This is a genomic window from Pseudomonas sp. 5Ae-yellow, from assembly GCF_014077575.1.
In the GTDB taxonomy this organism is placed as follows: Bacteria; Pseudomonadota; Gammaproteobacteria; order Pseudomonadales; family Pseudomonadaceae; genus Halopseudomonas; species Halopseudomonas neustonica.
The window spans coordinates 1-56,171 of sequence record NZ_JACGWE010000009.1 but is presented as its reverse complement, the minus strand read 5'-3'; the positions used below and the strand labels follow the sequence as shown (position 1 = coordinate 56,171).

General features: G+C 56.2%; 54 protein-coding genes (1 of these 54 running past the window's edge). 26 read left to right on the top strand and 28 right to left on the bottom strand.

Going from position 1 to position 56,171, the window contains the following annotated elements; all coding sequences use genetic code 11:
* Nucleotides 1–754, bottom strand: partial view of a 6-phosphofructokinase gene (locus tag H4J77_RS07935; protein ID WP_123887681.1) — the 5' portion only. It extends 506 nt beyond the left edge of the window; the window shows 754 of its 1,260 coding nt (coding positions 1–754); its start codon is at nt 752–754; its stop codon lies beyond the left edge, outside the window.
* Nucleotides 755–1,041: 287 nt separating this feature from the next.
* Here H4J77_RS07935 and mpl point away from each other — a divergent pair, with 287 nt between their 5' ends.
* The 3 genes from mpl to H4J77_RS07920 are packed head-to-tail and all read left to right on the top strand — an operon-like array spanning nt 1,042 to nt 3,503.
* On the top strand, nt 1,042–2,403 hold the full coding sequence (gene mpl / locus H4J77_RS07930; RefSeq protein WP_123887682.1) for a UDP-N-acetylmuramate:L-alanyl-gamma-D-glutamyl-meso-diaminopimelate ligase: 1,362 nt from the start codon (nt 1,042–1,044) through the stop codon (nt 2,401–2,403).
* Entirely contained in the window at nt 2,396–2,998 is a 603-nt protein-coding gene (locus tag H4J77_RS07925; RefSeq protein WP_123887683.1) for a flavin prenyltransferase UbiX, read from the top strand. The genes mpl and H4J77_RS07925 overlap by 8 nt, the downstream gene beginning before the upstream one ends.
* 13 nt (nt 2,999–3,011) lie before the next feature.
* Nucleotides 3,012–3,503 carry a sn-glycerol-3-phosphate transporter gene (locus H4J77_RS07920; RefSeq protein WP_123887684.1) on the top strand — a complete coding sequence of 164 codons (492 nt, stop codon included), beginning with the start codon at nt 3,012–3,014 and terminating at the stop codon, nt 3,501–3,503.
* A gap of 54 nt (nt 3,504–3,557) precedes the next feature.
* Here H4J77_RS07920 and H4J77_RS07915 read toward each other — a convergent pair whose 3' ends face one another.
* Entirely contained in the window at nt 3,558–4,013 is a 456-nt protein-coding gene (locus tag H4J77_RS07915; protein ID WP_123887685.1) for a MaoC family dehydratase, read from the bottom strand.
* Nucleotides 4,014–4,222: 209 nt separating this feature from the next.
* Here H4J77_RS07915 and H4J77_RS07910 point away from each other — a divergent pair, with 209 nt between their 5' ends.
* Complete coding sequence (locus H4J77_RS07910) at nt 4,223–4,807, top strand: LON peptidase substrate-binding domain-containing protein (protein WP_123887686.1); 585 nt, start codon at nt 4,223–4,225, stop codon at nt 4,805–4,807.
* Between the two features lie 19 nt (nt 4,808–4,826).
* Here the strand turns inward: H4J77_RS07910 and H4J77_RS07905 are convergent, their stop codons facing one another.
* Both H4J77_RS07905 and H4J77_RS07900 read right to left on the bottom strand, forming a co-directional pair.
* On the bottom strand, nt 4,827–6,029 hold the full coding sequence (locus H4J77_RS07905; RefSeq protein ID WP_158611214.1) for a DedA family protein: 1,203 nt from the start codon (nt 6,027–6,029) through the stop codon (nt 4,827–4,829).
* On the bottom strand, nt 6,019–6,765 hold the full coding sequence (locus H4J77_RS07900) for a DNA-3-methyladenine glycosylase (RefSeq protein ID WP_372237831.1): 747 nt from the start codon (nt 6,763–6,765) through the stop codon (nt 6,019–6,021). Before H4J77_RS07900 ends, H4J77_RS07905 begins: the two co-directional genes overlap by 11 nt.
* Before the next feature lie 126 nt (nt 6,766–6,891).
* Between H4J77_RS07900 and H4J77_RS07895 the strand changes: the two genes are divergently transcribed.
* The 11 genes from H4J77_RS07895 to lipB are packed head-to-tail and all read left to right on the top strand — an operon-like array spanning nt 6,892 to nt 16,849.
* The gene (locus H4J77_RS07895; protein WP_235869585.1) at nt 6,892–8,157 is read left to right on the top strand and encodes a glutamate-5-semialdehyde dehydrogenase; all 1,266 of its coding nucleotides are present in this window, start codon (nt 6,892–6,894) and stop codon (nt 8,155–8,157) included.
* Between the two features lie 7 nt (nt 8,158–8,164).
* On the top strand, nt 8,165–8,806 hold the full coding sequence (gene nadD, locus H4J77_RS07890; RefSeq protein ID WP_123887689.1) for a nicotinate-nucleotide adenylyltransferase: 642 nt from the start codon (nt 8,165–8,167) through the stop codon (nt 8,804–8,806).
* Nucleotides 8,807–8,827: 21 nt separating this feature from the next.
* Nucleotides 8,828–9,187, top strand: a complete 360-nt coding sequence (rsfS, locus tag H4J77_RS07885) for a ribosome silencing factor (RefSeq protein ID WP_123887690.1) — start codon at nt 8,828–8,830, stop codon at nt 9,185–9,187.
* Between the two features lie 6 nt (nt 9,188–9,193).
* Complete coding sequence (gene rlmH, locus H4J77_RS07880) at nt 9,194–9,661, top strand: 23S rRNA (pseudouridine(1915)-N(3))-methyltransferase RlmH (protein ID WP_123887691.1); 468 nt, start codon at nt 9,194–9,196, stop codon at nt 9,659–9,661.
* Between the two features lie 3 nt (nt 9,662–9,664).
* The gene (gene mrdA / locus H4J77_RS07875) at nt 9,665–11,548 is read left to right on the top strand and encodes a penicillin-binding protein 2 (protein WP_123887692.1); all 1,884 of its coding nucleotides are present in this window, start codon (nt 9,665–9,667) and stop codon (nt 11,546–11,548) included.
* Nucleotides 11,545–12,687: a rod shape-determining protein RodA gene (rodA, locus tag H4J77_RS07870; protein WP_123887693.1), complete on the top strand. Its 1,143-nt coding sequence runs from the start codon at nt 11,545–11,547 to the stop codon at nt 12,685–12,687. Before mrdA ends, rodA begins: the two co-directional genes overlap by 4 nt.
* 24 nt (nt 12,688–12,711) lie before the next feature.
* Complete coding sequence (mltB, locus tag H4J77_RS07865; protein WP_372237825.1) at nt 12,712–13,734, top strand: lytic murein transglycosylase B; 1,023 nt, start codon at nt 12,712–12,714, stop codon at nt 13,732–13,734.
* The gene (locus H4J77_RS07860; RefSeq protein WP_123887694.1) at nt 13,731–14,669 is read left to right on the top strand and encodes a septal ring lytic transglycosylase RlpA family protein; all 939 of its coding nucleotides are present in this window, start codon (nt 13,731–13,733) and stop codon (nt 14,667–14,669) included. The genes mltB and H4J77_RS07860 overlap by 4 nt, the downstream gene beginning before the upstream one ends.
* A gap of 46 nt (nt 14,670–14,715) precedes the next feature.
* Nucleotides 14,716–15,921, top strand: a complete 1,206-nt coding sequence (locus H4J77_RS07855) for a D-alanyl-D-alanine carboxypeptidase family protein (RefSeq protein ID WP_123887695.1) — start codon at nt 14,716–14,718, stop codon at nt 15,919–15,921.
* A 17-nt stretch (nt 15,922–15,938) separates the two neighbouring features.
* Nucleotides 15,939–16,217, top strand: coding sequence for a YbeD family protein (locus tag H4J77_RS07850; protein WP_123887696.1), 279 nt, complete (start codon nt 15,939–15,941; stop codon nt 16,215–16,217).
* Nucleotides 16,217–16,849, top strand: a complete 633-nt coding sequence (gene lipB / locus H4J77_RS07845; RefSeq protein ID WP_177412282.1) for a lipoyl(octanoyl) transferase LipB — start codon at nt 16,217–16,219, stop codon at nt 16,847–16,849. Before H4J77_RS07850 ends, lipB begins: the two co-directional genes overlap by 1 nt.
* Here lipB and lipA read toward each other — a convergent pair whose 3' ends face one another.
* On the bottom strand, nt 16,850–17,899 hold the full coding sequence (gene lipA, locus H4J77_RS07840; protein ID WP_123887697.1) for a lipoyl synthase: 1,050 nt from the start codon (nt 17,897–17,899) through the stop codon (nt 16,850–16,852).
* 137 nt (nt 17,900–18,036) lie between these two features.
* Nucleotides 18,037–19,332: a lytic murein transglycosylase gene (locus H4J77_RS07835; RefSeq protein ID WP_123887698.1), complete on the bottom strand. Its 1,296-nt coding sequence runs from the start codon at nt 19,330–19,332 to the stop codon at nt 18,037–18,039.
* Nucleotides 19,333–19,707: 375 nt separating this feature from the next.
* Between H4J77_RS07835 and H4J77_RS07830 the strand changes: the two genes are divergently transcribed.
* Both H4J77_RS07830 and H4J77_RS07825 read left to right on the top strand, forming a co-directional pair.
* The gene (locus H4J77_RS07830; protein ID WP_372237824.1) at nt 19,708–21,336 is read left to right on the top strand and encodes a SulP family inorganic anion transporter; all 1,629 of its coding nucleotides are present in this window, start codon (nt 19,708–19,710) and stop codon (nt 21,334–21,336) included.
* A gap of 36 nt (nt 21,337–21,372) precedes the next feature.
* Nucleotides 21,373–22,236: a universal stress protein gene (locus H4J77_RS07825; RefSeq protein WP_123887699.1), complete on the top strand. Its 864-nt coding sequence runs from the start codon at nt 21,373–21,375 to the stop codon at nt 22,234–22,236.
* Between the two features lie 29 nt (nt 22,237–22,265).
* Here the strand turns inward: H4J77_RS07825 and holA are convergent, their stop codons facing one another.
* From holA to leuS, 3 genes are read right to left on the bottom strand one after another with little or no spacing between them, the layout of a single operon-like run.
* Complete coding sequence (holA, locus tag H4J77_RS07820) at nt 22,266–23,294, bottom strand: DNA polymerase III subunit delta (protein WP_123887700.1); 1,029 nt, start codon at nt 23,292–23,294, stop codon at nt 22,266–22,268.
* Between the two features lie 7 nt (nt 23,295–23,301).
* Nucleotides 23,302–23,850: an LPS assembly lipoprotein LptE gene (lptE, locus tag H4J77_RS07815; protein ID WP_158611215.1), complete on the bottom strand. Its 549-nt coding sequence runs from the start codon at nt 23,848–23,850 to the stop codon at nt 23,302–23,304.
* Between the two features lie 21 nt (nt 23,851–23,871).
* Nucleotides 23,872–26,481 (bottom strand): leucine--tRNA ligase, encoded by a 2,610-nt coding sequence (leuS, locus tag H4J77_RS07810; RefSeq protein ID WP_123887702.1) that lies wholly within the window; start codon nt 26,479–26,481, stop codon nt 23,872–23,874.
* 205 nt (nt 26,482–26,686) lie between these two features.
* On the opposite strand from leuS, the gene H4J77_RS07805 reads away from it, so the two are divergent.
* A complete protein-coding gene (locus H4J77_RS07805) occupies nt 26,687–26,959 on the top strand; it encodes a hypothetical protein (protein ID WP_123887703.1) in 273 nt (90 codons plus the stop codon).
* Here the strand turns inward: H4J77_RS07805 and lnt are convergent.
* From lnt to miaB, 5 genes are all read right to left on the bottom strand, one after another.
* Complete coding sequence (gene lnt, locus H4J77_RS07800) at nt 26,909–28,423, bottom strand: apolipoprotein N-acyltransferase (RefSeq protein WP_372237830.1); 1,515 nt, start codon at nt 28,421–28,423, stop codon at nt 26,909–26,911. The two genes, H4J77_RS07805 and lnt, sit on opposite strands and share 51 nt — an antisense overlap.
* Nucleotides 28,424–28,462: 39 nt before the next feature.
* On the bottom strand, nt 28,463–29,302 hold the full coding sequence (locus H4J77_RS07795; protein ID WP_123887705.1) for an HlyC/CorC family transporter: 840 nt from the start codon (nt 29,300–29,302) through the stop codon (nt 28,463–28,465).
* A 6-nt stretch (nt 29,303–29,308) separates the two neighbouring features.
* Nucleotides 29,309–29,767, bottom strand: a complete 459-nt coding sequence (gene ybeY, locus H4J77_RS07790; protein ID WP_123887981.1) for an rRNA maturation RNase YbeY — start codon at nt 29,765–29,767, stop codon at nt 29,309–29,311.
* Nucleotides 29,757–30,785, bottom strand: coding sequence for a PhoH family protein (locus H4J77_RS07785; RefSeq protein ID WP_123887706.1), 1,029 nt, complete (start codon nt 30,783–30,785; stop codon nt 29,757–29,759). Before H4J77_RS07785 ends, ybeY begins: the two co-directional genes overlap by 11 nt.
* A 144-nt stretch (nt 30,786–30,929) precedes the next feature.
* Nucleotides 30,930–32,270, bottom strand: a complete 1,341-nt coding sequence (gene miaB / locus H4J77_RS07780) for a tRNA (N6-isopentenyl adenosine(37)-C2)-methylthiotransferase MiaB (protein ID WP_123887707.1) — start codon at nt 32,268–32,270, stop codon at nt 30,930–30,932.
* 151 nt (nt 32,271–32,421) lie between these two features.
* On the opposite strand from miaB, the gene H4J77_RS07775 reads away from it, so the two are divergent.
* The gene (locus H4J77_RS07775) at nt 32,422–32,757 is read left to right on the top strand and encodes a DUF1820 family protein (protein WP_123887708.1); all 336 of its coding nucleotides are present in this window, start codon (nt 32,422–32,424) and stop codon (nt 32,755–32,757) included.
* A gap of 626 nt (nt 32,758–33,383) precedes the next feature.
* On the opposite strand, the gene H4J77_RS07770 is transcribed toward H4J77_RS07775, so the two are convergent.
* The 6 genes from H4J77_RS07770 to H4J77_RS07745 all read right to left on the bottom strand — a co-directional run bounded on the left by H4J77_RS07770 (nt 33,384) and on the right by H4J77_RS07745 (nt 38,771).
* Nucleotides 33,384–33,989 (bottom strand): tetratricopeptide repeat protein, encoded by a 606-nt coding sequence (locus H4J77_RS07770; RefSeq protein ID WP_123887709.1) that lies wholly within the window; start codon nt 33,987–33,989, stop codon nt 33,384–33,386.
* Nucleotides 33,990–33,996: 7 nt separating this feature from the next.
* Nucleotides 33,997–34,656, bottom strand: a complete 660-nt coding sequence (locus tag H4J77_RS07765; RefSeq protein ID WP_123887710.1) for a hypothetical protein — start codon at nt 34,654–34,656, stop codon at nt 33,997–33,999.
* Nucleotides 34,653–35,939 carry a glutamate-1-semialdehyde 2,1-aminomutase gene (hemL, locus tag H4J77_RS07760; protein ID WP_123887711.1) on the bottom strand — a complete coding sequence of 429 codons (1,287 nt, stop codon included), beginning with the start codon at nt 35,937–35,939 and terminating at the stop codon, nt 34,653–34,655. The genes H4J77_RS07765 and hemL overlap by 4 nt, the downstream gene beginning before the upstream one ends.
* Before the next feature lie 11 nt (nt 35,940–35,950).
* Nucleotides 35,951–36,580 carry a thiamine phosphate synthase gene (gene thiE / locus H4J77_RS07755; RefSeq protein ID WP_123887712.1) on the bottom strand — a complete coding sequence of 210 codons (630 nt, stop codon included), beginning with the start codon at nt 36,578–36,580 and terminating at the stop codon, nt 35,951–35,953.
* On the bottom strand, nt 36,577–37,377 hold the full coding sequence (locus H4J77_RS07750) for a hydroxymethylpyrimidine/phosphomethylpyrimidine kinase (protein WP_123887713.1): 801 nt from the start codon (nt 37,375–37,377) through the stop codon (nt 36,577–36,579). The genes thiE and H4J77_RS07750 overlap by 4 nt, the downstream gene beginning before the upstream one ends.
* 125 nt (nt 37,378–37,502) lie before the next feature.
* Entirely contained in the window at nt 37,503–38,771 is a 1,269-nt protein-coding gene (locus tag H4J77_RS07745) for a DUF1835 domain-containing protein (protein ID WP_182247819.1), read from the bottom strand.
* Nucleotides 38,772–39,009: 238 nt separating this feature from the next.
* On the opposite strand from H4J77_RS07745, the gene H4J77_RS07740 reads away from it, so the two are divergent.
* The gene (locus tag H4J77_RS07740; RefSeq protein ID WP_123887715.1) at nt 39,010–39,432 is read left to right on the top strand and encodes a DUF962 domain-containing protein; all 423 of its coding nucleotides are present in this window, start codon (nt 39,010–39,012) and stop codon (nt 39,430–39,432) included.
* Between the two features lie 7 nt (nt 39,433–39,439).
* On the opposite strand, the gene H4J77_RS07735 is transcribed toward H4J77_RS07740, so the two are convergent.
* The 8 genes from H4J77_RS07735 to H4J77_RS07700 form a co-directional block, all read right to left on the bottom strand.
* Nucleotides 39,440–40,069 (bottom strand): pseudouridine synthase, encoded by a 630-nt coding sequence (locus tag H4J77_RS07735; protein WP_123887716.1) that lies wholly within the window; start codon nt 40,067–40,069, stop codon nt 39,440–39,442.
* Between the two features lie 19 nt (nt 40,070–40,088).
* Nucleotides 40,089–40,535, bottom strand: coding sequence for a PaaI family thioesterase (locus H4J77_RS07730; RefSeq protein ID WP_123887717.1), 447 nt, complete (start codon nt 40,533–40,535; stop codon nt 40,089–40,091).
* 3 nt (nt 40,536–40,538) lie between these two features.
* The gene (locus H4J77_RS07725) at nt 40,539–42,194 is read right to left on the bottom strand and encodes an acyl-CoA dehydrogenase family protein (protein ID WP_123887718.1); all 1,656 of its coding nucleotides are present in this window, start codon (nt 42,192–42,194) and stop codon (nt 40,539–40,541) included.
* A complete protein-coding gene (locus H4J77_RS07720) occupies nt 42,191–42,832 on the bottom strand; it encodes a TetR/AcrR family transcriptional regulator (protein WP_123887719.1) in 642 nt (213 codons plus the stop codon). The genes H4J77_RS07725 and H4J77_RS07720 overlap by 4 nt, the downstream gene beginning before the upstream one ends.
* 135 nt (nt 42,833–42,967) lie before the next feature.
* Nucleotides 42,968–43,165, bottom strand: a complete 198-nt coding sequence (locus tag H4J77_RS07715; protein WP_123887720.1) for a DUF2788 domain-containing protein — start codon at nt 43,163–43,165, stop codon at nt 42,968–42,970.
* 72 nt (nt 43,166–43,237) lie between these two features.
* Nucleotides 43,238–43,726: an Lrp/AsnC family transcriptional regulator gene (locus H4J77_RS07710; protein WP_123887721.1), complete on the bottom strand. Its 489-nt coding sequence runs from the start codon at nt 43,724–43,726 to the stop codon at nt 43,238–43,240.
* Between the two features lie 315 nt (nt 43,727–44,041).
* Nucleotides 44,042–44,923: a cation diffusion facilitator family transporter gene (locus H4J77_RS07705; protein ID WP_123887722.1), complete on the bottom strand. Its 882-nt coding sequence runs from the start codon at nt 44,921–44,923 to the stop codon at nt 44,042–44,044.
* Nucleotides 44,923–45,333 carry a polyribonucleotide nucleotidyltransferase gene (locus H4J77_RS07700; protein WP_123887723.1) on the bottom strand — a complete coding sequence of 137 codons (411 nt, stop codon included), beginning with the start codon at nt 45,331–45,333 and terminating at the stop codon, nt 44,923–44,925. The genes H4J77_RS07705 and H4J77_RS07700 overlap by 1 nt, the downstream gene beginning before the upstream one ends.
* Nucleotides 45,334–45,505: 172 nt before the next feature.
* Between H4J77_RS07700 and hrpB the strand changes: the two genes are divergently transcribed.
* The 6 genes from hrpB to H4J77_RS07670 all read left to right on the top strand — a co-directional run bounded on the left by hrpB (nt 45,506) and on the right by H4J77_RS07670 (nt 56,110).
* Complete coding sequence (gene hrpB / locus H4J77_RS07695; protein WP_182247817.1) at nt 45,506–48,046, top strand: ATP-dependent helicase HrpB; 2,541 nt, start codon at nt 45,506–45,508, stop codon at nt 48,044–48,046.
* 80 nt (nt 48,047–48,126) lie between these two features.
* Complete coding sequence (locus H4J77_RS07690; RefSeq protein WP_182247815.1) at nt 48,127–49,599, top strand: site-specific integrase; 1,473 nt, start codon at nt 48,127–48,129, stop codon at nt 49,597–49,599.
* The gene (locus H4J77_RS07685) at nt 49,592–51,526 is read left to right on the top strand and encodes a hypothetical protein (protein WP_182247813.1); all 1,935 of its coding nucleotides are present in this window, start codon (nt 49,592–49,594) and stop codon (nt 51,524–51,526) included. Before H4J77_RS07690 ends, H4J77_RS07685 begins: the two co-directional genes overlap by 8 nt.
* Nucleotides 51,523–53,568, top strand: coding sequence for an integrase (locus H4J77_RS07680; protein WP_182247811.1), 2,046 nt, complete (start codon nt 51,523–51,525; stop codon nt 53,566–53,568). Before H4J77_RS07685 ends, H4J77_RS07680 begins: the two co-directional genes overlap by 4 nt.
* Before the next feature lie 2 nt (nt 53,569–53,570).
* Nucleotides 53,571–54,008, top strand: a complete 438-nt coding sequence (locus H4J77_RS07675) for a hypothetical protein (protein WP_182247809.1) — start codon at nt 53,571–53,573, stop codon at nt 54,006–54,008.
* Nucleotides 54,009–54,127: 119 nt separating this feature from the next.
* Nucleotides 54,128–56,110: an AAA family ATPase gene (locus H4J77_RS07670; RefSeq protein ID WP_182247807.1), complete on the top strand. Its 1,983-nt coding sequence runs from the start codon at nt 54,128–54,130 to the stop codon at nt 56,108–56,110.
* The last annotated feature ends 61 nt before the right edge of the window (nt 56,111–56,171 follow it).

Sequence of the window (56,171 nt, the reverse complement as noted above, 5' to 3'; positions counted from 1 at the left end):
TATTCTTGATACCTTCAGATACGCCGATAACGCAGTAGCCGTGATTTTTTACGCACTCGTCGACGCGAGCAAGAAACGCGGCCTGGTCGAATTCGATTTCCGGGAACAGCAAAATGTGCGGTGGCTGACCTTCGCCTTCATTAGCCAGGCCGCAGGCGGCGGTAATCCAGCCGGCATGGCGGCCCATGACTTCAAGGATGAACACCTTGGTCGAGGTGGCGGCCATTGACGCAACGTCAAAGCCTGCTTCGCGAATAGAGGTGGCTACGTACTTGGCAACGGAGCCAAAACCGGGGCAGCAGTCGGTAATTGGCAGATCGTTGTCGACGGTCTTGGGTACGTGGATGGCCTGGATTGGGTAGCCCAGGGTTTCCGCTAACTGGGAAACTTTGAGGCAGGTGTCGGCTGAGTCGCCACCGCCGTTATAAAAGAAGTAGCCGATATTGTGGGCTTTGAATACCTCGATCAGACGTTCGTACTCGGCACGATTGGCTTCCAGGCTTTTCAGTTTGTAACGGCAAGAGCCAAAGGCGCCAGACGGGGTGTGACGCAGGGCGGCGATATCGTCTACCGACTCCAGGCTGGTATCAATGAGCTCTTCGGTCAAGGCGCCGATGATGCCATTGCGACCGGCGTAGACCGTGCCAATCTGGTCGGGGTGTTGGCGGGCTGTTTCGATCACGCCAGCGGCAGATGCATTGATAACAGCGGTAACACCGCCCGACTGGGCATAAAAAGCGTTCTTGACGGTCATGCGTACTCCATGTGTAGAGACTAAAAAGATGTTTGCCGCAGGTCCGTTGCTTCGACGCGCCTCTGGGCGCGGCGTAGTAACTGCGTAAAGCGGTGCGGACAGATGGGCGAATGATAGCCCAAAGCCGTCCCGGTTGCATGACAATCAGGCTGTAACCCCTGCCACTTGGCCGGTCGTGATAGTATCGGCCAATAAACAGTGTGGCGCTCAAAGGCGCAACTTTCTCGGCCCTGCGACTGTCTGTGTTGCGGGTTGTCGATCGATCAAAAGGGTACAAGGCCTAATCAATGCATCTGCACATTCTGGGTATTTGCGGTACGTTTATGGGCTCGCTGGCGCTGCTGGCGCGCGAGCTGGGGCATCAGGTGAGTGGCTCGGATGCCAATGTGTATCCGCCGATGAGTACCCAGTTGGAGGCGCAGGGTATTGCCTTGCAGGAAGGTTATGATCCTGCCCACCTGCAGCCGGCGCCAGACCTGGTGATTGTCGGCAATGCCATGAGTCGGGGTAATCCGGCAGTCGAGTACATGCTGGATAAAGGTATGCCCTACGTCTCGGGGCCTGAGTGGCTGGCGCGTTATGTGCTGCAGGAGCGCTGGGTATTGGCGGTCGCCGGCACTCATGGCAAGACGTCTACTTCGAGCTTGCTGGCCTGGTTGCTGGAAGATGCGGGCATGGCGCCGGGCTTTCTGATTGGGGGAGTGCCGCAAAATTTTGGTCTCTCGGCACGGCTGGGCGATACGCCGTTTTTCGTGGTGGAGGCTGATGAATATGACAGCGCCTTCTTTGATAAGCGCTCCAAGTTCGTCCATTACCGCCCGCGTACCGCGATCCTGAATAATCTTGAGTTCGATCATGCGGATATCTTTCCTGATTTGGCAGCGATTGAGCGCCAGTTCCATCATCTGGTCAGAACGGTACCGGCTTGCGGGCTGATTATTCGCCCGCAAGGGGTGGCGGCGCTGGATCGAGTGATTGCAATGGGTTGTTGGACACCGTGCCAAACAACCGGCGATGACGGCAATTGGCAGGCGAAGTTATTAAAAGCGGATGGCTCGCAGTTTGAGGTTTGGCTGGACGGTGAGCTGCAGGGCGTCGCTGAATGGCAGCAAACCGGCCAACACAGCGTAGCCAACGCGCTTTCTGCGCTGGCGGCCGCGCGGCACGTGGGCGTTACGCCGGCGCAGGGTATTGCATCACTGGCCGGTTTTCGTAACGCCAAGCGACGCATGGAAAAACTGGCGGAAATCAACGAAATCACCGTTTACGATGACTTCGCGCACCATCCTACGGCCATCGCGACGACACTCGCTGGCTTGCGTGCGCAGATCGGTGATCAGCGCCTGATCGCGATTATCGAGCCGCGCTCCAACACCATGCGCCTGGGCAGCCACATGCAGGCGCTGCCGGCCAGTGTAAGTGATGCCAGCGAGGTGATCTGGTATCAGCCTGCTGGCCTGGATTGGTCGCTCGAGCCGGTGGTGCAGGCTAGTCCGGTGCCGGCGCAGGTGATGACCGATCTGGATGCCATCGTGCAGCAGGTAGTCGATAGCGCTACGCCGCAGACACGCATCGTCATCATGAGTAATGGCGGCTTTGGTGGTATTCATCAGAAACTGGTACAAGCCCTGGAGGTTCGTCATGGTTGAGCGGGTAACGCTGGCGGTGACGGGCGCTTCTGGTGCTCAGTACGCAATGCGATTACTGGAGTGCCTGGTACAAGCAGGTGTGGAGGTTTCGTTTCTTATATCGCAGGCCGCGCAACTGGTTGTGGCTACCGAGACAGAGTGGCAGTTGCCCGCCAAGCCACAGGCCCTGCAAGCTTTCTTAGTTGAGCGCTTTGCCGCCAAGCCGGGACAGATCAGGGTATATGGCAAGCAGGACTGGATGGCTCCGGTTGCCTCTGGGTCGGGCGCGCCGAGCGCCATGGTGGTATGCCCTTGTTCCACCGGGTCGTTGTCGGCGATCGCGACCGGCGCGAGCAATAATCTGATCGAACGCGCGGCAGACGTGGCTTTGAAAGAGCGGCGTAAGTTGATTCTGGTGCCGCGTGAAGCGCCGTTCTCAACTATTCACCTTGAGCACATGCTCAAGCTTAGCCAGATGGGTGCGGTCATTCTTCCGGCCAGTCCGGGCTTCTACCATAACCCGGCTTCGGTGGCTGATTTGGTCGATTTCGTGGTTGCGCGCATTCTCAATCAACTGGATATCCCCCAGCAGTTGCTTGCTCGGTGGGGTGAATGATGCGGGATATAATGTGAGCGAGCTAAAGATTGCGCTAAATGGTGTCGTTGTTCTTTTGGCGGCAGGGTTGCCACTGACGACATGGGCGGCGGATAGCCGGGATGTGCAGGACGCTTTCTGGAGCGTGCAAACCAGTGTTTACACGGTGCATTATTCGCCCGATCCGGACCATAATAACCATCAGCAGTTGATCTGCTTGGAGCGACATCTGCCTGACGCCACTTTGTGGGGAGCGGCAACCTTTAAACATTCTTTTGGTGAGCGCGCCAACTATGTTTATTACGGTAAGCGTTTCGCACTGGGGCAGTCAGCATTTCACCTGAAACTGACGGGGGGACTGCTGGAAGGTTACAAGGGCGAGTACAGAGACAAGATTCCACTCAACCGTTTTGGTGTTGCGCCGGTGATTATCCCTTCCCTGGAGGCTACTTATGGCCGAGTTTCGAGTGACGTGGTGTTGCTAGGTGCGGCTGCCGCCATGGTGACGGTTAGCTTCAAGCTTTGAATGTGGGCCGGAGCCGCTTCGCTAGATAGGCGGGTCCGGCCACAATGGCGGGGGTTAGACGAAATACAGCGACAACCCTTCAGAAATGAAGGCTGGCTTGTCCACGCCTTCAATCTCCAGTGTGTTGCGTGCTTTCATCAGCCACTGCCCTGGATTCTTCTCGGTGACATCGATAATGGTCGTGTGCAGGCGAACGCGCGAGCCAACACGTACCGGCTGGATAAAACGCAGGCTATCCATGCCGTAGTTGACGGCCATTTTTAGACCCTCGGGACGAGGCATCAGGCCTGCTGACAGGGCTGGCAACAATGATAGAGACAGAAAGCCGTGGGCGATGGTGCCGCCAAACGGGGTTTGTTTGGCCTTTTCTTCATCGATGTGGATGAACTGATGGTCGCCGGTGCATTCGGCAAACTGGTTTACCCGCTCCTGATCGATTTGCAGCCATTCCGAATGACCCATGTCCTTGCCGATCAATGAAGTAAGTTCGCTAACTGGTATTGCTGTCATGGCGTTCTCCGTGACTCTTATTGTGGCCCACGTGGGGTGTGCGTACCTGCCCGCTGCAATGCTAATCTGCGGTTGCGAGCGTTTCCGGGTGAATGGTTGCAAGCCCCGGGGTAGGGGTCAATCTACTGCGGCCTTATATTGGTTTGCTGAATGATTCGACCTTCCTTCGGCAGGCTATGCCCGTATAGGCAAGATGACAAGAGGATTGCATGAGCGATAAAACTGCATTATTCCCGTTAAAAACCGTGTTATTGCCTGGTTGTACTCTCGACCTGCAATTGTTCGAGGCGCGCTATCTGGATATGGTCAGTCGCTGCTTTAAGGCTGGCGAAGGGTTTGTTGTGGTTGCCCTGGAGAAAGGCCCTGAGTCGGGGACGGGTGACCTGCGCTTCAGTGCTTTGGGGTGTGAGGCGCAGATAGTGGATTTTCAGCAGCGTGATAACGGTCTGTTGGGTATACGTGTAGTGGGCGGTCGGCGGGCGCAGGTTAGCCAGGTCGAAGTAGCTGCTGATGGTCTGGTTCAGGCCCAGGTGGACTGGCGTGAAGAGGCAGCAGATCAGCCGCTGAGTCACGCGCACGAAGAGCTGGAGAGTCTGCATGCCACGCTACTGGAGCATCCTGTGGCGACGGATCTTGGGTTGCCACCGATTGGTAGTAGCCTGCAAGCGCTGGCCTATCAATTGGCCTACTTGCTGCCTTTCAGTCTGGACCAGAAAACGCACCTGCTGGCGGTGGATTATCCGCAAGAGCGCCTCGAACAGATCAGTGAATGGCTCGAGGTGCTGCAGGCTTAGCCGGATTGAGTGCGCGCGGTTACCAGAGAACCCAGGCGGCGGCGATAAAAGGCCAACTGGCGATCAGCCAGCGCTGAATTGGAACCAGTCGTGTCATCGGGCTGACGCGCTCCACCAGCCAGCAGGCTAGCAAGCTGGCGCTGATTCCTACTAGCAGGCTGCGCAGCATGTCGAGTGGCAGAAACTGTTGGTGCTCCAGCACATTGCTGGCAATCAGTAGCACCAGCGGCAGCAGGTAGAGCAACCAGGCACTGCGCACCCAAAAACGCTGATTACGGCTACAGTTCACCACCAGAGCGCAGAGTATGGCGGTCAGTAGGGCATTGATGCTGGCCCCGCCGGTGAGGTTGATCAGCCAGGACATTGATAGTGCCAATGCCAATGAGCAGACCTGCATGGCGGCGTGATTCCATCGCCGGGACAGCATTAGCAAGGCGGTAATCGGCACGACGACCAGCAGAACCTGTGGGGTCAATATCAGCGTGTGATTGTCGCCCGGCAGTCGCAGGTGATCAGCACTGCTGACCAGCGTGCTGTCAAAGATCGTCAGTGCGCGCTGATTCATACCCAAGGTTAGCAGTGAGAGCAGGCAGCAGGCCGCTGCAACCAGGCAGCTCCAGCGTTTTTGCAGCTTGAGTACGTAGAGGCAGCAACTGATCAGGATGGCTGCACCGATCAGCAGGCTGAGTGCCTGGCTCCAGAAAAACGGTGGCACAGCCCACTGGGCTGCGCGGCCGGTGGTGTAGCCTGGAATCAGATAAGCCGGTGCCCAGATAAGAGCGGATGTCAGATTAATTGCGATAAAGCGCCAGACCGGCATGTCGAACATCCCGGCGATCATGGGAATGATCGGGCGTATGGGGCCGATGAAGCGACCCAGTACCACGCTAAGCCAGCCATAGCGCCGGAAGAAGCGCTCGCCACCGTCGATCCACTGGGGATTGCGCACGAAGGGGCCAAAGTCGCGAATATTCTGATGGAAGTAACGGCCAAGAAAGAAGCTGATCAAGTCACCCAGTACGGCACCGCTGAAGGCCCACATGACAGCAATCGTTAGTGACATGCCGCCGCCGGCGGCTAGCGCTGAGACGGCGAAGAGTAAAAACACGCCTGGCACTACCAGGCCCGCGACCGCCAGTGACTCGGTAAATGAAATCAGAAAAATAGCCAGCCCCAGCCATTGCTGATGCTCGGCCAGCCAGCTTGTTAGTTCAACCAGCAAGGGTATCTCCAGAGACCGCGTTTAGCTTTGCCTGTTGCAGGCTCAGCAAACGGTAGTCGCGATCAGGTTGGCGTGTTCTTCCCCGCGGGTTGCGTGTGCAGTAAGCGGCAAAGTCAGCATCGACAAAGCGGTAGGGTAGGGCTTCGTCGCGGCCGCTGGGTATGCCCAGTCTTGCTGCTTGTACGACTGTTGAGGGCCGATACGCATCGTCCGCGATGAACAGCTGGTTTGGGCAAAATGGCTTGGCGTTCCAGTCGGGTACTTTAATTCCTAAAGCTCGACACAGTAAAGTCTGCCCGGCGCAAAGGCGTTGCTGCGTTCGTTGAGTGCCGTCGCGGTTAGGGTTGAGCTGCTGCATCAGCTCCAGGCTTTTAGCGTCGCTGATAGAATCAACAACCGGGTAGGCTGATTTGATCAATACGCCATTGCCGGCGCCTTCGGCGCTGCAGTTCATGGAGTCGCCACCCCGCGCGTAATACATGTAAATCGTGCCACCCTCCATAAAAAGAGCGCGTCTGGCGTCGGTATAGCCGAGCGAGGCATGGCTGCCTTTTTCTGCTATCAGATACGCCTCGGTTTCAATGATGCGCGCGGACAGCCACCGCCCGTCCATTTGCCTGCGGATTACCTTGCCTAGCAAGTCAACGGCCAGGCTGCGGGCATCTTGCTGAAAGAAGGACGCGGGCAGCGGGTATTCAGGAGCGGGTGGCAAGGGGGTGTTTGGCATGGCGGTTATTCTAGCAGCTCGGGTATTGCAGGTTGAATTAGCCTGACGCTGCAGGATTCGGTAGGGCGGCCCTGTCAAGTGCCCGGTGACCCAGCTATAATGCCGCATTTGCGCAGACAGGTAATGGGTAACAGCATGAGTGCGGAACAGGTGGTCGTTTACATGACCGAGCTGGGGCAGAACGCCAGACGCGCATCGCGGGTCATTGCTCGCGCGACGACAGCGGTCAAAAACGCGGCTTTGCTGGCAACAGTCGATGCGATCGAGGCAGCCAGCGACAGGTTGGTCGCAGCCAACGAACTGGATTTGCAGGCCGGGCGCGATAGCGGTCTTGATGACGCCATGCTGGACCGGCTGGCGCTGACGCCAGCTCGCCTGCAGACGATGATCGAAGGCTTGCGCCAGGTTGCGGCACTGCCAGACCCGGTAGGTGTTATCCGTGATATGAAGTTCCTCCCTTCCGGTATCCAAGTGGGCAAGATGCGTGTGCCGCTGGGGGTGATCGGGATTATTTACGAGTCCCGTCCCAATGTGACCGTAGAAGCGGCCAGTTTGTGCCTGAAATCGGGTAATGCCTGTATTTTACGCGGCGGTTCAGAGTCGATTCACTCCAATCGTGCCATTGCCGAGTGCCTGCGCACTGGACTGGCAGCGGTCGGCTTGCCTGATGAAGTTGTGCAGGTGGTGGAGACCACCGACCGCGCGGCGGTGGGCGCACTGATTACCATGCCGGACTATGTTGACGTGATTGTGCCGCGTGGCGGCAAGGGGCTGATCGAGCGGATCAGTAAAGATGCCCGCGTGCCAGTGATCAAACACCTGGATGGCATTTGTCACGTTTATGTCGACGATCGCGCTGATCTGGATAAGGCTGAAGCCATTGCTATCAATGCCAAGACCCATCGTTACGGCGTATGCAATGCAATGGAAACACTATTGGTACATCAGGCCGTGGCGGCAGAGTTCCTGCCTCGGGTTGCTGCTATCTATGCGGCCAAGGGAGTAGAGCTGCGCGGCTGCCCGCTGAGCTGTGAGCTGTTGCCGCAGGCTGTTGCTGCTACCGAAGAGGACTGGTCCACCGAATATCTGGCGCCGATTCTATCGGTCAAAGTAGTTGCTGATATGGATGCGGCTATTGAGCATATTAATACCTATAGCTCACAGCACACCGATGCCATGGTCTCTGAAGACTTTTCCCGTGCTCGTCGCTTCCTGGCCGAAGTTGATTCCAGTTCGGTGATGATTAACGCATCGACGCGCTTTGCTGATGGTTTTGAGTATGGCCTGGGCGCTGAAATCGGTATCTCTACGGACAAGATTCACGCCCGTGGTCCGGTAGGCCTGGATGGTTTGACCAGCGAGAAGTACGTGGTATTCGGCGACGGCCATATTCGTCAGTGATACGCGGATGAGGAAGCGAATCGGCCTGTTGGGTGGCACTTTTGATCCGGTGCACTTTGGTCATTTGCGCAGTGCTATAGAGGTGCGCGAGCGGCTGCAACTTGATGAGCTGAGGCTAATTCCCAGCGCGCGGCCGCCGCATCGTGAGGTACCCGGCGCAAGCGCGGATCAACGTTTGGCCATGGTGCAGCTGGCGGTAGGCAAGGGCGGCGGTTTGCAGGTTGATGACCGCGAGCTATGCCGTGAAAAGCCGTCCTACACGCTGGACACACTGGAGTCCTTGCGCGCTGAGCTGGGTAGTGAGGTGGCCTTGTTTATGGTGTTGGGTTGGGACGCCTTTTGCGGGCTACCGAGCTGGCATCGCTGGCAGGAATTGCTGGGCTTGGCACACATAGTGGTGCTGCAGCGTCCGGATTACGATGTGGACGTGCCCGAAGTACTAAAGGATCTGCTGGCTGCCCGCAGTGTGGATGACCCGCAGCGACTGGCTAACGTCAGTGCTGGACATGTTTTTTGCTTGTCGCAGACGCCTTTGGCGATTTCTGCAACGCATATTCGCGGCCTGGTGGCCAGCGGCGCTTCGCCGCGATTTTTGTTGCCGGACGCCGTACTTGACTATATTGAAACTAAAGGGCTGTATCGGCCCTGATATTGAGGATTTAAACGTCTTATGCAGATCGAAGAGCTTGCGCAACTGGTTGAGAACGCGCTGGATGAACTCAAGGCTAAGGATGTCGTGCGCATTGATGTGCGTGAGCACACGAGCGTGACGGATTTCATGATCATTGCCAGCGGCACTTCCAACCGTCACGTCAACGCGCTCAGTGATAATGTGGTTGAGAAAGCCAAAGAGGCCGGTCGTAAGCCTCTGGGTATTGAAGGCAAGGGTTCCGGAGAGTGGGTCTTGGTCGATCTGGCCGACGTGGTAGTACACGTCATGCAGCCGGCTACGCGCGAGTTCTATGATCTTGAGCGCCTGTGGCAGAGTGCCGAGTCGCGTCGCGAACAGCAGCAACGTCCCGTGGAGTAAGGCCTTTTGCGTATTCGCCTGATCAGCGTGGCATCGCGGATGCCACGCTGGGTAGAACAGGGCTATCAGGAGTACGCCAAGCGCATGCCGCCTGATTTGCCCGTGGAGCTGGTGGAAATTCCGCTGGCAACACGTGGTAAAAATGCTGATGTCAGTCGTCTGATGCGCCGTGAAGGTGAGCAGATGCTGGCAGCGGTGCAGCCAGGGGAACGCATCGTAACGCTGGAGGTCACAGGTCGAGCCTGGTCAACCGAGACGCTGGCAGAGCAGCTGGAGATGTGGCGGCTGGATGCGCGTAACGTTAACCTGATGGTCGGTGGCCCCGAGGGTTTGGCCGACGAAGTCAGTGCGCGCAGTGACCAGCGCTGGTCGCTGTCTGCCTTGACGTTGCCGCATCCGCTGGTACGCATACTGCTTGCTGAACAGTTATATCGGGCCTGGACCATTATTAATCGCCACCCCTACCACAAGTAATTCATGTCCAAGCCAATTCACCTGAAAGACCATAGTAAAGATGCCGGGATAGTCCATCGCCGCTTGCTGGTGGCGGCTGTCTTGGTGTTGGCGCTGGTTGGTGCTCTGGTCGCTCGTATGTATTACTTGCAGGTGACGCAATACGAGCATCACTCCACGCTGTCGGAAAATAATCGGGTGCATGTGCAGCCAATTCCGCCAACGCGCGGCCGCATTTACGACCGTAACGGCGAAGTGTTGGCGGAAAATCGGCCCAGCTACAGTCTTACCATTACCCGTGACCGGGTGAAGGACCTGCCGGCTACTTTTGATTTGCTTAAATCGTTATTGGCGCTCAGTGATGAAGACGTGGAGCAAGCTGAGCGGCGTCTGATGCAGGCGCGGCGCCCTTTTGAATCAGTGCCGGTGATGCTGGAGCTGACGCAGGAGCAGATTGCCCGGATCGCGATCAACCAGTTTCGCTTACCAGGGGTCGAGGTCCAGGCGAGCTTTGTTCGTTATTATCCTTTTGCAGACCATTTTGCTCATGCCCTGGGTTACGTAGGGCGCATTAACGAGCGTGAACTCAAATCGATTGATACCGTGGCTTACGCGGGCACCCATTACATAGGAAAAACGGGTGTCGAGCGTTACTACGAAGAGTTGCTGCACGGCACCGTCGGGTACGAAGAAGTCGAAACCAACGCCCGCGGCAGGGTCTTGCGGGTGCTTTCGCGAACCGAACCAGTAGCCGGCAAGGATTTGACCTTGCAGTTGGATGCCAACCTGCAGCGCGTTGCCGAAGAAGCCCTGGGTGATCGGCGCGGCGCGGTGGTTGCCATCGACCCGGCGACTGGCGGCGTACTGGCTTTTGTCAGCAAGCCTGGCTTTGATCCCAACCTGTTTGTCACCGGCATTAGCTACGCAGACTACGGCGCGTTGCGTGACTCGCTGGATCAGCCCCTGTTCAATCGCGTTTTGCGCGGCCAGTATCCGCCTGGTTCAACTATCAAGCCAGTAGTCGCGCTGTCTGGGCTGGACAGCGGCGCCACCACGCGTAGTGCCCGAGTGTATGATCCGGGCTTTTTTCAGTTGCCCAACTTCAGTCACAAGTACCGTAACTGGAACCGCAGTGGTGATGGCTGGGTAGACATGTCTTACGCGATCGCCCGCTCGAACGATACCTACTTTTATGATCTGGCGAACAAAATGGGTATCGATAAAATGCACGACTACCTGACGCGTTTCGGGATTGGTCAGCGCGTTTCGATTGATATGTATGAAGAAGCGCCGGGCCTGATGCCGTCCAGCGAGTGGAAACGGAACAAGTACAAGCAGCCCTGGTACCCCGGAGAAACCCTGATTGCCGGTATCGGGCAGGGCTATATGCTGGCTACACCTCTGCAATTGGCGCAGACCATGGCGCTGATCGCCAATCATGGTAAGTGGCATCGCCCGCGGCTACTGATGGATGCAGAAGGCATTCCGCCTGATGAGTCTGACACCCCAGACGACATCAAATTGCGCGACGAGTCGGACTGGGGCTTCATTACTCAGGCTATGCAGGATGTGATGCAGTCGCCGCATGGCACGGCGCGTGCCGCTGCAAAGGGGGCGGAATATAATATGGCCGGTAAAAGCGGTACTGCTCAGGTAGTTGCCATAGCGCAGGGCGAGCGTTACGACTCCAAGAGTCTGCGCGAGCGCCATAGAGATCACGCCCTTTTTGTCGGCTTTGCGCCCACTGAAAAGCCGTTGATCGCGGTTGCCGCGCTGGTTGAGAATGGCGAGTCGGGGGGGCGGGTTGCTGGCCCGGTAGTACGCGCGGTTTTCGACGCCTGGGTGTTGCCGCGCCTGCCCAAACCTGAGGTTGAGATAACCGATGCGCCTCAGGAGGCAGCGCCATGAAGCGTCCAACCCCCATGCCTGCTTCTGCCGGGCTGAGTCGCCGGGAGTCCTTCTGGACGCGTATTCATGTCGATCCCTGGTTGCTGGTGTTGATCCTTGGTCTCGCGGTGGTTGATGCCTTCGTGCTTTATTCTGCCAGTGGCAAGAGTGTAGGCATGGTCTACCGGCAAATGGCTTACTTTGCTGTCGGTATTGCCGTGATGGTTGTTATTGCGCAGTTTCAGCCAAGGTTCATGCAGCGCTGGGTGCCTGTTGCCTATGTCGGCGGTACCTTGTTGCTGGTCGCGGTCCTGCTGTTTGGCACCGAAGCCAAGGGCGCGCAGCGCTGGCTCACAGTGCCGGGTGTGATGCGTTTTCAGCCCTCGGAAATTCTCAAGCTGGTCATGCCCATGAGTGTGGCCTGGTATCTGGGCGCACGCACGCTTCCGCCGCGTTTCAAGCATGTGGTCATCGCGCTGGCGATCATCTTTATACCGGTGGTATTGATTCTTAAACAGCCTGACCTGGGCACCTCATTACTGATTGCTGCATCCGGGATTTTTGCGCTTTTGTTGGCTGGGCTGCTGTTGCGTTACATTATTGGTGCGCTACTTTTGCTGGCGCCCGCGGCAGCCGGTATGTGGTATTTCGTGATGCATGGGTACCAGAAACAACGGGTACTAACCTTCCTTAATCCGGAGAGTGACCCCTTGGGCTCCGGCTGGAATATCATCCAATCCAAAGCCGCGATAGGTTCCGGCGGCGTGTTTGGCAAGGGGTGGCTCCAGGGTACGCAGTCGCATCTGGATTTCCTGCCAGAAGGGCATACCGACTTTATCATCGCGGTACTGGCCGAAGAGTTCGGCATGGTTGGGGTATGCCTGCTGCTTGGGGTCTATATGTTGCTGATCAGTCGCGGTCTGGTTATCACGTTGCAAGCACAGGACGCATTCTGCAAACTGCTTGCAGGTAGTATCACCTTGACGTTTTTCGTCTATGTATTTGTCAATATTGGCATGGTCAGTGGGCTCTTGCCGGTGGTGGGCGTGCCGTTGCCCTTTATCAGTTACGGCGGTACTTCGCTGATTACCCTGTTGTCAGGGTTCGGCATTCTCATGTCCATCCATACGCACCGTAAATGGATGGCACAAAGTTCATGACGTGGGCCGGGATTGAAACAAAACATGTATAAAAACAACGCGGGTCGTGGTTGCCGTTGGTTTAGTCGGGTCAGCGCAGTGATGGTTTCGGCATTGTTGGCCAGCGGTTCGCTGGCGCAGGATTACAGTGCCGAGCATGCAGGTGTGCCTGACTTTGTGCAGAAAATGCAGTTGGAATACGGTTTTAATGCTCAGCATGTGCAGGATCTGCTAGATCAGGCGGTTCGTCAGGAGGCTATTTTAAAGGCGATCGCCCGCCCCGCGGAGCGGGTCAAGCCATGGCATGAATACCGTGCGATCTTTATTACCGACAAGCGTATCGAGCAGGGTGTTGCGTTCTGGAATGAGCATGCCGATACCCTGGCCCGCGCCGAGAAGGAGTATGGCGTCGAGCCTGAAATTATTCTTGCGATCATGGGGGTAGAGACCTCCTATGGCGGCAATATGGGCTCCTATCGCGTTATCGATGCATTGACGACGCTCGGTTTCGACTATCCCCCGCGCGCTGATTTTTTCCGTCGTCAGTTGGAAAGTTATCTGGTTCTGACTCGCGAGCAGCAAATGGACCCGCTGGCGCTCAAGGGCTCCTACGCAGGTGCCATGGGCTATGGCCAATTTATTCCCAGTAGTTACCAGGCTTTTGCTGTCGATTTTGATGGTGATGGGGTCGTGGATATTTGGAACAACCCGGTCGATGCGATTGGTAGTGTTGCCAACTACTTCCGTCAGCACAACTGGGAGCACGGTGCTGATATAGCGATTGCTGCCGATGTCAGCGGCGATCAGTTTGCCGAGGGCGTTACCCTCGAGCAGGGGCTGGAAGCTCGCAAGACAGTTGGCGAGTTGCGACAACTTGGTTGGACGCCGCGGGTCACCCTGGATGCGGACGCAGAGGTAATGGCGTTCGAGTTTGATGCCGGGGAACAAATGCAGTATTGGCTGGGTCTTAACAACCTGTATGTTATCACCCGCTATAACCGCAGCGTGATGTATGCCATGGTGGTACACCAACTAGCCGATTTGTTACGTGAGGCCCGGCAGCAATGAAGCCAGCTTTTATCTCCCTTTTTCGCAGTACCTGTAGCTGCGCGGCGTTGCTGGCTCTAGCCGCCTGTTCTTCTGGTCCCAATACCACTAGTGGTAGCGGTGCAGCGCCGGCCGCCGGTATGCCTGGTCCAGTGCGCACCGTGCATGATGGGCCGCCCAGTTATATGCAGGACGTATCCCAGATTCCGGATGCTGTACCCGTGCCGCATACCGGGCGCTACAAGGCCGCGCCTTATCGTGTTTTGGGGCGCGACTACAATCCTATGCAGGATGGCCGTGACTATCGCGAAGAGGGCACCGCTTCCTGGTACGGGACCAAGTTTCATGGTCAAAACACCGCCAATGGCGAGCTCTATGATCTCTATGGCATGACCGCTGCGCACAAGACCCTGCCACTGCCCAGCTATGTGCAAGTGACCAATCTAGCGAATAATCGCAAGATTATTGTGCGGGTAAATGATCGTGGGCCTTTCTACTCCGATCGCATCATTGACCTGTCCTATGCAGCTGCCAAAAAACTGGGCTACGCAGATCAGGGTACTGCTCATGTGCTGGTTGAGGGTATTGATCCGGTCGCTTGGCAACAACAGAACAACCCCAGCTATCTGGTGCAGAATCCGTCGGCAGTCAGTCAGCCCGCAGTGGTAGTATCGCAGCCAGCCGAGGTTATACCGCCAGAGCCAGTTGAACTTGGGCACACGGGCTACTATCTCCAGGTTGCTGCTTTTTCCAACCCTCAGTCTGCCGAGCAGCTGCGCCAGCGTTTGAGGGGCGTTGTGTCCGCCAATGTTTTTGTCAGTGAGTTCCAGCAGGATGCGCGTACCTTGCATCGAGTACGCCTTGGTCCGGTAACCAGTCAGGACGAAGCTCGACGCCTTATGGAGGCTCTGCGCCTTGCCAATATGGGCACGCCTACGCTGGTTACGGTTAACTGAATAATCTGTTTTGAATAAACGCACTCCACCTTTGATTGTGAGTAACATGCTGAAAAATCTGATCTCCACCTTGCTCGTCACCGGCGCTACATTGCTTTCCGTCAGCGCTCTGGCACAAACGCCCACACTCAACTCGGCACCCACGCTGGACTCGCAGTCAGCGGCGCCCATTGTGCCTGCAGCACCCGAGTTAGCCGCGTCCAGCTACCTGCTGATCGATGCCAACAGCGGTGCAGTGCTCGTCGAGCACAACGCCGATGAGGCGCTGCCCCCAGCCAGTCTGACCAAAATGATGACCAGCTATATCGGCAGCCAGGAAATCAAACGCGGGCAGATAGGCCAGAATGACCTGGTGCTGGTTAGTGAGAAAGCTTGGCGTATGGGCGGCTCCAAGATGTTCATTAAAGTGGGCAACCAGGTCCCGGTGATTGACCTGATGCGCGGCATCATCATTCAATCCGGCAACGACGCCAGCATCGCGCTGGCCGAGCATATCGCCGGCAGTGAAGACGCTTTCGCCGATATGATGAATGGCCAGGCCAAGCGCCTGGGCATGACTAATAGTCACTTTGTCAACGCTACGGGATGGCCGGCCGAGGGACATTATTCCTCCGCTCGTGACCTTGCGATCCTGGCCCGTGCCATCATCGACGATGACCCGGAAGAGCACTACAAGATTTATGGTGAGAAAGAGTTCGTCTGGAACGAGATACGCCAGCCTAACCGTAACCTGATGCTCTGGCGTGACAGCACGGTTGACGGCCTGAAAACCGGTCATACCGAAGAAGCTGGCTACTGCCTGGTGGCTTCTGCCAAGCGCGAGGATATGCGCCTGATTTCTGTGGTCATGGGTACCACCAGCGAGCAGGCACGCGCAGCGGAAACTCAGAAGCTGCTGACATGGGGCTTCCGTTTCTTTGAGACCAAGACGTTTTATCAGCCTGGTCAGGTTATTTCGACGGCACGCGTCTGGAAAGGGCAACAAGAACAGGTCGACCTCGGTTTGCAGAACGGTTTGCAGTTGACCTTGCCCAAAGGTCAGCTGGATAGGCTGGAAGCGGGCGTCACCATGCAGACTCCAATTCAGGCGCCGATTAAAGCGGGTGACGTGCTGGGTCAGGTTGAGGTTAAGCTGGGTGATGAAATCGTACACTCGGCTCCTTTGGTTGCCTTGTCTGATGTTGCAGAAGCCGGCTTTGTAGGTCGTTTGTGGGACAGTGTTCGGCTGTTCTTTTATGGTCTGTTTAACTGAATCGGGAGCGAAAACTAATGGCCGATAGCAGTGAGCCGCGGGCACCCAAGATTGAGTTCCCTTGTGAATATCCGATCAAGATAATCGGCGCCGCCGCTGATGATTTTGCCGAAGTGATCTGCTCGGTGGTTGAAAAACACGCACCTGGCGTGGATACCACCAGCATCGAGATCAAGGACAGTAAAAACGCGCGTTTTCTATCCTTACGCATTGTTATCACTGCGACCGGACCTGAGCAGTTGGACGCCCTGCACAAGGAATTGAAGGCAACGGGTCGCGTGCATATGGTGCTTTGATGGGCGCTATCCCTGAGCTTTACGTCCGTGCGTTGGGGCTGGTTGAATACCAGCCAACGCTGGATGCCATGCGGCGGTTTACCGATGAGCGTAACGCCAACACCCCCGATGAAATATGGCTGTTGCAGCATCCTCCTGTGTTTACGCAGGGGCAGGCGGGCAAGGCGGAGCACGTACTGGCGGCAGGCGACATACCCGTTGTTCAGGCCGAGCGGGGAGGCCAGGTCACCTATCATGGGCCTGGCCAGCTGGTCGCCTATCTGTTGCTGGATCTCAGACGCTTGGGCTTAGGGGTGCGCGATCTGGTTACCGCCATGGAGCAGGCGTTGGTTGATGTGCTACGCCAGTATGATCTGGATGCCGCACCAAAGCCGGATGCGCCGGGTGTGTATGTGGCGGGTAACAAGATTGCCTCTCTGGGACTAAGAGTGCGGCGTGGGTGCTCGTTTCACGGGCTGGCTTTGAACGTTGATATGGATATGGAGCCTTTCCAGCGAATCAACCCTTGCGGCTATGCGGGGCTGCGCATGGTTCAGATGAGGGAGCTGGTTGCGGGCACGCTGTTGTTTGAAACTGTCGAGCAGCAGCTAACTCAGGCGCTGCGTGAGCGCCTGGGCTACAGTTTGGTTTGATTAATTCAGGTTCAGGGCAGGGATCAGGCTTTGATCAATATCCTGGCCTGGCACCGCCACAGGGGCGGCCAGTCCCAGATTGTTCTTTTCAAACACCCGGTCGGCTCGGTAGCTGGAGCGGACTAGCGGCCCAGATGCTACTTCCATAAAGCCTTTTTCCAATCCCAGATCGCGGAAGCGGTTGAATTCCTCAGGACTAACCCAGCGCTGAACCGATAAATGATTGCGCGTAGGTTGCAGGTATTGTCCCAGGGTTACGATATCCACGCCGATGGCTCGCAGGTCATCGAAGGTCTGCAGCACTTCCTCATCGGTTTCACCCAGCCCGAGCATGAGACTGGTTTTGGTCAGCACGTCGGGACGGTGGCGCTTGGCATGTGCCAAGACGTTGAGCGTTTTCTCATAACCAGCGCGCGGATCGCGAACCTCATGGGTCAGCCGCTTGACCGTCTCAACATTCTGCGCAAAAACCTGCAGGCCGGAATCAACCACCCGTTCGATCGCTGAAAGGTCACCATCAAAGTCCGGTGTCAGCGCCTCTACCACTACATGCGGAGTGCGCTGCTTGATGGCGCTGACGCAGGCGGCGTAGTGGGCCGCGCCGCCATCTTCGAGATCATCGCGATCAACCGAGGTAAGCACTATATAGCGTAGCGCCATGAGCTCAACCGATTTGGCCGTGTTTTCCGGCTCTTCCTGGTCGAGCCAGCCGTTCGGGTTACCTGTGTCCACCGCACAGAAGCGACAGGCCCTTGTGCACACCGAACCCATGACCATGATAGTGGCTGTGCCGTTTGACCAGCACTCGCCCATATTAGGGCAGTGCGACTCCTGGCATACGGTACTCAGGCGATGTTCGCCAACATTACGCTTTACCGCTTCAAAGCGGTCACCACTGGGCGCTTTGACCCTGAGCCATTTGGGCTTGGGACTAAACACTTTTGGTTCGCTGGAGTTGCGGCGTTTTTGGCCGTCCTTGATGGCCGGAATGCCTTGGGCATTACGAAACTTCTCGCCACTGGAAACGGTTTTCTGCGGACTGTCGGACATCGGAATCAGGGCTCCTGCGGGTAGCGGCTCCACGGGGGAATGTGCTGGGCACGGGTCGGCTTGTGGCCACGGCAAAGTTTATCACAGAACCTGTCGCGTGCACCGACCAGTGCTGGCCGGTGCTTTGCGCGTATGCCTTACTGTCTGCGCTTCAACTGCTCCAGCAACTCCGGTGTCGGGTAGCCGTCCGCAGGCCAGCTCAGTTGCTGCTGAACTCGACGGATGGCAGCACGCGTGTTGGCACCTATGATGCCATCAATGCCGCCCGGCTCGAAGCCCTGTTGTGTCAACAGCGTCTGCAGCTCGGTACGTTCGCTGCGTGATAGCGGGCGATCGGAGGTTGGCCAACTGCCGACGACCTTGCCGCCGCCCTGAAAGCGCTCCGACAGCAGGCCGATAGCCAGGGCGTAACTGGATGAGTTGTTGTAGCGCATGATGGTGCGGAAGTTGTTCATGACCAGAAAGGCGGGTCCGCGATGGCCAGCGGGCAACAGCAGGGCGGCGCTTTGCTCGTTCAAGCCGGGCGCCAATGGCGCGCCCTTGGCGTCAGTGATACCCAGCTCAGCCCATTGTTGCATGGGTTTGCGGATGCTGCTGTCGGCCAGAGCGTAGTCGAAACCATCGGGTAGTTTGACTTCCTGCCCCCAGGGCTGCCCGCTTTGCCAGCCGGACTGTTGCAGGTAATGCGCGGCCGATGCCAGGGCGTCGGTGGCACTAAACCAGATGTCACGACGGCCGTCGCCATCGAAATCAACGGCATATTGGTTGTAGGTGGTCGGGATGAATTGGGTTTGGCCCATTGCGCCTGCCCAGGAGCCGAGCATGCGTTCGGGCTCAATGTCACGGTGCTGCAGGATATCCATGGCGCCGAGCAGTTGATCGTGGGCGAAGGTAGGTCGCCGTCCTTCATGCGCCAGTGTAGCCAGGGAGCGAATGACCTGGCGGTTACCCATATTTTGCCCGAAGTTACTTTCCAGGCCCCAGATGGCCGCCAGGATATGGCGGTCTACGCCATAGCGCTGCTCAATACGCGCCAACTGGGCGCGCTGCTCGCCAAGTTTACGCTGTCCGGTAGCAACTCGCTGGCTCGATAGTGCGCTGTCCAGGTAAGCCCAAACCGGCCGCGAAAACTCAGGCTGGCTCTGGTCTGCTTTGATCACATCAGGGTCGGGGGTGACACCAGCGAAGGCACGGTCGAAGAGTTGCGGATCGATTCCCTGCGCCAATGCCTCGACACGAAAGTCGGCGCGCCAGTCGGCAAAGCTACGCGGAATGACAACGGGGTCTACCATTACACTGCTGTTTGGCTGGGCGGCGGCCTGGCTCGTCTCAATCTGGGCTTTGATCGGGGTGTCGGCGCAGGCGGTGACGCTGAACAGGCTGGCGCAGGCGATTAAGTATATGCCGGCGCGGCGTTGGGATGGATGGCGCATGTAGTCATTCCTGAAAGCGGTCTGGCACCGGGTCTGGCGCCAAGGTACGGGTGTTTGCTTTGGAGGATACTGACGTTGGAAGGTTCCTGCCAGCGCTACGCGATAACGTGTGGCGGGGTTGTGCGGTGGTCCGCATGGCGACGCTGTGCTAAAGTTCGCGGCCTTCTACTCCCAGACTGAATGACGGACAAGCTATGTTTTGCCCAAGCGGCGTTACGCCACCTTAGCCCTCTTTTCAGTGGTGTTCGTTGTTTGCGTGCGGCGTCCGCGCATCAACACCTTATGCAGCAGCCTTGCAAAGAGTGCGTGTCTATCAGGGCGCCATCGCCCTTGCTGGGCAGTCAATCAGCTATATCGAACCGGCAGAAATAATTTATGACTCTGATCGAATCCATTCGCCAACAGTGGTTTTCCAATGTGCGTGGTGACCTGCTCTCAGGTTTAGTGGTAGCGCTGGCACTTATTCCTGAAGCTATCGCGTTCTCCATTATTGCCGGGGTTGACCCCAAGGTCGGCCTGTACGCCTCATTCTGTATCGCTGTAGTGATTTCCTTTACCGGTGGCCGGCCTGGCATGATCTCGGCCGCAACAGGCGCTATGGCGCTCTTGATGGTCACCCTGGTGCGGGATCATGGCTTGGAGTATCTGCTCGCTGCCTCCATTCTCTGTGGGGTGCTGCAGATAGGCGCTGGTTATTTACGCCTTGGCTCGCTAATGCGTTTTGTCTCGCGTTCAGTCGTAACCGGTTTTGTTAACGCCTTGGCTATCTTGATTTTTATGGCGCAGTTGCCAGAGTTGACCAATGTTACCTGGCATGTATATGCCTTGACCGCAGCGGGTCTTGGCCTGATTTACGGTCTGCCCTGGTTGGGCAAGTACACTTTTCCAGGTGTTGGCCTTTATGGCTTGATTATTGGTTTCGCACTGGTGATCGGTAGCATAGATGTGCGGGCGGGTTACGGGGTCGTTTTGATAGGTATCATTCTGGCTACGGTAACCGCGCGCTGGAGCCGAAATATAGTCATTCCTTCGCCGCTGATATGCATTGTGCTGCTGACGGGCGTTGCCATGTGTTTAGGGCTGGATGTTCGCAGCGTTGGAGATATGGGTGAGCTGCCGGATACCCTGCCGATCTTCCTCTGGCCAGATGTACCCCTGAATCTGGATACGCTCCTGATAATCTTGCCTTATTCCGCTGCCATGGCCGTGGTCGGCCTGCTCGAATCCATGATGACCGCGACCATCGTTGATGATCTGACCGATACCAGCAGTGACAAGAACCGGGAGTGCAAGGGGCAGGGGATTGCCAACATCGGCTCGGGCCTGCTCGGCGGTATGGCGGGTTGCGCTATGATCGGTCAGTCGGTAATTAACGTGAAGTCTGGCGGGCGTACGCGTTTGTCGTGCTTTGTCGCAGGTGTGGTTTTATTGCTGATGGTGGTATTCGCCAGCGACTGGGTTGGCCAGATTCCCATGGCTGCACTGGTTGCTGTGATGATCATGGTTTCCATCGGTACCTTCAGCTGGGACTCGCTGCGTAATCTGCGCAAGCACCCGCTGTCGACCAATATCGTCATGGTCACCACAGTGCTGGTGGTGGTTGTCACGCATAACCTGGCCTACGGGGTGTTGGCTGGCGTGCTGCTGGCTTCGCTGTTCTTTGCCAATAAGATTGGCCACTTCTTGTATATCACCAGTGAGGCCAATACCGACGGCACCGAGCGGCGTTATCAGGTGGTCGGGCAGGTGTTTTTCAGCTCCGCAGACAAGTTCAGCGACAGCTTTGATTTCAAAGAGGTGCTTGATAAGGTGGTGATTGATCTTAGCCGCGCACATTTCTGGGATATTACTGCTGTGGGAGCGTTGGATAAGGTGGTAATGAAGTTCCGCCGCGAAGGCAGCGAGGTGGAAGTAATAGGTTTGAATGAGGCCAGTGCGACCATCGTTGATCGCTTTGGTGTGCATGACAAACCCGATGCCGTTGACCGACTGATGGATCACTGAGCCTAACTAACCCGACAGCAACAAGGAGAGCAGCAGATGAGCGAAAGCGAAGCCAAGGTAGTGGCCTGCATTGATGGCTCCGGCGCTGCGGTTGCCGTGTGCGACTACGCGGCCTGGGCCAGTCAGCGTTTGCAAGCACCGCTTGAGCTACTGCATGTATTGGATCACAGTCAGTCGCCAGCCCATGCGGACCTGTCCGGCAACATTGGCTTGGGTAGTCGTGAGCATCTGCTGGTTGAATTGGCCGAGCTGGATGAAAAGCGTGGGCGGCTGCTGCGTGAGCAAGGTAAAACCATGCTCGAAGCAGCAGCTCAGCGCGTACGTGCCGACGGTGTTGAAGCACCTTTGACGCGTCAGCGTCACGGCGAGTTGGTCGATACGCTGCGCGAGCTGGAAAGCGATATCCGGCTGCTGGTGATGGGGCGTCAGGGCGAGGTAAGTGACTCTCTGGCACGCCACGTGGGTAGCCATCTGGAGAGCGTGATACGTACTCTGCATCGTCCCATCCTGGTCACCACGGGCGAGTTCACGGCGCCGCGCAATCTGTTACTGGCTTATGACAACAGCCCCAGCACCCGCAAGGGTCTGGAAATGCTGGCGGACAGCCCACTCTTTGCCGGGCTGCCAATTCACCTGTTGATGGTCAGTGGCGATAGCGAAGAGGCCTGGGCCAGCTTGGGCGCCGCACAGCAACGTCTGCAGCAAGCAGGGTTCAGTGTTACCACTGCGGTGCGTACGGGTGAGGTTGAGGCTGCGCTGCTGGCTTATCAGCGCGAAGAGAGTATCGACCTGATCGTGATGGGCGCCTACGGCCACTCACGTATTCGGCAGTTCCTGGTGGGCAGTACCACAACCGGCATGCTGCGCAATACCCAGTGTCCGTTGTTGTTGCTGCGCTGAGTTGTTGCTGATTAGCAGGTGCTGAAGTCTCAAAGACTGAGGCGTACGCCTGCCGCTTCTACCAGAATGCGCGCCAGGCCGTCCCAGGGCGAGCCTTGAGCCTGCCCCTTGATCTGTTCATCAACGGTTTGCGCTGCACCCAGCCACTGCTCCCAGGCGCCGGCTGGATGGCGATCCAGTGCGCTTTTCATTACCGGTTTGCGTTTATCCCAGATAGGCGGTCGCTGGCTGGAAAACACCTTCTCCAGCGGAATGCCTCTTGCGCTTTCCTGCGCCATGTTGGCGAGTGTGCGTAATTCACGGGTCAGAGCCCAGAGCACCACAGGCGCCTCAACGCCTTCGCCCCGCAGACCCTGCAGAATCCGAACAGCCTGTTGTGGCTGGCCCAGCAACATGGCATCAGACAGGTTGAAAACATCAAAGCGAGCGCTGTCGGCAACCACCTGCTGCACGGTGTCGAGATCCAGCTCGCCGCTGGCACAGAAAAGTTTAAGCTTTTCGATTTCCTGAGCGGCGGCGAGCAGGTTGCCCTCCACCCGCGCAGACAAAAGCTCTAAAGCCTGCGGGCTGGCCTGGATGCCAGCGGCGGCGAGGCGGTCGCGCATCCAGCTGGGTAGCTGATGGGCTTCTATCGGCCACACTTGGACAAAACGGGTGTCCGCATGCTCGACCAGCGTCTTGGCCCACTTGCTGCGCAGCGTTGTACCATCCAGTTTTGGCAGGCTAACGAGCAGGGTAGTGTCTGCTGGCGGCTGCTCCAAGTAGCCTAGCAATGCCTTGGCACCCTGATCGCCCGGCTTGCCACCAGGAATGCGTAGCTCCAGCATGCGTTGCTGGGCGAACAGAGACAGGCTGTGGCTGGCCTCGTAGAGCTGAGACCAGTCGAAGCTGCGATCAACGTGGAATACCTGGCGTTCTTCGCTACCTGCGTCGCGGCATGCCTTGCGGATAAGGTCCTCAGACTCGCTGGTCAGCAGCGGATCATCGCCGCTGACGACGTAGACTGGCGCCAGGCCTTCCTTCAGCTGGCGTGGCAGTTGCGCCGCGTTCAGCTTCATAAGAGGCTCAGCGTGCCTGCTGTTGGTCTAGGGTCTGCTCGCGCGCAGACAGCTCACTTTCGGTCAGACTCGACAGACGAAACAGCAGCTGCCGTGTCAGGTCGCCGCGCATCTCGCGACGCAGCAGGCTCTCTTCTTCGCTGGTGCCGATGATGTTGTCCTTGTCGTTGACGTAAGTGCGTCGCGTGTCCAGGGTTTCCGGGCCAATCAGAGCACGGCCCTGGCGGTCGGAGATCACAAAGGTCAAGTCGCTGGTCAGCTCGTACTCGGCAGGCGTCGCCCGGCTGGTGTAGCTGAGGGCGCGGCGGCCGACAGACTCATCCAGCAGCTGTAACTTATAAGGTGCGGTCGAGGTGACCTGTACACCGTCAATCTCAAGCGCGTCCAGTACTTGCTGATAGGTCTGCCCGTAGCGGTTACTGGCGGACACGTCGAGTTCACTCAGTTCGACGTTGTCGACGCCGGTTCCGCGCAGCTGAAAGCCGCAGCCGGAGACGAGCAGAGCCGCGCCGAGCAGGGCGCTGCTCAACAGCAGACGAGGTGTGTTCAGGGACATCTTGGCTCTCCGTTGCATAATTCAGTTGGCGACAATATTGACTAGTTTACCCGGTACCACGATCACCTTGCGGATGGTCAGGCCTTCGGTAAAGCGTTGCACGTTCTCATTATCTCTTGCCGCCGCCTCAATGGCGTCACGGCTGGTATCGGCAGCGACATCGATATGGCCGCGCAGTTTGCCGTTCACCTGAATGACCAGCTGCAGCGTATCCTGCGTCAGCGCGTTTTCATCCAGCTGCGGCCAGCGTGCGTCGATGACAGCATCGTTGTGACCCAGTGCCTGCCAGAGGCTGTGGCAGATGTGCGGCGCAATAGGGGCCAGCAGCAGTGCGACTGTTTCCAGACCTTCTTGCAGCAGGGCACGATCTTGCGCGGTCTCCTGTGGCGCTTTTTCCAACACATTCATTAGCGTCATGACCGCCGCGATGGCGGTATTGAACTTGTGGTGTTGACCAATATCCTGGCTGGCTTGCCTGATTGCCAGATGGATAGCCCGGCGAACGTTTTTCTGTGCATCGCTGAGGGCGTTCAGGTCTGGCTTGCCTGCCGGACCACCATTGTTAGCGTGCGCGTGATTCAGACGCCAGACGCGGCGCAGGAAGCGGAAAGCACCCTCGACCCCTGAGTCGGACCATTCCAGGCTCATATCCGGCGGTGAAGCAAACATCATGAACAAGCGGCAGGTATCGGCGCCGTATTGCTCAATCATCGCCTGCGGGTCCACGCCATTGTTCTTTGATTTGGACATCTTTTCGATGCCGCCGACTACAACCGGCAGGCCATCGCTTTCCAGCTTGGCAGCGAGAATCTTGCCCTTGGCATCGCGCTCAACTATCACGTCAGCGGGATTGAACCAGCTTTTGCTGCCATTGGCCTCAAGGCGGTAATAAGTTTCTGCGATCACCATGCCTTGGGTCAGCAGGTTCTTGAAAGGCTCACTGGCCTCAATCAAGCCTTCGTCGCGCATCAGCTTGGTAAAGAAGCGCGCGTACAACAGGTGCAGAATGGCGTGCTCGATTCCACCAATGTATTGGTCAACGGGCAGCCAGTGGTTGGCGGCTTTGGGGTCAACCATACCTTGATCATAGTTAGGCGAGGCGTAGCGGGCAAAGTACCAGGAGCTTTCTACGAAAGTGTCCATGGTATCGGTTTCGCGCTTGGCCGCAGCGCCGCACTTGGGGCAACTGCAATCATAAAAATCAGCCATTTTGGCTAGCGGCGAACCCGAGCCGTCAGGTACCACGTTTTCGGGCAGTACGACCGGCAGCTGATCTTCGGGTACCGGCACGTCACCGCAGGCATCGCAATGGATGATCGGGATCGGACAGCCCCAATAACGCTGGCGGCTGATGCCCCAGTCGCGCAGTCGGAACTGGGTGCGTGGCGCGCCCAAATCGTTCTGCTCCAGTACATCACCAATGGCGGTGAAGGCGCTGGCAAAGTCCAGGCCGTCGAACTCTTCCGAGTTAATCAGCTCGCCTTTCTCGCCGTAAGCGTCCTGCCAGGGCGCTGGCGTGGAGTCGCCGGCAGAAGTGCGTACAACCGGCTTGATTGGCAGGTCAAACTTGGTGGCAAACTCGAAATCACGTTCGTCGTGCGCCGGTACGGCCATCACCGCGCCTTCGCCGTAGGTCATCAGCACGTAGTTGGCGACCCAAACGGGCATTTTGGCGCCAGTCAGTGGATGCTTGACGAACAAGGGGGTCGGCAGGCCTTTCTTTTCTTGAGTGGCGATGTCGGCTTCGGCGACGCCGCCGCGTTTGCACTCATCAATAAAGGTTTGCAAGCGCTTATCGCTTTTGGCCGCCAGGGTGGCTAGCGGGTGTTCGGCCGCGACCGCGACATAGGTCGCGCCCATCAGGGTGTCGGGGCGCGTGGTGAAGACTTTCAGTTTGCCGTCTTGACCGATGCTGTCGGTATCGTAAGGGAAGTGCACTTCCATGCCGACCGATTTGCCGATCCAGTTGCGCTGCATCGTCTTGACCTGCTCAGGCCAGCCAGGCAGATCATCCAGTGAGCTGAGCAGTTCTTCCGCGTAATCGGTGATCGCGAAGTAGTACATGGGGATTTCGCGTTTTTCGATCAAGGCGCCTGAGCGCCAGCCTTTGCCGTCGATAACCTGCTCGTTGGCCAGTACTGTTTGGTCTACCGGGTCCCAGTTTACCGTGCCGTTCTTGCGATAGATCACGCCTTTTTCGAACAGCTTGGTAAACAGCCACTGCTCCCAACGGTAGTAGTCTGGCTTGCAAGTTGTGACTTCGCGCGACCAATCGATGGCCAGGCCCAGACTTTTGAGCTGGGTGCGCATGTAGTCAATATTGGAGTAGGTCCACTCGGCTGGGGCAACCTTGTTGTTCATGGCCGCGTTTTCCGCAGGCATACCAAAGGCATCCCAACCCATTGGTTGCAGCACATTCTTGCCCTGCATGCGCTGATAACGCGCAATCACATCACCGATGGTGTAGTTACGCACGTGCCCCATGTGCAGCTTACCGCTGGGGTAGGGGAACATGGACAGACAGTAGAACGTTTCCTGGTCGGGCGTTTCAGTGACCTTAAACGCGTCTGCGTTCTCCCAATCTGTCTGTGCGGCGGCTTCTATATCACTCGGTGAATACTGTTCTTGCATGGCGTGGGTCTGAAGACTCGTAGTTGAGAAAAGTTAATGGGGCAGGATACACCACCAGGCTTGGCACAGGTAGTCATATGCCATTCGTCGCCGAGCACTTTGCGCGCGGCGATGCGGGTCTATCATCAGAGGGACATGCTTATCAGCGCGACTCAGGGAGGAGGCGATGAGAGGGCAGTGCGACCACCATTGAGGAGGGTAAGGCATGAGTTGGAGAACGCCTGACGCAGTAGCTAGGCGAGAGCAGGACTGTTCCTACAGTCGCATTCTGCGTCGCCTGGATCAGGCGCTGGATGTAGCGCATACCCGTCAATGGCTTGCCGGGTATAGTGGCGACTGTATAGCCGAGCTGGAGCTGCGCGGGCTAAGTCAGGAGGATCTAAAGGTGTTGTGGCAAATACTCTTGTCGCTGGATGCCTATGTGCCCTTACCGGGTGTTTTGCCGCCTGCGGCGCAACCCGATAACCAGCAACACTAGTACGACAAGTGCCATCAGAGGGGCGCTCTGCCAACGGAGGTAGGGCGTCAGGCCCTGCATCGGTTGTACTTCCCCCAGTAGTACTTCTTGCTGAAATTGAGCTATACGTTGACGAATCCGTCCCTGTTCATCGATCAGAGCGGTGACGCCGTTATTGGTCGCTCGGATCATCCAGCGTTGGCTCTCGATCGCGCGCATCTGGGCCATCTGCAGGTGTTGTAGCGGGCCAATTGAGCTGCCAAACCAGCTGTCGTTACTGATGGTGATCAGCAGGTCACTTTGCGCCGCCTGCCTGGCGGCAAAGTCGGGATAGACCGCTTCGTAGCAGATCAACGGTGCGAGGCGGTAACCGGCCGCCAGCAGCGGGCCCTGGTCCGCCGGACCACGGCTGAAGCTCGACATGGGCAGATTAAAAAAGTCGATCAGACCGCGCAGTAGCTCTTCCATGGGAACGAACTCACCAAAGGGCACCAGTTTTTGTTTCAGGTACTCACTTTGCGGTTCGCTGCCGCCGACCATGATGCCGTTGTAGATTTTCATCCCAGCGGGCTGCATATCGTCTACCGGAATGCCGGTAATCAAGGTACTGCCGCGTTTGGCGAGATTGGCCGCGATACCATCAACAAAATACTGGCCCTGACTCTGCAGTACCGGCACGGCGGTCTCTGGCCAGACGACCAGGTCCGTGGCTGGCTGTGCGTAAGTAAGATCACGGTAGAGTGACAGGGTGTGGGTTATGTAGTCGGGGTCCCACTTCAGCGCTTGCTCTATATTGGCCTGCACCAGATTGACCGTCAGCGGGTCGCCTTTGGACTGGGTCCAGTTCACCTGCTGGAGAGCGTAGCCGCCACACCAGAATGCAGCGACCAATAACAGGGCCGCCAGCGCTTGCTTTGGACGGCGCAGCAGCTGCCACTCGCTGAGTAGGCAGGCGATAAACACGGAGATACCGCCAACCAGCCAAACTCCGCCGACCGGAGCCCAACCATTAAGCCAGGTTTGGGTGTGCGCATAGCCGTGGTACAGCCAGGGAAAGCCGGTCAAAAACCAGCTGCGGAAGATTTCTTGCGCGACCCAGATAGCAGCAAAGCTCAGGCTGCCAAACCAGGGTCCGTGACTGCGAAAAAATCGTACCCAGACCCACGCCATCAGCGCGAAGAATAGCGACAGAATCAGCTCGAGTCCGCCGGTCAGCACGCCAGCCAACAGCGGCGAGGCGTTGCCATGCAGGTGAATGCTGATGTAGATCCAGGAAACACCGGAGGCAAATAGGCCAAGGCCCCAGGCGCCGCCACGCACTGCTGCCTGCTTGCTGTCGACCTGACATAGCCCCTGATACAGCAAGGCAACGGAGAGCATGCCCAGCGGCCAAAGATGGTAGGGCGCAAACGACAGCGTACTGAGCGCGCCGGCCAGCATGGCTATCACATGGCCGACCAGGCCGGGGCCGCGCAGTCGGTTCAGCAGAGCGGTTGGCAGATGCATGCCGTTCCTTAGGTAACTTTAGGTATTGACCAGTGTGACGCGAAGCAGATGCACGCGGCGGCTGTCTGCGTTGAGTACGCGCACACGGAAACCGTCCAGCTCCACCACTTCGTTGCGCTTGGGTAAATGGCCAAAGGCATTCATGACCAGGCCGCCGACGGTGTCGAATTCTTCATCCGGGAAGCTGGTGTCAAAGTGCTCGTTAAACTCTTCGATGGGAGTCAGACCCTTGACCAGATAGTCGCCGCTGGGCAGTGGTTTGATTTGACTGTCCTCATCGACGTCATGCTCGTCTTCAATATCACCAACGATCTGTTCAAGCACGTCTTCAATGGTCACTAGTCCTGAGACGCCGCCGTATTCATCGATCACCACGGCCATGTGGTTACGCGTGGCGCGAAATTCCTTGAGTAGCACATTCAGGCGCTTGGACTCTGGTACAAAGGTGGCCGGGCGCAGGATGTCCTTGATATTGAACCGCTCCATATTATCTTCGAGCAACAGCGGCAGAAGATCCTTGGCGAGCAATATGCCCAGCACGTCGTCAATGCTCTCGCCGATGACAGGGAAGCGCGAGTGAGCGGCTTCGATGACTTCCGGCAGAAACTCGCGCGGGGTTTGGGTGGCTTTGATGGTGGTCATCTGGGAGCGCGGGATCATGATATCCCGTACCTGCATGTCGCTAACCTGCAGGGCGCCTTCGATAATCGACAGGGCCTCAATATCCAGGACTTCGTTAGCGTGCGCCTCGCGCAGTAGCTCTAGCAGTTCCTGGCGGTTCTTGGGTTCATGGACAAAAGCCTGGACCAGCTTGTCCAGCCAGGACTTCTGTCCATTAGTCGATCGGTCTTCGCTCATTGATCCTTACTCATTATCGTCTAGATAGGGGTCGGCTATGCTCAGCTGTGCCAGCAGTTCGCGTTCCAGGGTTTCCATTTCATCTGCCTCGGTGTCGTCAATATGGTCATAGCCGAGTAAATGCAAGCAGCCATGTATGACCATATGCGCCCAGTGGGCGTTCAGCGGTTTGCCCTGTTCAGTTGCCTCGCGGGCAACCACCGGGGCGCAAACGACCAGATCGCCGAGTAGTGGCAGGTCAAGTTCGGGGGGCAGGTCAGCCGGAAAGGAGAGTACGTTGGTGGCGTAATCCTTGCCGCGATAGGTGTGATTGAGGCTGCGGCCTTCGTCTTCATCGACCAGGCGAATGGTTAGTTCACGGTCGGTACCAGCACCCAGCGCCAGCCCGACCCAGCGTAAAAAGCTGTCGTCGTCTGGTTGCTCTGGCGCCTCAGAAGCGCGTTGAATATCCAGCTCAATGCTCATTTTTGCGCTGCTCATTCTTGCGTTCTTCGCGCTCGATTTCCTGCAGTACTTCAAAGCGATCGTAGGCTTCCACAATGCGCTGTACCAGTGGGTGGCGCACTACATCTTTGGACAGGAAGTGGGTGAAGCCGATGCCGGGTACGTCTTTCAGTACCTGAATAACATGGGCGAGCCCCGACTTGGTGCCGCGTGGCAGGTCTACCTGGGTGATGTCGCCGGTGATGACGGCGGTAGAGCCAAAGCCGATGCGCGTCAGGAACATCTTCATTTGCTCGAGCGTCGTGTTCTGGCTCTCATCAAGAATGATGAAGCTGTTGTTCAGTGTGCGGCCACGCATATAAGCCAGTGGCGCGACTTCGATGACCTGCTTCTCGATTAGCTTAGTGACCTGTTCAAAGCCAAGCATTTCGTAGAGCGCGTCGTAAAGGGGGCGCAGGTAGGGATCGATTTTTTGCGCCAGGTCACCGGGCAAAAAGCCAAGCTTCTCGCCAGCTTCTACTGCCGGGCGTACCAGCAGGATGCGGCTGATCTGCTCGCGCTCAAGCGCATCTACCGCGCAGGCTACCGCGAGATACGTCTTGCCGGTACCCGCCGGGCCAACACCAAAGTTGATGTCGTGTTCCAGGATCGAGCGCACATAGCTTTGCTGGTTCGGACCACGCGGCTGAATGGTCATGCGGCGCGTACGCAGAATGACCGGCTTGCCGTCACCGCTCTGGTTGAGGGCTTCGCTCAGGCTTTCAAGGCCAGACTCCTGCAAAAAAAGATGCACTGTATCTGGGCTCAGGTCCTTGCTGTCACGGGTTTCACGGTACAGCTGGCGCAGCACGGCTTCGGCGGAGCGGGTGATGGCTTCCTCGCCAATCAGCTCGAAGTGATTGCCGCGATTGCGCACCTCAATGCCGAGGCGCTGCTCGATCAGGTGGAGATTGTCGTCGAACTGGCCGCAGAGGGCGGCAAAGCGCCGAGGATCGACGGGTTCGATGCTAAAACGATGAATATGTAGAGGTGCGTTCAAAATAGTCCGTAGGTCGCCAGGTGGCTTGGAAGAAACGACAGAATAGCGCGCAATTTGGAGCCTGCAAAGCACTGCCAATGTCTGATGGTCGCAAGCCAGCCATCAGACATTGGCATATCACTATTGCTTGGCGAGCAGATCGCGTTAATGCAGCGTCTCGCTGATCAGAGTGCCGCGCAGGGAGTGGGGCAAGGCTTCGTCGATAAGCACGTCAACAAACTGCCCGATCAGTTGCGGGTTGTTGCTGCGGAAATTGACGATGCGGTTGTGCTCGGTGCGGCCCTGCAGCATGCCAGGGTCTTTTTTCGAGTAGTCGGTCACCAGAATGCGCTGGGTGGTGCCAGCCATGCGGCGGCTGTTCTCGAAGCCCTGCTGGTTGAGGCGGTTCTGCAAAATCTGCAGTCGCTGCTTCTTGACCTCATCCGGCGTATTGTCCGGCAGGTCGGCAGCCGGTGTCCCCGGGCGCGAGCTGTAGATAAAGGAATACGAGAAATCGAAGCCTACATCCTCTACCAATTTCATCGTCTGCTCGAAGTCACGATCGGTTTCGCCAGGGAAGCCGATAATAAAATCGGAGCTGAGAATGATGTCCGGTACGGCGGCTTTCAGCTTGCGAATCCGCGACTTGTATTCCAGTGCGGTGTGGTTGCGCTTCATGCCGGCCAATACCCGGTCAGAGCCCGATTGCACTGGCAGGTGCAGGTATTTCACCAGCTCTGGCACTTCGGCATGGGCCTGGATCAGGCTGTCGGAGAATTCCAGTGGGTGCGAGGTGGTGTAGCGAATGCGATCAATGCCATCAATCGCGGCAACAACGCGAATCAGATCGGCGAGGTCGGCCACGCTGCCGTCATGGGTCACGCCGCGAAAGCCGTTCACGTTCTGGCCCAGCAGGGTGACTTCACGCACGCCATTTTCGGCCAGGTGGATTACCTCAGCCAATACATCATCAAAGGGCCGACTGACTTCTTCACCACGGGTGTAGGGCACCACGCAGAAGCTGCAGTACTTGCTGCAACCTTCCATGATGGAAACAAAGGCGGTGGGGCCATCAACGCGCGGTTCTGGCAGGCGATCGAACTTTTCGATCTCGGGGAAGCTGATATCCACCTGCGGCTTGTGCGTGGTGCGCGCGGCGTCAATCATTTCTGGCAAGCGGTGCAACGTCTGCGGGCCAAAGACCACGTCAACGTAGGAGGCACGGCTGCGGATCGCATCGCCTTCCTGACTGGCCACGCAACCACCGACGCCGATAATCAAATCGGGGTTCTTTTCTTTCAGTGGGCGCCAACGACCGAGTTGGGAAAACACCTTTTCCTGTGCCTTCTCGCGGATCGAACAGGTGTTGAGCAGAATGACATCTGCGTCTTCTGCGCGGTCGGTCAGCTCCATTGCCTGGTGCTCACCGAGCAGGTCTACCATACGAGAACTGTCGTACTCGTTCATTTGGCAACCGTGGGTCTGGATAAAGAGTTTCTTGGCCATGGGATATGTGCTGAGCATCGCTTGAGAAAAGGGGCGATTATACACACAAGCGAGGGCCTTTGTTATGCCCCGCGCTGTGCTATGATGCGCGCCCGCTAAACGGCAGCTGCCGTGGCGTCCACGGTTTTTTAAAGGTTTTGGTCATCCCGCTATGAGTAAAGAAAGTCAGCCGGTCTTTCGGATTATCTTCAACAACCAGGGACAGGTGTTTGAACTCTACGCACAGCAGATTTTTCAGAGCGAGCTGTGGGGCTTCATGGAGATCGAAGAGTTGATCTTCGGTGAGCGCTCGCAACTGGTGGTCGATCCGGGCGAAGAAAAGCTAAAAAATCAGTTTGATGGCGTCAAGCGCAGCTTTATTCCAGTGCACTCGATCATTCGTATCGACGAAGTTGAGCGCGTGGGCACGGCCAAGATCAGTGAGGCCAAGGGTGATAGTGGTAGCAATGTGATGCATTTTCCGATGCCGCCGCGGTCGGATAGCTGACCAGGCTGGGCGCTAGCTCCACAGGATGGATACGGTCCAGATTGGGCTTTCTGCAAGCCCAGTAACGTAAAAAAGCTCACGCGACTTTCGGGTTTAGCTACTTTTCCTGCTGTTGGTGAGCATGCCTTTCGCCTTTTTCCGGCGAGTTACTTTTCTTTGAATGGCCAAAGAAAAGATAACCAAAAGAAATCCACCCAACCAAGCTAGCCTGCGGCTTCTCTGCGTTACGCGGTGTTGAGCGCGCCTGCGGAACTCGCTTCGCTCAGGCTAGGCGCCCCCAACATTCCTCGGCTCAATCGCTCAACCCCTGCGTTACTCGACAGCTTGGAACGGGGATTTATGGCGAGCCACCGCGTGATTTTTGAGTTTGATTGTCTGGCCTGACCTCTTGCGCAAAAGGCCTGTGACTGCACGTACTATCTAATCCCATCTGAGCGGGCGAGCAACGCAGCGTACCCGCAGGGCCGCGCAGCTGGGTGCCCTGGGGGATCGCTAAGGGGGCATGGGCAAACATGCCCCCTTGGCTCGCCTAAAGGCGAAAACGTAAGTGAGTTAAAACACCAGCTTCAAGCATCATGAGCGAGTTTCGTTGGACGTTATGCCAAGCCTAAACAAGGCGGCGAAGACTACTCCAACAATTCCTCAATCTCTTCCGCATTAGACTCAGGCCGCAACTGAGGCTCTTCCGTCTTGAGCGTCCCACTCAACTGCTCTTCCCGAATCTGCGCCAGATAATCCCGAAACAGCGTACCCAGTACATGGGTGGCGGCACTCATTTCCTGCTGATTCATCTGCAGTGCGACCAGGTCGGCACTGTCCATGGCGGCGTCATGGCCGTTAATGGACGCCATTTTCAGAATGACGTAAGCCTGCGGCAGGTTGCGCTGCACCCCTTCACCCTTGAAGTGCATCATGCCGAGGCGGTATTGCGCGCGGGGTTCGCCTTGAATAGAGGCTTGTTCCAGCCATTGCAGGGCAGTCTCGTAGTTCTGCTCCACGCGCTCGCCACTGAAGTAGAGTTGGCCCAGTTCGTATTGCGCCTTCATGTCGCCCTTGTCTGCCGCACTGATACAGGTATCGATCGCCAGCTGCAGGCTGTCGTTGTTCACGCGCTCGAAGGCGCAGCGATCGTTGGCGCTGATCAGTAGTGTATTGTCAGTCTCTGCATTGGCCTGGATGGCGGGCGCGAGCAATAAACCGATCAGTGTGAGCCTTGGCAGCAGGCGGTGCATGGTGTTTTCAGATCCTCTCGGCAGTCGGTTCTTTGGCACTTCGATTAGCGCTATTGTGCGCCTGTTCGCTGAGCAGGCCAACAGTCAGTCCTGCACCTAGTAGCGCGGGGAATAACCACAGCGCCAGTGCCGAACTGTCGAGGAGGCCAGCCAGTGCCGCCGCGCCGGGGCTAAATAACGGGGCAAGAATGCCGATTGTGGCGATAATGCCGGCTAATACTGGCCGCAGATCACGGCGTAATATCAGCATGCAGGCAAGTATCAGCAGAGTCAGGCCGATCAGGCTGATGCTCCATTGATAGCCGTGTTGCATATCCATGCGACGGGTCAGCTCAAAAGCGGCCATCAGGCCGAGCAGGATGCGCCCCCAGTTTGCGGGCTGCCAACGCAGGCCAAACGCCAGGTAGAAGGCGGTCAGGCCCAGCAGTGGCAAGCTGATGCTTTGCGCGGCCAGACCGAGAATCCTTTGGATATGGGTAACAGTTTCACCCAGCGCCAGGCTGTCCAGAGTCAGCAGCAGACTGCTGGCAGCCGGTAACAGCAGCGCCAGCAAAGACGCGGTGACAGCGCCGCGAGCGTTCTCGTGCAACCTGTTGCGGCGTTGCCATAACCATAGGCTGAGCCCTAGCAGGGCTGCGCTCAGCAGCCCGTATAGCAAACTCATCATAAGGCGGCGAAGGCCTTCTCGGCCGCGTCCAGGGTGAGCTGCAGCTCGGCATCGCCATGGGCGATGGAAGTAAATCCGGCCTCGAAAGCGCTGGGCGCCAAATACACGCCACCGTCCAGCATCAGGTGGAAGAACCGCTTGAAGCGTTCACCGTCGCTGGTCATAACGTCATCGAAGGTAACGATCTTGTCTGCGTCAGAAAAGTACAGACCAAACATACCACCGGCCTGGGTCGTGACGAAGGGCACGCCAGCGGCGTCAGCCCGTTGTTGCAAACCAGCCAGCAGGCGGCTGGTGTAATCGGTCAGCTCATCGTGGAAGCCGTCGCGGCTGATCAGTTTGAGCGTAGTCAGACCCGCCGCCATGGCCAGTGGGTTGCCGGACAGAGTGCCAGCCTGATAAACCGGACCGAGCGGCGCGATCTGTTCCATCACTTCGCGTTTGCCGCCGAAGCAGCCGACCGGCATGCCGCCGCCGATAATCTTGCCGAAAGTAGTCAGGTCCGGTTTAACGCCGTAGAGCGCCTGCGCGCCGCCAAGGGCCACCCGGAAGCCGGTCATTACTTCATCAAAAATCAGCACTACGCCGTGCTCGTCACAGGCGTCGCGCAGACCTTGCAGGAAGCCCGGCGCTGGCGGCACACAGTTCATATTGCCTGCTACGGGCTCAACAATGATGCAGGCGACATCTTTACCGACCTCGGCCAGGGTTTCGCGCACTGCGTCGATGTTGTTGAAGGGCAGGGTGAGCGTGTGCTTGGCAAAAGCGGCGGGTACACCGGCGGAATTGGGCACGCCTTGGGTCAGTGCGCCGGACCCAGCCTTGACCAGCAGGCTGTCGGAGTGGCCGTGGTAGCAGCCCTCAAACTTGATGATGCTATCGCGGCCGGTGTAGCCCCGCGCCAGCCGGATGGCGCTCATGGTGGCTTCGGTACCGGAGCTGACCATGCGCACCATATCCATGGAGGGCACCAGCGCGCAGACCAGATCGGCCATTTCGGTTTCCATCGCTGTTGGCGCGCCATAGGACAGACCATGCTGTAACTGATTGCGCACGGCATCCAGGACGTCCGGATGGCTGTGGCCCAGAATCATCGGGCCCCAGGAGCCGACATAGTCAACGTAGCGCTTGTCGTCTTCGTCAGTAACGTAGGCACCTTCGGCGTGCTTGAAAAACAGCGGCGTACCGCCGACGCTTTTAAAGGCGCGCACCGGCGAGTTGACGCCGCCTGGGATGTGTTTCTGGGCGCTGGCAAACAGGGATTCGGAACGGGACTGAGACATGGTGAACTCTCTCAACAGGCATTAATGAGTTGGCTGAAATTGCTGGCACGCTGTTGCACGGCGCCAGCATCAGAAGCGCCGAACAGGCCGTTGATCACGGCCAGGTAGTCGGCGCCGGCGCCGAGTAGTTGCGGCGCGTTGTGCAGGGTGATGCCGCCGATAGCAATGATCGGCAGGGTGAAGCGTTGGCGCGCCTGCTGCAGCAGTACGGGTGTGGCTGCTGGGGCGCCGGGTTTGGTGACCGACTGAAAGAAGCGGCCAAAGGCAATATAGCTGGCGCCTGCGTTGACGGCCTGGTCGGCTAGCTCAAGGCTGGCGTGACAGGTGGCGCCAATCAACGCCTGCGAACCAAGCTGCTGACGTGCTTCATGCAGTGAGCCATCTTCCTGACCCAGGTGCAAACCAACGCCAAGGCGGCTGGCCAGCGCCAGGTCATCGTTGATTATCAATTGGCAGTCATAGCGCTTGCACACTTGCGCCAGCTGGCTGGCTTCGTCCAGCCGGCGGCCCCGATCACCTGATTTATCACGGTATTGCAACCAGCGAGCACCGCCTTGTAGCGCGGCTTCGACAAAAGGCAGCAGCTTGCCATTGGCCAGCAGTGCGCTGTCAGTAATGGCATACAGGCCGCGTTGGCTCACGAGCAGAAGTCCAACGGCAGGCGGCGCGGCACGTATTGGCCGTGGCCCGGTTTTTCGGCGTCGCGCAGGGTGCGCCAGGTGTAGTCGAGCGCTGACCTGACAGCGCTGACCAGATCTTCGCCGAGAGCCAAGCGGCCACTCAGGGCACTGGCTAGTGTGCAGCCGGAGCCATGATAGCTGCCGGGCAGGCGCGCGCAGGTAAAGTCGTGTTGGCTGCCGTCCTTGCAGTACAAACGGTTGTGAATGTCGGCTTCGTCGCCATGGCCACCGGTGATCAGCAGGTTCTGGCAGTAGGGCAGCAGTTTGGCTGCGCACTCATCGGCGCTGCCTGTAGGCAGCTCAGCGAGAATGCGTGCTTCGGGCAGATTCGGGGTAGCGATCAAGGCGAGCGGCAGCAGGCGTTCACGCATGGCAAAACCGACATCCTCTTTACCCAGTGATCCGCCGCCACCGGCGCGTAGTACCGGGTCGCAGACCAAAGGCAAGCCCGGGTTGGCCTGCATGATCTCGATAATGGTATCGACCATGCCGACACTCCCCAGCATCCCCAGCTTGACGGCAGAGACGGGCATGTCGCTGAGTACGGCATGGGCTTGGGCCAGTACCCATTCGCGATCAAGCACGCGGAAGTCTGTGACATCGACGGTGTTTTGCACCGTGAGTGCGGTCACGGCTGGCGCAGCGTGACAGCCTTGGGCCAGCAGCGCTTCGATGTCAGCCTGCAAGCCGGCGCCGCCGCTCGGGTCATGGCCGGACAGGCAGAGAACGACCGGCTTGAAGGGATTGGGTTGTGGCATCTATCTGGATTCCAACTCGTTGGCTATGCATTGGGCAGGGCTTGCGGCATGCGTGCGGCACAAGCCCTGCGAAACAGTGCGCTAGCTTATCATCTCAGACCGCTGTCGGGCAGCGGTGCGACGTCTCAGCGGTGGTGATAATGCAGTTGCTGTTGTGCGGCGTCGTAGCGCCAATGCGGCTGCGCGGGTGTTAATTTGACTCCGCCAACCCAATAGCCGCTGGCGCGGGCGGCAAAGCCATCAGCCTCGCCAAGCAGCACCGCCTGGCCTTTCGCGGTGAGGCGTAGCGGACGTTGTGGCCAGTCTGGCTGGTGGTCGTCGATTTGCAGCAGCGGTGTGTCGCCGAGCAGCAGCGGCTGTAATAGCCACCAGAACATCATATCGCCAAGGTAGGGCAGCGGCTCGTGCGTGACCATCAGCTCACGAAAGACCTGCCCGACGGTCAGCGACTCGCTTTGCTGAACAATCTGCAGTGTTAGTCGCTCGGTCAGGCCCAAGCCATCGTGCTGGCCAGGCAACTGCTGCAAATGCCGCTCCAGCGCCTTGCCCAGCATGGGTAACGCGGGTGTGCCCTGTTTTATCAGCCGTAACAGGGCTTGCGGACTTGGCGCAGTCAGTGCGTGCCAAGCTTGCGTACCCAGTTCCAGCAACGCATCACTGACTGGTTGGCGCTGTGGCCACAGCCAACTGAGCAGGTCGGGTGCCAACTGGCCAATACCGATGAAGCGTTTTACGCCTGGAATCTGGTCGACGGCAACGAGTTCGATTTTTGCTGTTGGTTTTAGCTGCTGTAATTGCTGCAGTAGATACGCAAGGATCAACTGGTCGTAGCTGTCGTGCTCAAACCAGAGCACGATGCGTTGGTAATGATCCAGCTGCTGCAGACACTGGTAGCTCTTTTGTTGGCGTGCGAGCGCATCGGCGGGCGCCAGATCAAAGGCCTCAGCGAGAAAGTCAGCGCGTTCGCGTAAAAGCGCTTCAGGTGCCTGGTCGCTGAGCGGGCCGATGCAGTAGGGATCGGAAAATTCCAGAAAGTCGCCATTGAAGCCGGCGATAGTAAGACTGTGCTGAATATCACTGCCGCAGCGGATGTGCAGAGTACGCAAATCCTGGTCACCGTGGCGCAGCAGTTTGCGGCTGGCATGATCAAGACTATCGATATGCGCTTTCAATTTGGGCCAGCTGCTGAAGCCGGCTTCGCGGGCGATCACCAACTGGGCTTCGGCCAAACGCAGTGCTTCGCTGCGCGGCGGTAACCAACGGCTGATGCGCAACAACGCTTCGTTGTCGCCCGCTTTGAGCGCTTTCAGCAGCTCTTTGGCGCGCTTGCGCTGCTGTTCGAGGTTGATGCGGCCGTGACTAATCGGGTTGCTTGGTGCTTTGGTCGTGGACATACGATTCCCTTATCGGGCCTGTGTCCGCCAGGCAGGCTGGGTGTCGTATGAATAAACAGGTGTTGGGTACAGCGGGCGCAGCCCTTTCCGCGAACGGGGACGCCAATCGGCGTGTGTTGCAGATGTTCACTGCTTGTCTGCCGGTTGTCAATGATGTCGCCTGTGGCGCCTTATAAGCTTGTTGACTTACACTGGTCCAACAATGAACACCTGACTAAATCGATAATAAGGGTGCTACATGAAAGCGATAGATCAATGGTTCGACGAGTACGGCGAAAGCCATCTCAACCCCGTCAACAAGTTGCTGCACTGGATCTGCGTCCCGCTGATCACCTTTAGTGTGCTGGGCATTCTGTGGGCGATTCATCCCTGGGTATCCATGCTTGCGGTAGCTGCGGCTCTGGCCTTTTACCTTACGCTCTCATGGCGCATTGCTGCTGTGATGCTAGTGATCTCGCTCTTGATGTTGTTGATTTTGAGCATGATGACCTACGTGTTCTGGCCCTGCGTAGCCGTCTTTGTAGTGGCTTGGGTTGGCCAGTTCATTGGTCATCATCTGGAAGGTAAAAAACCGTCTTTTTTCAAGGATGTACAGTTCCTGCTGATCGGCCCAATCTGGCTGTTGGGGTTTGTGTTTCGTCTGTTTGGCTTGCGTTGCTAACATTTTATCAGGTGGTAATTGCCAGCTCTCGCCATTGGCCGGGCTGCAACTCACCTAGCTGCCAATCGCCAATACTGACGCGTACCAGCCTCAGTGTCGGCAAGCCTACGGCGGCAGTCATGCGTCGAACCTGGCGATTGCGTCCCTCACGAATCGTGATTGCCAGCCAATGGGTCGGAATGCTTTTGCGGAAGCGCACCGGCGGATTGCGAGGCCAGAGGGTGGGTTCGGCAATGGCTTCAACGTCAGCGGGGCGGGTGGGGCCGTCATTCAGCACGGGTCCGGCGCGTAATTGGTCAAGCTGCTCTGGCGTCGGCTCGCCCTCTACCTGAACCCAATAGGTTTTTGCCAGTTTGTGCTTGGGATCGGTAATGCGTGCCTGCAATTGTCCGTCGTTGGTCAGCAATAACAGACCTTCGCTATCACGATCCAGGCGTCCGGCCGGGTAAACCCCGTGCAGGTCAATAAAATCCTTGAGTGTTGCCCGCCCCTGTCCATCGGTAAACTGCGTTAACACGTCAAAAGGTTTGTTCAGCGCAATCAACTGCGGATTGGCAGGCGGTGGCGCGGGCTGGCGTCGCGGCTTGCTGTTAGCCTTCTGGTGTGGGCGTTTTGCTGGAAGAGGGCGTTGGGCCATGCAATCTAACCTTGTGTAATCAGCGCGGCTGGGTGTCGGCAATAGGCATAACGGCGAGGGTCACAGTTGCTTTGCTGAACAAGCGTTTTTTGCCGTCTGCCCATGCAAAGACCTCTGCTTCGACCACGCAGATCTGTTTTCCGGGCTTGAGGACCTCCGCGCGGCATAACAGGGTAGCGCAAAGTGCGGGGCGTAGCAGGTTGACTTTGAACTCCACACTTAGCACGCCGAATCCGTCAGGGATCAAGGTCGCTGCTGCTGCGCCAGCGCTATGGTCGGCGAGGGTGGTTTGCACCCCGGCATGTACGAAGCCGTTCTGCTGGCTGTGGCGTGGCAGGATTTGCAGCTCTGCCTCAACCCAACCGGGCCCGCAGGCGGTCGGGCGAATACCCAGATCATTGATGAAGGCGGCCTTGGCGAAGCCTGCCTGTACACGAGCGTCGATATCTTGCTGTGCTAGCGTCATGCCTTACTCCTGAAAACCGGCTGGTGTGGAGCGCGCAATCAGCGCCGCTAGGTTCAGGCCGCGTGGCAGCGTCCCGTAGGCTTGACCATGCTGGCCCAGACGGCTAGCGATAAAGGCGTCGGAGACGCTGCTGTTGCCTGCCTCAAGTAATAGTTTGGCCTGTAGCGCGGTAGCGACGTCTTCGGTCAGTTGGCGTGCGCGGTGCTGAATTTCATCGGTGTCACCGAACTGTTGCTTGAGTTGCTCAATTTGTTGCTTTAGCACTGCCGAGCCGTGCCCGTCGCCCAGTTCGGCAAATAACACATCAAGTACGCCTGGCTCTTTGGATAGGGCGCGCAGCACGTCCAGGCACTGCACATTGCCGGAGCCTTCCCAGATCGAGTTGACCGGTGCTTCGCGGTACAGGCGCGGCAGTATGCTGTCCTCCACATAACCGGTGCCGCCCAGGCATTCCTGTGCCTCGTTGATCATGCCCGGTGCGCGTTTGCAGATCCAGTATTTGCCAATTGCTGTTACCAGGCGTGCGAACTTGTCTTCCTGTTCGTCATGTACGGAGTCGAGCGCCTTGCCCATGCGCATGGTCAGTGCCAGCGCCGCTTCGCTCTCCAGTGCCAGATCGGCGAGTACGTTCTGCATCAGCGGCTGCTCATTGAGTACGCGGGTGCCGACCATGCGGTGCGCGCAGTGGTGCGCTGCCTGGGTGAGTGCCTGACGCATCAGCGAGCTGGAGCCGATCATGCAGTCGAAGCGAGTCAGTGAGACCATTTCAATAATAGTGGGCACGCCGCGGCCCTCCGCGCCGACCATCCAGGCCAGTGCACCGCGAAACTCGACTTCGCTGGAGGCGTTGGCCCAGTTGCCCAGTTTGTTTTTCAGGCGCTGAATATAAAATTCATTACGCGAGCCGTCCGGGCGGTGGCGTGGCAGCAGAAAACAGCTCAATCCCTTGTCGGTCTGGGCCAGCGTCAGGAAGGCGTCGCACATAGGCGCCGAGCAAAACCATTTGTGGCCGACCAGTTCGTAGGCTTGGCCGGGACCGCCGACGCCCACGGGATAGGCGCGGGTGGTATTGGCGCGTACGTCGGTACCGCCCTGTTTCTCGGTCATGGCCATGCCGATAGTAGCGCCGGTTTTTTGCTCGACTGGCAGATTGCGTGGGTCGTATTGGCGCGAGAGTATTTTCGGCAGCCAGTGCTCTGCCAGGTCGGGCTGTAGACGCAGCGCGGGCACACAGGCGTAAGTCATGGTCATGGGGCAGCTAGTGCCGGCCTCGGCCTGATTATGCAGGTACATGGTGGCCGCGCGCGCCACTTGGGCGCCGGGGCGCGGGTCAGTCCAGGGCGCACTGGTCACTCCTGCGCCAATGCCGGCAGCCATCAACTCATGGTAAGCGGGATGAAACTCAACCAGGTCAATGCGGTGCCCGCAGCGGTCATGGCTCTTGAATACCGGCTTGTTCTCGTTGGCTAGAAAACCGGCCTGCATCAGGCTGCTGCCCGCTAGCTGGCCGTACGTGTTTAGCGCTGCGTCTGCCCATTCGCCCTGATAGCGTTTGACCCACTCCTGCAGCGGCAGGTCATCGCGGTACAGGTTGATAGCGCTGAGTGGCGGTACCTGGTTGGTGACGTCGTGGGTTTCGGCATAGTGATGTAGGTTCATTGCGGTAGGTCCTTCGCACCGAGTGCGCGTAGACAAAAACGGGTGATGGTGCGCGTTACGGCTGCCAGCGTTTCAGTGGGTAAGCCGCTTTCCCGGTCGGCGCGTGCTTGTGGCGAGAGTGGGCCAACGAGTGACTCGGCGACAGCGCCGACCAGGCAGGCTGCGGTGAGCGGGATGTTTTCAACCACAAAGCTGCCGTCTGCAACACCGTCTTTCAGCAGCTCGCCGTAGATGGTGGCGTAGGCCTGACGGTAATAAAGGCGCTGTGTTTCCACTTCTTCTTCGGCGGGCTCGGCAATCAAGGCGTAAGCCAGTTGGCGGCTATGCCAGGCTCTGGCGGCAAACTGCGCGATGCCATTGCGCAGGCGGTCATGCGCCAAGCCAGGCGCAAGAAACTGCTCTTTGAGCGTATTGAGCTCAATGCGGGTAGCCTTTACAAAGACCTCGGCTGTCAGCGCGCCTTTGCCGGGGAAGTGCCGGTACAGGCTGCCGGTGGCAATGCCAGCAGCGCGGGCCAGTCCGCTCATGGTCAGGGCGCCGAAGCCACTGTCTGCGACCTGCTGCAGGGCGCAGTTGAGTATGTGCTCGCGGGTGACTTCGTCACGCTCGAGGCGGGTGGCGGTGGTACGATAAACCATAAGCTGAATCCGGATTCATTATTTGTTTATAGTGAATCAGGATTCAGGCTTTGATGCAGGCGGTAAAATGGTCAGACTCAGTGGCGTTCTGGTCGTTGGTGCTGGGTCGACAGGGAGAGGGTGAGCGGCAGTGTCTCAGCCAATAACACCGATCACCACTTCCTTGATCACAAAGGCGATAACGCCCAGGCCCAGAACTGAAAACAGGACGAAAGTGCCGTAGCGTCCGGCCTTTGATTTTTTTGCCAGATCCCAGACGATAAAACCCATAAAAGCGACCAGGGCAAAGATCATGACTGGCATGGCCAGGGCTTCAAATTGTTGGTAGGTCATGGGGCATGCTCCAGACAGTGAAAAAGGGCGCCCAGTATAACGGCTCTGGTTGGCATGCGCGCGAGTCGGTAATTAGTTCAGGCCAAGATGCTTCAATGGCAGTTCGGTGCTGGCCAGTACTTGGCTGAGTACAAAGCTGGAGCGCACGCTTGATACGCCTTCGATCCGCGTGAGCGTGCCTAGCAGCAGTTGCTGATAGTGCTCCATATCCGGTACCACCACGCGTAGGTGGTAGTCGGCATCCATGCCGGTTACCAGGCAGCAGTCGAGCACTTCCGGGCAGTCGCGAATAGTCTTCTCAAACCCGGCAAAGCGTTCAGGGGTATGCCGGTCCATGCCGATCATGACGAAGGCAGTCAGTTTTAGGCCGAGCATGGTTGGATCGAGCAGAGCGACCTGTTTTTTGATCAGTCCGCTGTCTTCCAGCTGCTTCACCCGGCGTGAGCATGGCGAGGGCGATAGGCCGATGCGTTCGGCTAGCTCCTGATTGCTGATACGAGCGTCCTGCTGTAACGCGGCCAAAATCTTCAAGTCGTAGCGATCAAGGTTGACGGAATTCATGGTTTTTTACCTTATTGCGCATTTATCGCTATTTTTAGGTTTTTATTGCTGTTAAGGCAAGTATTTATGCAATATTAGAAAAGTTATTTCGCTCTTGTCGGCTTACTATAGTCAACAGTTTCAGCCAGAACCGATCGTCCAACCGGCTCGCTTATCCGGCGAGTTGGGGCAAGATCACCTACCAGGTGTGCTGCCAATCGGTTACCCAGCCCACAAGGCACGGGAATAAGGCAACATCCCATCAGGATGCAGGAGGACGCATAAAAAAGGCGAGCTACCTTTCTCGGTGGCTCGCCTTTTTTTTGCCTGCTTTGCTTAGGCAGGGTCTTTGTGCACCAGCACGTCTGCTTGCGGGTAGCGCTCAATGATGGCTAATCGCACCTGCTCGCCGCGCGCGTGCGCATCCGCCAAGGTTAGCGTAGCGGGCAGCTCAAGATGCAGCTGCATGAACCAGTGGTGGCCCGACTGGCGAGTGCGCAGATCGTGCACATCGATGACGTCGGGCACCGCGCGGGCGATGGCCAGCGAGGCTGCACGCACGTCGTCCGGCAGTTCGTGATCCATCAGTATCGCAATGGCTTCCAGGCCGATGCGCACGGCGCCATAGCCGATGAATACCGCAATGCCCAGTCCGAATAGAGCATCTGCGCGCTGAATGCCGAAGTGCGCCAATAGTAAGGCGGCGATAATGCTGACGTTAAGTATCAGGTCTGAGCGGTAATGCAACGAGTCTGCGCTGATGGCGGTGGAATGGGTGCGTTTGATTACGTGTTGCTGGATTGCCAGTAGGCCGAGTGTTGCGACAATGGAAAATACCATGACGGCGATGCCAGCCCAGGCGGTCTCAAGCGGTTGGGGGTGCAGCAGCCGGTTGATACCTTGCAGCAGCACCAGAACCGCAGAGCCGGTAATGAAGGCCGATTGCGCCAGCCCGGCCAGCGCTTCCGCCTTGCCGTGCCCGAAGCGATGCTCTTTATCCGCCGGCTTCAGCGCGTAGCCGACGGCAAACAGATTGATGATGGAGGCACCCGCGTCCATCAATGAGTCGATTAACCCCGCCAGCAGACTGACCGAGCCTGACATCAGCCAGACTCCACTCTTCAGCGCTATAAGCACCAGTGCAACGATGACCGAAGCACGTGTAGCCAGCCTGAGTAGGCGAGCGCGTTCGGTTGCATCGTGGGTTTGCTCTGTCATCAGGCGCGCGGTGTGCTGTGCAGCATGGCGATATGGCTGGGCAGTGGCTGTCGGCTTTCCTCGGCCTGCTCAACTGGCAGATCCAGGTTCAGTTCCTGGCGAATGATCGCCTGAAGTTTGGCCTTGTCGACCTTGCCATCGGCATCGATAGCGGGCTGCAGTTGTTCCGGTTCCAGGCTGTAGCGCGCGTCAGGCAGGTATATGGCGCCGGTAGCGAAGTCGACAGCAAAGGCGATTACACCAGGAATGATATAGAACAGCAGGCCAATACCGTTGAGAATCGCCACGCCGGGATCGATTTCTCCACTGATCTGGCCGCGGCGCTCCGGATAAAACACGGTACCGCAGGCGCTAAGTTGGGTGATGACAGTAGTGGCAAGCAGAATGCTGGCTAGGGGCTTGAGACGCATGACTGCGGGACTCCTGAAAGCAGTGAGGGAATCGGTAGGTGCTATTTTCCAGGCCACGGCAAACACGGCGTTCTGTGCGATGCTCTGGTTGTGCATAGCATATCTGCGCCTTGGGCTGACTGAAAGCCCGTAAGCCGTATAATGCGGCCTCTATTTTCGGTACGGTTTAGCCATGAGCGAATTACCCGTCACGCAGATTCTGCCTGAGTTATTGCAGGCATTGGAGTATAGCCCCTCGGCGGTGCTGCAGGCGCCCCCCGGCGCGGGTAAAACCACGCTTGTGCCTTTGGCGCTGTTGGACGTGGATTGGCTGGCAGGGCAGAAGATTATATTGCTTGAGCCGCGCCGGCTGGCAGCACGCGCTGCGGCGGAGCGCTTGGCTGATTTGCTGGGTGAGCCGGTGGGGCAGACTGTGGGCTATCGTATTCGGCTCGACAGCAAGGTCAGTGCGGCCACCCGCATTGAGGTCGTAACCGAAGGTATTTTGCAGCGCCAGTTGCAGTCGGACCCCGAGTTGCCTGGGGTGGGCATAGTGATCTTCGATGAATTCCATGAGCGCAGCCTGGATGCTGACTTGGGGCTCGCGCTCTGCGTTCAGACCCAGCAATACCTGCGCGATGAGTACCCCCTGCGTTTGTTGGTGATGTCGGCCACACTGGACGCTGACGCGGTCAGTCAGCTATTGGATGATGCGCCGGTGATAACCAGTATGGGTCGTCAGTATCCGGTGACGGTGAACTACGGTACCCCCTGGGAGCCGCGCCAGTTTATTGAGCCGCTGGTTTGTCAGACGGTGATGCAGGCGCTGGACGACGAGCACGGCAGCGTACTGGTGTTTTTACCGGGCACGGCGGAGATCCGCCGAGTGCAGGCGCAGTTGGAGCAAAGCCTGAACGGTCGTGCGGATGTGCTCTTGACGCCGCTCTACGGTGAGCTGGATTTCGGCACTCAGCGACAAGCGATTCAACCGGCCCCGGCGGGTCAGCGCAAGGTGGTGCTGGCAACCGCTATTGCGGAAACCAGTTTGACCATCGAGGGGATTCGGGTGGTGGTGGACGCTGGTTTATCGCGCGAGGCTGCCTTTGATCCACAATCGGGTATGACCGGCTTGCATACTCGCCGGGTGTCGCGTGCAGCAGCAGAGCAGCGTGCAGGCCGAGCGGGCCGTCTGGAGCCCGGTGTTTGTTACCGGTTGTGGTCGGCACAGCAGCATGAGCAACTGGCGGCGCAACGCGAACCGGAAATAAAACAGGCTGATTTGGCGCCGCTTGCATTGCAGTTGGCGCATTGGGGCGTGCAAGACGTCAGCGAGCTGGTGTGGCTCGATCCGCCACCCGCTGCGGCGCTGCAGCAAGGCAGAGACTTGCTGCAGCGGCTCGGTGCCTTGCAGCTGTCTGCACAGGGCTGGCAGTTAACCCCGCACGGTGAGACGCTGACACGCTTGCCTATGCACCCGCGGCTGGCACATATGCTGGTTGAAGGGCAGCGTCTGGGCCTGGGTCAGTTGGCGGCCAGACTGGCTGCAGTGGTTGATGAGCGCGATTTGCTGCGCCGCGCACAGAGCGCGGATATCAGCCGCCGCGTGGCCCTGTTTGACGATCCACGTGGCGCGGATGCTGACCGTAACGCGTTGCAGCGGGCGCGCAAGCTGGCAACACAGTGGCAAGCATTGCTCAAGCGACTCCCGGTTACCTCGCCGGTCAATGATGCGCAGGATGAAAAGTGGATTGGTGTGCTGCTGGCGCTGGCTTACCCGGATCGCATAGCGCAGCGTCGGGGGGAGTCCGGCACTGAATACCGTCTGGCCAATGGCCGGGCGGCCGCGTTTATGGAGCCGGACTCGCTGCAGCAGTGCAACTGGTTGGCGATCACCGCGCTCGGCGGTCAGGCCAGTCAGCGTAATGCGCGCATTTTCATGGCGGCGGAGCTGGATGTGCCTGCCTTACTTGCAGTGCAGCCCGGCCTGCTTAGTCAGCGTGAAACCCTGTCCTGGGATGCGCGTACAGAATCCTTGCTGGCCGAACGGCAGGAACGTATCGGTGAGTTGGTCTGGCAACGCGCAGCATTAGCGCAGATCGATCCGCAGCAACGTCAGCGCGCGCTCTGTGATGTCGTGCGTCGGCAAGGGATCAACCTGCTGCCGTGGACGCCAGCGCTGCGCCAGTGGCAGGCGCGTATCGGTTTGTTGCGTGCCCTCGATCTGGCTGAAAAGGGTGATAGTGCCTGGCCGGATCTTGCTGATCAGACGTTGTTGGACACCCTGGAAGACTGGCTCGCGCCCCATTTAAACAAGATCACCCGCTTGGCTCATTTCGCCCAGCTGGAGTTGGCCAATATTCTTCTTGGGCTCTTGCCCTGGCCCTTGCCCCAGCAATTGGAGGAGCAAGCCCCGACCCATTGGACGGTGCCCACGGGGTCACGTATTCGTATTGATTACAGCGAAACGCCGCCAAGTCTCTCGGTACGCTTGCAGGAGCTGTTTGGCAGCGCCGACACACCGCGCATTGCGCGCGGCCGCCAGGCGCTGAAGTTACAGTTATTGTCGCCCGCGCAGCGCCCTGTGCAGGTCACTCAGGATCTGGTCGGCTTCTGGCATGGCAGTTATGCCGAGGTAAAGAAGGACCTGAAAGGCCGCTACCCCAAGCTATTCCATAACTTAGATAAATTTGTTGAATCGCTTAACGTTAAAGATATTGACAAAGACAGGGATTGATTGCAGTGAGGGGGCAGCCGTAGATTGATAAAGCGCACCTATCATGATACCATTGACTGATTATGCAAGGGAGTATGTCGATGGCTTATCAGAACACCCGCTTCGCGAACCGCCTTGTGATCATTCAGCATGTAAAGGATGTCTTTGCTGAAATCCACGTCAATGCTAAGCCTTCAGGCTCTGAAGAGTGCTATCTCGACAAAAGTAACGAGAACGCTAAATTTTTTGAGTTAGCCGAAATTGGGGCGGCGGGCGGGTCTGGCGATTTGTACAACTTTCCCTTTCTTTTTCTTGCGTGTGGCAACCCCTGGTACGAAGCTAATGACTACTTGCTTAGTCTCGTAAAACATCGTCATCCTGAAAAGCGACCAACTGACGACCTACGTAAGCGCGCCAGTAAGCTACTCGACTATCTCCTCTTTTGTGAAGATGAAAACCTGGATTGGCTAGACTTTACCGGTGCCCGGCCCGCGTTTCGTCCGACTTATAAATACTTCTATCACCTGATAAACGAAGGCAGTCGCAGTAACCAGGTAATCAATCAATACACCGCTGTCGTGTACCATTTTTACGACTACGTTTCCAGGCATTGGCATGATCTGGACTTAAAGCGTGTCGATACGACAAAGCAAGTTGAGTTCGCTGTTAGAACAAACGCGGGCATAAAACTGGTAAAAACAGAAAAGCGTAGTCAGACCAAGCGCGTTCCCCCGGAGAGTCCTGTTCCTATGGGGTTTGTGCGGGAAGATGGGGAAGATCTTCGCCCACTGTGCAACCGCGAGCTGGGTTTGTTAATTAATGCCATTCGGAATTTAAAGGATTGGTCTGCGGTTGAGCGCATGATCCTTTTGGTTTCGCTGATGACGGGGGCGCGAAAGCAAACGGTTCTGACTATGCGCCTGAAGCATTTGAGCAGCTTTACCAATGACAAATTGCTGCCTGATGGCTCTTATAAGCTACTCGCGGGGCCACGAACTGGAATCGATACAAAGTACGACAAGCCGCAAGATCTGTATTTCCCTAAACAGCTCGCCGAGGATTTGGTCACGCTCGCTAGCAGTTCTATGATGAAAAAACGGCGGGCAAAGTTCAGAATGAAATTGAAAGATGGGTTTCAGCTCAGCGAAGATGACACCTACCTGTTCCTGTCGGATCAGGGGAACTGCTACTACATGGCAAAAAGTGATCCTCGTTATCCAGTGGTTATGTCACCGCAGACAGGACAGGTCACCGACACGCTAAAGAAGAAGCTGATAAAAAAACTCGCTGGAAAGCCATTTCCTGAAGATTTTTCATATCACTGGTTAAGAGCGACCTTCGCCTTCCAACTATATCAACGCTTACAAGTACTGGTCGAAAACCAGCGTATTCGTCCTGGTGAAGTAATTGACTTCGTTCAAAAGCGGATGCACCACGAGTCCAGGGAGACCACAGAAAATTACCTCAAGTTATTCGAGATGAGCCATGAAAAGGTCGCTTCACAAGAAATGTGGGAAAAGACGCTGTTTAATGGTGGGTACGATGTGCTGAAAGTAGAGACCCAAGATGAATAGCCGGCAGCGCCTTGAGAATCGTGGTAACACGCAGGTTATCACGTTGAGTGGGTTAGCTATGGATTTTCCCGAGCCTGAGCGCTTGCGGTTGCAGCTGTCCGCGAGGGTGAGAAAGAAACCGCTTGATGTTGGCAGTCTTGCATATTTCATTCGTGGTAAGAATGTCAGCTCCCATGATGATCGTGGGACGCCAGTTGTGATTGAATCTTTTGTTGAAAGCCGCCGCGAACTCATTTTGAGACTGCTGGAATCTTTTATCGGTCAGCGTGACACGACAGTCGCTAGCACTTTTTTGCATGTCGAACACTTGATCGATTGGCTAAATGCGCAAGGCTACAAAGAAGTGTTTGCTAGTGTAGGACATGCGCAGCAGGCATATAGAGATTACACGGCCTATCTGAACGATAAAATCGCACATCAAAAATGGAAGCCTAGGACTGCTATAAACTTCCAGGTGGGGGTAGTCAAAGTTATCGATATTCTCTATCCAGAGGAGAGCCACCGTATCCTCGCCGGCGCAGTAAGAATTAATGGGGAGCGGGGCTCTGACGCAGCCAGCGCTGCGCATGTGGAGTTGTACCGGGACGTTTGTTTGAGCATTGCCCAGCAGTGCAGCGCTTTTCTTTTGGACAATAAACCCTATCCGTTCGTCGTAAGAATTAGGGATTATGAAGTTGTGGGGTTTCCTTCTCGTAATGGTTGGGCTGGGCCATTTAAGCAATCAGCAATATCGTATAACGCCGGAGAGCTACGGATTGCAACAGTCGATGAATATGGCGAGGCCTGCATCAAGCGCGGTCGAAAGCGACCGAGTAAATCTCACATATTGCGCGCTATAGCTTCCGCACGGACGAACCTGGATTCAGCTAATAATGATGAGCGTCACTGGCATAGGCTTCAGGTAGCAGGCCTTGCGGCGAAAGCCTATGCGAGCCTTTTTTTGTTGATTACGGGTGCCACACCTACTGAGTTTGATCAGTTTAGCTATGCTGACGCTCTGGCTGTTGAAAAATCCCCGATTAAGAAAGAGTTGTCGGCTGTGAAGTTTCGAGCTGGTGGAAGATCAACTCTTTATAATATTGGACGGGACTCGGGTTTGCCGCTGCTTAAGGAATACCTAAAGTTACGCAAATGGATATTGAACGGTGCTGCTCATGAACGTTTATTCTTTGGAATGCCCTCAGTTACCCAAAAGCTAAGCGACAATATGGTTTTTTCTGAATTTGACGCATCGGATTTGGTGTTTAACTTTTATGATTCTATAAGTGGCGCCTTTCTCGATCCAAAGATTCCAAGGCTTTCACCTCGAAAAATGCGGAAATACAAAAGCGTTGCAATGCATACGGCAGGCATCGCGCCGGCAAGCGTATCCGCATCTTTGAATCACTCCGAATCGGTGAATCTTTCGACATATGCTGAGGCGACGCCCGAACAGCAAGACGAAGAGCTCGGTAGGTTCTGGCAGGCTGTCCGTCGTGCCGCCGATATCGTACGTGAGCGCGGTCAGAGGGCCGCTGAAGGGGAAACAGCAACAGCGGCTGGGCATTGTAGCAATTTCAGCCAACCGATCCCTATGCGCGATTTGGGGGCTGTTGGAGCTGAGGTAAGCTGCCGTACCCAGTATGGTTGCTTATATTGTGAGAATTACCTGGTTCACAGCGATGAAGAAGACCTTCACAAGATTATGAGCTTACAGTATGTAATTAATGCGGTTCGCAAATCAGCGCCCGACGCGGCCCATGCTGAAACGCTATACAAAGAATTGTCGATCAGGATTGAGTTCATCCTTGAGTCGATTTGTGAAGGTTCAGATAGGGCCAGAAAGACGGCTAACGCGGTCAAGTCCAAGGTGTTTGAGTACGGTGAACTAACTCAGTTCTGGGAGAACCGCTTGAACCGTTACGAAGCGATGGGGGTGGTATTTTGAACGCTGTTGTTCAATCTGTCGGCAGTATATTTCCCGGTGTTCAGTCTCTGGACGGTAGTGAGCCGGATAGTGCACCGCAAGTGTATGGTAAACCCTCAGCCACATTTATTCTCTGTCGCGATAAAAATAGCAATCCAACGGCTGTATATGGCGAACCTGTATGGGACTTCAACCCTTATAGGCTGAGCGCAAATAAAATCAACAGGATATCTTTTGATACGGTCTTCGACCAAGATGGGGAAGAGCAGCAGGCGTTGATAGAAGAAGCGAAATATCTTCTGTACTGCCTGATCTATTTTGCAGGAGGTGGACGAGTAGGTACGCTAAGTGCTTCAACGGTCGGAAGCTATTGGGCGGTATTGCGCATCGCCATTCAGTTCTGCTACGAGCAGAAACAGAAGCCCATGCTTGGCGTGCTGTCTTTGCAGCAGGTCTTTACTGTGCCGGTTTATCTGGCGGCTTTTATAGATTCAAAGAATTTTGACCATGGGGCTCTTTCAGGAATTATGAGTAGCTTGGCCAGGGTGGGAGAAGATCGGCTAGGTTATGCCTCCCTAAATCCGTCGAATTTCGATCTGGCGCGTCAACAATCCAAGCAACATCCGGTTATTCCGACCCGAATTTATTTAAATCTCATCAATCTAACAGGCGACCTGCTAGATCAACTTCATGCGGGTGTTGGGAATTTTGAGTCATTTATTGCTTGCTTTGACGATGAATTTTACGGGTTAACTTACGCTAATCAGAAAAGTCGTGGGCTAGGTGGTAGGGCAAACCGAAGACCTGACATGCCGCAAGCGCTGAAGGATAATGGCCTGGAGAATGTGTTTTCTGGTGAGTTTGAATGCTCACACAAGAGAAACCTGCAACGGGTTTTGCTCCAGATGCAGTATGTGGCGAAAACAGTGATTCATCTTTATACGGGCATGCGGGATCAAGAAACGATGCGAATGCCGTATCGTTGTTTGTCCGCTCAAATCGTTAGGCAGCCCGTAATTGATGATCATGGCATTGAACGTGATAAGCCGCAGTCAATAAATCTTCTCTCGACTACCACTAAGTTCAGTGGATACAGGAAAGAGGGTAACTGGCTCGCTCCACGCGAAGTCGTAAAGGCAGTCGAAGTCGCTCAGGCTATTTGTCGCGGGCTAGCAAAACTCTACAAAATTGACGAAGCTGACAGCTGCCATTTATTCCTCAATCCTGCCATCGTGAGTTTTAAGAAGATTTCCGAAGTTGGCGTGCCAACATTTGCTCTTCAAAAAATCCAGGGAAGTGCTCTACTAAAGTTGACGATTGAGGTAGAGGATTTGCTGGAACTTGCTCAGAGCGAGCCGGCTCGTGATTTCTACAGTGAGCCGCAGTTTGCTATTGGTCAGCCATGGCCCCTGACAAGCCATCAATTTCGGCGCTCATTAGCCTTCTATGGAAGTAGTAGCGGTTTTCTTTCTTTGCCGACGGTCCGAGCGCAGTTTAAACACATGACGATTGAGATGTCTCGCTATTATACGAATAATTACGATAACCTTCGAACAGTTTTTGGCTATTACGACGAAGATAAAAAAGACTTCGTTCTCCCAAGCAGTCACTTCGCCTTTGATTTTCAAATGGCTATGCCGATGTCCGTAGCAAACCAATTGATTTCCGATCTTCTATTTAATGAAGAGCCCCTATTCGGAGGCACCGGATCTTACATGGAGAAACAAAAAGAGCGGTTTAAAGCGGGCGAGATTCATATCGAGGATGTGCGCTCTGACACTGAGCAGCGGGTTAAAGGCGGCGCAATTAGCTATCGTCCGACGTTGCTCGGTGGCTGTACCAAGGTGGGCCGCTGCGACTCTTTTCTACTTGGTGACTACACTGAATGCCTATCGTGTGAGGGCGCGATAATTAAGCCCGAGAAGCTGAAAACAGCTATTGAAGATGCCTCCGGTGAGCTGGGCAGTTACGCAGAAGGCTCTGGTGAGTATCAGGTTGTACAGGGTGATATAGAGCGTTTGAAGGCCTTCAAAGCCCGGCTGATCGACAAAGTGGAGGTCTAACGATGATGACTAAAGGTACGCGTAATGGCCTAGCCACGTGCGAGGAAGCATTACAACGGCTTGTGAGCGGAAAGCCGCATAGACCGGAACACGTTGGGCTTGATTTGTCGAAACTCACTGCGGGGATCGTGAGTTACGAGGCTGGATTTGACCGTGGGTACTTAAAGAAGGCCCGTAAGTCACATCAAGCACTCATTGCGCAAATTGAAGCGTATCGACACAGAGCGCCCGTTTCATCGGTAAAGGCAAGAGAACTCGTAGTCGTTGCTGAAAAGCTATCAACGTCAAGAGGGGAGCTTGATGAAGCGCTTAAGCAGCGAGACAACATGCTGACACGTAATTTGCAACTTATGCTTCGTATCAAAGCGTTGGAAAAAGAAATCACTCAATTACGTAAATCCTCAGCAAGTAAGGTGGTTGCGTTTTCTGAACGCGGGTAATAGTGCCAATGGATATGTCTCGCATCTCGCTTTCGTGGCATGCAAAAGGCAACCTGGTTCACAAATAGGCTGATCCGGACTGCCGAGAACTACATGGAAAAACGAAAAAGGAAATTCGCATGAGAGTAGTCATCCAGAACTGCAACAATATTGATTACGGCGAAATAGAGATTAAAGAAAAAACGCTGAACATTAAGTATGCAATTAATGGAACGGGCAAGAGTACTATTGCAAAAGCAATTGTAGCTTCGGTTAATGACGCCAAGAAAAACTCAAACGAATTAGCCAAACTTAAACCATACAAGCTAAAAGAAGATAAAGATTCTGAGTCAAGCGTAAGAGGATGCGAAGGGATTAGAGACGTCTTGGTTTTCGACGAAGCATACATAAATAATGTCGCTTTTAGAGCGGACGAATTGGTCGAAGGAAGTTTTGATATCTTTATAAGAGGTGAAGAGTACGAAAGAGGAATTCAACAAATCGAGGCTTTGACCTCGCAAATGAAAAACACCCTGAATGGCGATGAAGAGATCTCAGGACTGCTATCGGATTTCGACGAAATTATTGCAGCGTTCGGGAAAGAAGTGAAGCAAGGAATCCACGCCTCTAGTGCAATGTCTCAAGCCTTCAAGGGTGGCAACAACGTAGACAATATTCCCGAAGGCCTAGAGCCTTTCAAAAGTTTTATTCAGCATAGCGATAATTATAAATGGGTGAGTTGGCAGCACAAAGGTTCACCGTTCATGGATATCGGTAACGAGTGCCCGTACTGTGCTACGGATACGACAGGTAAGAAAGAAATTATCAATAAAGTGTCTGAAGTATATAAGCCAAAGGTAATAGAAAGCCTTAACAAGATTGTTATGAACTTTAAGCGGCTTGAAGAGTACTTTTCCGAAGAAACGAGAAAAAGGATATCAGGATTTGTCTCAAAAATTGAGGGTTACACTGATGATGAATCCGGCTATCTGCTCGAAATAAAAGCTCAGATTGAACGATTGAAAGAGCGCTTTGACACTGCGCGCTCGCTCGGATTCTCATCTCTAAAAGACGTCGATAAGGTTCTCGACGCCATTGATAATCAGATAATCGATTTAGATAACTTTCCGCATTTAAAATCAGATGCGACCCAAGTCAAAGCGGATATAGTCAATAACGAGCTAAAAGAGTTGCGAGAAGTTGCGGGTAGGCTACAAGCAGAAGTATTCAAGCAAAAGAAGGTTATTACAAGTTTGGTTGAGGAACACGGTAAGAAGATCAATGACTTTCTTATAAATGCTGGCTATAGTTACCACGTATTTTTGCAAGAAGAACCAAGTGGAGAGTATCGTTTAAAGCTTGAGCCAAACGATGTTCGAGGTGAGGTGACTGAGGTTAAGAGTCGTCTAAGTTTTGGTGAGCGCAATGCATTTGCCTTAGTTCTTTTCATGTTCCACGCCTTAAAGCGAAAAGCTGACCTAATTGTTCTCGATGACCCTATTTCCTCATTCGATAAGAACAAAAAATATGCCGTTATGGAGATGCTTTTCTCAAAAGGAAACTCTTCTCTTAGTGGAAAAACTGTTTTGATGCTTACTCATGATTTTGAGCCAATTGTTGACCTGGTACATCATCATCGAGACAGATTTGAGTCGCTTAATTCCTGGTTTTTGGAAAACAATCAGGGACAATTGATAGAAAAAATTATTACTAATAAAGATATTAAAACGTTTGTTGAAATCAATACTTCCAACCTTGCGGATGACATTAATCCTCTCCATAAGGTTATTTATTTACGTCGATATTTTGAAGTTCTTAATCGCAAGGGTTTTGCATTCGATGTATTGTCAAGCGTTCTGCATAAGCGGAAGCACCCACAGCTTAACGACAAGCGTACGACAGAAAAAGGATTGACCGAGCTTTTCCTGCGCAACCTTACTGATGAAGAGTTTTCTTCGGGAGTGTCGGCGATAATTGAACACATAAATGATTTTGACTATGACGGTCTATATGCGCTTACAAGTGACAATGTGCGCATGAAAGAGTTGTATTTAAATACGGCGGTTGCAGGAGCTGAGTGCAACACGGTTATTGAATTGACGCAGGAGCATCATATTGCATAGCCAAGGCTTTCTGCATCACTTCGCTCATGACTTCGATAGGACATTTGAAATCGAAGCGCTT

Excerpts from the sequence above, each read along its gene's own strand:
- mpl (WP_123887682.1), top strand. The coding sequence starts at position 1,042 with ATGCATCTGCACATTCTGGGTATTTGCGGTACGTTTATGGGCTCGCTG.
- H4J77_RS07925 (WP_123887683.1), top strand. The coding sequence starts at position 2,396 with ATGGTTGAGCGGGTAACGCTGGCGGTGACGGGCGCTTCTGGTGCTCAG.
- H4J77_RS07915 (WP_123887685.1), bottom strand. The coding sequence starts at position 4,013 with ATGACAGCAATACCAGTTAGCGAACTTACTTCATTGATCGGCAAGGAC.
- H4J77_RS07910 (WP_123887686.1), top strand. The coding sequence starts at position 4,223 with ATGAGCGATAAAACTGCATTATTCCCGTTAAAAACCGTGTTATTGCCT.
- H4J77_RS07895 (WP_235869585.1), top strand. The coding sequence starts at position 6,892 with ATGAGTGCGGAACAGGTGGTCGTTTACATGACCGAGCTGGGGCAGAAC.
- nadD (WP_123887689.1), top strand. The coding sequence starts at position 8,165 with ATGAGGAAGCGAATCGGCCTGTTGGGTGGCACTTTTGATCCGGTGCAC.
- rsfS (WP_123887690.1), top strand. The coding sequence starts at position 8,828 with ATGCAGATCGAAGAGCTTGCGCAACTGGTTGAGAACGCGCTGGATGAA.
- mrdA (WP_123887692.1), top strand. The coding sequence starts at position 9,665 with ATGTCCAAGCCAATTCACCTGAAAGACCATAGTAAAGATGCCGGGATA.
- rodA (WP_123887693.1), top strand. The coding sequence starts at position 11,545 with ATGAAGCGTCCAACCCCCATGCCTGCTTCTGCCGGGCTGAGTCGCCGG.
- mltB (WP_372237825.1), top strand. The coding sequence starts at position 12,712 with ATGTATAAAAACAACGCGGGTCGTGGTTGCCGTTGGTTTAGTCGGGTC.
- H4J77_RS07860 (WP_123887694.1), top strand. The coding sequence starts at position 13,731 with ATGAAGCCAGCTTTTATCTCCCTTTTTCGCAGTACCTGTAGCTGCGCG.
- H4J77_RS07855 (WP_123887695.1), top strand. The coding sequence starts at position 14,716 with ATGCTGAAAAATCTGATCTCCACCTTGCTCGTCACCGGCGCTACATTG.
- H4J77_RS07850 (WP_123887696.1), top strand. The coding sequence starts at position 15,939 with ATGGCCGATAGCAGTGAGCCGCGGGCACCCAAGATTGAGTTCCCTTGT.
- lipB (WP_177412282.1), top strand. The coding sequence starts at position 16,217 with ATGGGCGCTATCCCTGAGCTTTACGTCCGTGCGTTGGGGCTGGTTGAA.
- lipA (WP_123887697.1), bottom strand. The coding sequence starts at position 17,899 with ATGTCCGACAGTCCGCAGAAAACCGTTTCCAGTGGCGAGAAGTTTCGT.
- H4J77_RS07835 (WP_123887698.1), bottom strand. The coding sequence starts at position 19,332 with ATGCGCCATCCATCCCAACGCCGCGCCGGCATATACTTAATCGCCTGC.
- H4J77_RS07830 (WP_372237824.1), top strand. The coding sequence starts at position 19,708 with ATGACTCTGATCGAATCCATTCGCCAACAGTGGTTTTCCAATGTGCGT.
- H4J77_RS07825 (WP_123887699.1), top strand. The coding sequence starts at position 21,373 with ATGAGCGAAAGCGAAGCCAAGGTAGTGGCCTGCATTGATGGCTCCGGC.
- holA (WP_123887700.1), bottom strand. The coding sequence starts at position 23,294 with ATGAAGCTGAACGCGGCGCAACTGCCACGCCAGCTGAAGGAAGGCCTG.
- lptE (WP_158611215.1), bottom strand. The coding sequence starts at position 23,850 with ATGTCCCTGAACACACCTCGTCTGCTGTTGAGCAGCGCCCTGCTCGGC.
- leuS (WP_123887702.1), bottom strand. The coding sequence starts at position 26,481 with ATGCAAGAACAGTATTCACCGAGTGATATAGAAGCCGCCGCACAGACA.
- H4J77_RS07805 (WP_123887703.1), top strand. The coding sequence starts at position 26,687 with ATGAGTTGGAGAACGCCTGACGCAGTAGCTAGGCGAGAGCAGGACTGT.
- H4J77_RS07795 (WP_123887705.1), bottom strand. The coding sequence starts at position 29,302 with ATGAGCGAAGACCGATCGACTAATGGACAGAAGTCCTGGCTGGACAAG.
- ybeY (WP_123887981.1), bottom strand. The coding sequence starts at position 29,767 with ATGAGCATTGAGCTGGATATTCAACGCGCTTCTGAGGCGCCAGAGCAA.
- miaB (WP_123887707.1), bottom strand. The coding sequence starts at position 32,270 with ATGGCCAAGAAACTCTTTATCCAGACCCACGGTTGCCAAATGAACGAG.
- H4J77_RS07775 (WP_123887708.1), top strand. The coding sequence starts at position 32,422 with ATGAGTAAAGAAAGTCAGCCGGTCTTTCGGATTATCTTCAACAACCAG.
- H4J77_RS07770 (WP_123887709.1), bottom strand. The coding sequence starts at position 33,989 with ATGCACCGCCTGCTGCCAAGGCTCACACTGATCGGTTTATTGCTCGCG.
- H4J77_RS07765 (WP_123887710.1), bottom strand. The coding sequence starts at position 34,656 with ATGATGAGTTTGCTATACGGGCTGCTGAGCGCAGCCCTGCTAGGGCTC.
- hemL (WP_123887711.1), bottom strand. The coding sequence starts at position 35,939 with ATGTCTCAGTCCCGTTCCGAATCCCTGTTTGCCAGCGCCCAGAAACAC.
- H4J77_RS07750 (WP_123887713.1), bottom strand. The coding sequence starts at position 37,377 with ATGCCACAACCCAATCCCTTCAAGCCGGTCGTTCTCTGCCTGTCCGGC.
- H4J77_RS07745 (WP_182247819.1), bottom strand. The coding sequence starts at position 38,771 with ATGTCCACGACCAAAGCACCAAGCAACCCGATTAGTCACGGCCGCATC.
- H4J77_RS07740 (WP_123887715.1), top strand. The coding sequence starts at position 39,010 with ATGAAAGCGATAGATCAATGGTTCGACGAGTACGGCGAAAGCCATCTC.
- H4J77_RS07735 (WP_123887716.1), bottom strand. The coding sequence starts at position 40,069 with ATGGCCCAACGCCCTCTTCCAGCAAAACGCCCACACCAGAAGGCTAAC.
- H4J77_RS07730 (WP_123887717.1), bottom strand. The coding sequence starts at position 40,535 with ATGACGCTAGCACAGCAAGATATCGACGCTCGTGTACAGGCAGGCTTC.
- H4J77_RS07725 (WP_123887718.1), bottom strand. The coding sequence starts at position 42,194 with ATGAACCTACATCACTATGCCGAAACCCACGACGTCACCAACCAGGTA.
- H4J77_RS07720 (WP_123887719.1), bottom strand. The coding sequence starts at position 42,832 with ATGGTTTATCGTACCACCGCCACCCGCCTCGAGCGTGACGAAGTCACC.
- H4J77_RS07715 (WP_123887720.1), bottom strand. The coding sequence starts at position 43,165 with ATGACCTACCAACAATTTGAAGCCCTGGCCATGCCAGTCATGATCTTT.
- H4J77_RS07710 (WP_123887721.1), bottom strand. The coding sequence starts at position 43,726 with ATGAATTCCGTCAACCTTGATCGCTACGACTTGAAGATTTTGGCCGCG.
- H4J77_RS07705 (WP_123887722.1), bottom strand. The coding sequence starts at position 44,923 with ATGACAGAGCAAACCCACGATGCAACCGAACGCGCTCGCCTACTCAGG.
- H4J77_RS07700 (WP_123887723.1), bottom strand. The coding sequence starts at position 45,333 with ATGCGTCTCAAGCCCCTAGCCAGCATTCTGCTTGCCACTACTGTCATC.
- hrpB (WP_182247817.1), top strand. The coding sequence starts at position 45,506 with ATGAGCGAATTACCCGTCACGCAGATTCTGCCTGAGTTATTGCAGGCA.
- H4J77_RS07690 (WP_182247815.1), top strand. The coding sequence starts at position 48,127 with ATGGCTTATCAGAACACCCGCTTCGCGAACCGCCTTGTGATCATTCAG.
- H4J77_RS07685 (WP_182247813.1), top strand. The coding sequence starts at position 49,592 with ATGAATAGCCGGCAGCGCCTTGAGAATCGTGGTAACACGCAGGTTATC.
- H4J77_RS07675 (WP_182247809.1), top strand. The coding sequence starts at position 53,571 with ATGATGACTAAAGGTACGCGTAATGGCCTAGCCACGTGCGAGGAAGCA.
- H4J77_RS07670 (WP_182247807.1), top strand. The coding sequence starts at position 54,128 with ATGAGAGTAGTCATCCAGAACTGCAACAATATTGATTACGGCGAAATA.